Below are 56707 nucleotides of genomic sequence, written 5' to 3'. Positions count from 1 at the left end.
GCTTTGGCGTGGCGCAGCGGCTGGCCCTGCGCAGCAAAATGACTGAAGGCGGGCAGGAACCCCATCTTTTGATGATGACCGCCACGCCGATTCCGCGCACGCTGGCGATGAGTTATTACGCTGACCTTGACGTCTCCACCATCGACGAGCTGCCGCCCGGCCGCACGCCCATCGTGACCAAGGTGGTGAGCGACGCGCGGCGCGACGAAGTGATCACGCGCATACGCGGGCAGCTGGCGGAAGGGCGGCAGATTTACTGGGTCTGCCCACTGATCGAGGAAAGCGAGTCCATCGACCTGGTCAATGCCACGCAAACGCATGAAGCGCTGAGCGCGGCCTTGCCCGGCGTCAGTGTGGGGCTGCTGCATTCGCGTATGCCGGTTGCAGAAAAGAAGGCCGTAATGAGCCAGTTCACCGCCGGGAAAATGGGCGTGCTGGTGAGTACGACGGTGATCGAGGTGGGCGTTGACGTGCCCAATGCTTCGCTGATGGTGATCGAGCATGCCGAGCGCTTTGGCCTGAGCCAGTTGCACCAGCTGCGCGGCCGTGTCGGGCGCGGCGCGGCAGCGTCGGCATGCGTGCTGCTGTATTCGACCGGCGATGCGTCCCGGCTCGGCGAGATGGCGCGCGAACGCCTCAAAGCCATGGCGCAAACCAATGATGGCTTCGAAATCGCCCGGCGCGACCTCGAAATCCGCGGGCCCGGCGAGTTCCTGGGAGCGCGGCAATCGGGCGCGCCGCTGCTGCGGTTTGCCGATCTCGAGACCGATGCCGCGCTGCTGGCCTGGGCACGCGAGCGGGCGCCACTGATGCTGGACCGGCATGCGGAACTGGCTCATCGGCACATCCTGCGATGGCTGGGGGGCAAAGCCGATTACCTGAAGGCCTAAGCACCATCCCGCGATACAGCGATTGAGAAAAGCAGCACAATAAGCCCATGACGCTGACCGAACTCAAATACATCGTCGCTGTGGCCCGCGAAAAGCATTTCGGCAAGGGCGCCGACGCCTGTCACGTCTCGCAGCCCACCCTCAGTGTGGCCATCAAGAAGCTGGAAGAAGAGCTGCAGGTCAAGCTGTTTGAGCGCAACGCCAACGAAATCACCGTGACGCCTCTGGGCGAAGAAATCGTGCGCCAGGCCCAGAGCGTGCTGGAGCAAGCCGACAACATCCGTGAAATTGCCAAGCGCGGCAAAGACCCGCTGGCGGGTGCGCTGCGGCTGGGCGTGATCTATACGATTGGCCCCTACCTGTTGCCCGACCTGGTGCGCCAGGCGATTGCGCATACGCCGCAGATGCCGCTGATGCTGCAGGAAAACTTCACCGTCAAGTTGCTGGAAGAGTTGCGTACCGGTGAAATTGACTGCGCCATCCTGGCCGAGCCCTTTCCCGACACCAACCTGGCCATTGCGCCGTTGTATGACGAGCCTTTCATGGCGGCGGTGCCCAGCGCCCATGCGCTGGCGTCCCGCAAAAGCGTGACGGCCGAGGAGCTCAAGAAGGAAACCATGCTGCTGCTGGGGACCGGCCATTGCTTTCGCGACCACGTGCTCGAGGTTTGCCCCGAATTTGCACGCTTTTCCAGCAGCGCCGAAGGCATCAGCAAAAGCTTCGAAGGTTCGTCGCTGGAAACCATCAAGCACATGGTGGCGGCGGGCATGGGCATCACGCTGGTGCCCCGACTGGGCGTGCCCAAGGAGGCTCTGGCCGAGCAGGCCGCAGCTGCCAGGAAACCCGCCAAGGGAAAACCCGCCGCAAGCCGCAGCAAGGTGGCAGCAGAGCAACCTTCGTTCATCAAATACCTGCCGTTTGACGGCGATGTGCCGAGCCGGCGCGTGGTGCTGGCCTGGCGTCGCAGCTTCACGCGATACGAGGCCATTGCCGCGCTGCGCAACGCCATTTACGCCTGCGAACTGCCCGGCGTCATCCGCCTGTCTTGAATCCCGTCTATGACCGGCATTGACGGCGGCTGTTGCGGCCGTCGTCCTGATTTCGTTAAAGTTATCCCTGAATTTTAAAAAAGGAAACACCATGGCCAAGTCTTCTGCCAAACCAGCCGGCAAAACCACCGGCAAGCCCGCACCTTCCATCAACATTGGCATCAATGAAAAAGACCGCGCAGCGATCGCCAAGGGCCTGAGCCGCCTGCTGGCCGACACCTACACGTTGTACTTGACCACCCATAACTTCCACTGGAATGTGACGGGGCCGATGTTCAACACGCTGCACCTGATGTTCATGACGCAGTACACCGAACTGTGGGCCGCGGTTGACCCGGTGGCCGAGCGTATCCGCTCGCTGGGCCATCCCGCACCGGGCTCTTACGCTCAGTTCGGCAAGCTGGCGTCGATTCCCGATGTACCTGTGGTGCCGCCCAAGGCGCTGGAGATGGTGCGTATCCTGGTGCAGGGCCATGAAGCCGTCGCACGCACGGCACGCGAATTATTTCCACTGGCCGACAAGGCCAGTGACGAGCCGACCGCGGACTTGCTGACGCAGCGCCTGACGGTGCACGAGCAGACGGCCTGGATGCTGCGCTCCTTGCTCGAAGAGTAAGTCTTGCATGCGCGTTTCAGACGAGGCTGATAACGGCAAATCAGCACCGCTGCAGGCAAACAGCGCGAGGGACGCTTCTTCGCCAGCAGGGGCCGCGGAACCGGCTTTGCCGGGCCGCAGGCGCAGCGCCCCCTCGGGGGGCAGCGCATTACACGAAGTGAAAAGCGTGGGGGCCAATTATTTGCAACTGATCCGCTGGAATCGCCCGGCGGGCTGGTTGCTGCTGCTGTGGCCGACCCTGTCGGCGCTGTGGGTAGCTTCGCACGGCTTTCCGGGCTGGCATCTGCTGGCCGTGTTTACCTTGGGCACCTTCCTGATGCGCAGCGCGGGTTGTTGCGTCAACGATGTGGCCGACCGCGATTTTGACCGCCACGTCAAACGCACGGCGCAGCGGCCCGTGACCAGCGGCGCCGTCTCCGTCAGGGAGGCGCTGTTGCTGGGAGCCGTGCTGGCCCTGCTGGCTTTTGGCCTGGTACTCACCACCAATACCGTCACCATCGCCTGGTCATTCGCCGCGCTGGCTGTAACGCTGGTCTATCCGTATGCCAAGCGTTATGTCTCCATGCCGCAGGCGGTGCTGGGGGTCGCTTTCAGCTTTGGCATTCCGATGGCTTTTGCCGCCGTACAGTCGCGCATTCCGCTGCTGGCCTGGGTGCTATTGCTGGGCAACCTGTTCTGGGTGATTGCCTACGACACGGAATACGCCATGGTCGACCGTGACGACGACTTGAAGATCGGCATGAAAACGTCGGCCATCACACTGGGGCGGTTCGATGTGGCGGGCGTCATGCTCAGCTACCTGATTTTTCTGTTAATTTGGGCTGTAGCCCTTATGGATATTGCGCAACCAGCTATTTATTTAATAGCAATTACGGTGGCGTTCGGGCAGGCGCTGTGGCACGGCTGGCTGATCCGCAAGCGCGAGCGCGATGACTGTTTCAAGGCGTTTCGGCTCAACCATTGGCTGGGCTTTACGGTATTTGCGGGAATTGCGCTGTCGTACCTGGGCCGTTGAGCCTGCGCCGAAACAGACGGCCATAAAAAAGCCCGCATCTGCGGGCTTTTTCAATTCCTGCCGCCTGATCAAGGGCTCAGCGGAACTTCATCCGCAAATTACACCGATTTTTTGGCTTTTGCCTTGGCCTTGTGCTTGACCTTGTGTTTGGCTTTTGCCTTGGCTTTTGTGGGCGCGGCGGCTTTTTCGGCAGGTGCGGCGGCAGGGGCTGCTGCGGGTGCGGCGGCCTGGGCCGCTGCTGGCGTGGAGATCACGGCCAGGGGCATGGCGAGGACGGCTGCGCTGATGAGGGTGGACAGTAATTTGTTCATGGGGAAGCTCCGGATGTTGGAAAAGTTATGGTGCGGGTGTTGCCGGGTGAACTGTCCACGAAGGACCAGGGCAGCCGTGACAGACGCTCTTCTTCAACGTCTTCCCTCGCAGGGCGGTTGACTTGCCCGGCCGCGGTCATCCGCAAATCCCATGGCCACGTGCTGCCACGACAAAAGAATCATATTGCTATTAATTCAGGGGCTTAAGAGGCAAAGTTCATCACCAGAAGACACCTGCGGGTCAACCGCGGCAACAATGAGTTTGCCCGGGGCTCAGTTCACGTCAACGGTATCGAGAGCTTCTGGCGCTATGCCAAGCGACGTCTGGTGCAGTTCAGCGGTGCACTCAGGCACACCTTCTAACTGCACTTGAAGGAAACCGAGTTCAGGTTCAACCACCGCCACTGCAGCCTGTACAAGTCGCTGCTATCCTTGCCGGGAAACAATCCTCTTTAACGGGATTTTTGCTTCTTAAGCCCCTGATTGATGGCGATCGGTGCGCTTTCACGCTCGGTTGAGCCGCCAGAGCCTGGGGATTTGCCCGCTCGTCAGAACTGTTTCGATTCGCCACCAGCCAGAAGTCCCCAGCCCCCGGCATCGCCAGATAGCTCAAAATACCCTCCATGACCTTCGATGCAGCCAACCCACCCCGTTTCTGGCCCGACCTGAAAAGCCCTGACTTTTCGCGCCTGGACTTGGCCCGCTGTATTGCGGTGCTGCCGGTGGCCGCGGTGGAGCAGCACGGCCCGCACCTGCCGCTTAATGTGGATGCGACGTTGGTGGAAGGTGTGATTGCAGCCGCTTTGCCGCATTTACCCCCAACGCAGCCGGTGCTGTTTTTGCCCACGCAGGCGGTGGGCTTTAGCCCCGAGCACGATCGCTTTGCCGGCACGCTCACGCTAAAAGCCGAGACCGTGATCCGGCTCTGGACCGAGCTGGCCGAATCCGTTGTGCAAACGGGGGTCAAGAAATTGGTGCTGCTCAATTCGCACGGCGGCCAGGTTGGCCTGCTGGACGTGGTGGCGCGCGACCTGCGGGCCCGGCTGGGCATGCTGGTCTACAGCGTGAACTGGTTCAACCTGCCGCTCACAGGTGAGGATGGCAAGTCCGTGAATGATTTGTTCAGTGCCGAAGAGCACCGCTTCGGCATCCACGCCGGCGAGATCGAAACCTCCATGATGCTGGCGCTCAAGCCGGGTCAGGTCGACATGGCCAAGGCGCAGAACTTTCACTCCACTTCACAGGACAGGGCTGCGAAGTTCAGCATCCTGGGTGACGGCCGCAGCGCCAAGCTGGCCTGGCAGATGCAGGACTACAACCCGCAGGGTGCGGTGGGCAATGCGGCTGCCGCTACAGCAGACAAAGGCCGCGCCCTGCTGAATGCAGCGGGGCGCAGCCTGGCGCGGCTTCTGTCGGAGATCGACCAACTGCCGGCTGATACGCTGAGCGATAAAACCGCGTTCTAGGCTGTTGCGGGGCGGGTATTTAGCGCAGGATCACGGTCTGGCGCTTCCACGCGGCGTCCTGCGAACGGGCGAAGGCCGCCAGCGTTCCCGGGTCACCGGCCTGCTTCTCGGCCGTCAAGCTGTCCATGCGCGCCACCTCGAAACTGCGGCGCAGGCGCCCGGCAATGCGGGTCTCGCGGGCCAGCAGCATGTGAGGCGTGCCGCGCACCCAGCCGGCAAATTCCACATAGCCCAACTCGGGGCCATTGCTGGCGGGCGGCAGCACCTCAATCGTCCATTGCCCGGATCTTTTGCGAAACACCCACAGCTCGCGCCAGGCGTCCAGCGGCTGCACCGCGAGCGCCAGGGCCTGGCCATCCGGGTGGGCGCTGGCGGACGCGGTCCACACGATGCCGTAGGTGCAGCGCCTGGCCACGGCCTCCTTGCCGGGTTTGCCGTCGGCCTTGTTTTCGTACAGCGCCACGCAGGTTTCGCCGGCCTGGCCCGTCTCGGTGGCTACCGTCAGTTTGGCGAAGCGGGGTAGCGCGGTTTCAGCGCCCCATCGTGAGGCGCCCACTCGAATCGCCGCGTCGTTGTAGTCCTGCCTGTCGTTGTCCGTCAGCTCCAGCTTGTTCACCGCCGCGAGTTCCGCCAGGGCGCGCTGGGCGGCTGCCGTGGGTGCTTCGGCCCGGCGCGCCTGCTCAAACGCCAGGCTGGCGTGCACGCCGGCACGGCGCAGGCGCAAACGGTTTTTGCTGACTTCAGGCAACTGGGCGAACTGCGCGGCGCTGACCTTGTCCAGCACTTCGGCGCGCCACTGGTCTTGCGTGAAGCGGTCCTGCGGATGCAGGTCGGGGCTCATGCAGTCGGGGCGGGTCACGGCCAGCGCGGCGCGTGCGCGTTGCTCGGCGTCGGATGGCAGCGCCAGCACACGGCGAAAGGCCTCGCCGTTGTAGCAAAGCTGCATGCTTCCGTTCTGCTCATAACCCTTGAAGTTCACGCCATAAAAGGTGGCCACTTCCATGTGCGCAGAGATCACGTCACTCGTGGCCTTGCCGTGCTTCATGGAGGCGCGGCGCGCCAGGCGTTCGGCCATGGTGCCCAACGCATCAAAGGCTTCCGCGCCTATGGCGTCTGCCGGCGCGGCCTTGAGGTAAGCGGCCGTGTACGCAATGCCCAGGGCTTCGGCGCCCGGGCTTTCGCGCAGGAAGCGCACCACCGAGAGGAGCTGCGGCGCGTCCTCGGGCTGCAGCGAGACCGTGCGAACCTGACTCACGTGGATGAAGCCCGCGCGTTCACGCCTGTGGTCGTAGACCTGCAGGTAATCCATGCGCTGGCCGCGGATCTCGAGCGCGTCGCCTTGCCACAGGGCCGCCTGCTGTGCGGCCGAATCACGCGGCGCGGCGCGCAGGGTGGCCTGGTCCTGCGTCACGATGGCGAGGGTAAGAAGTGCGGTGGTGATCATTATTCGGCCTCTTCTTTGTCGTTGTTGTCTTGCGTGCCGGCGTCGCGCGGCGCTTGCGCCACGGTGCGGCCGGCCTTGGGCGCGCCGCCCAGCAGGCCCGCGCCCACAAAGCCGCCGCTGGTGGAGGGCGGGGCGATGATCACGGTGATCTTGTCGCTCAGCTTGTCGGCCATGGTCTTCTGGATCAGCAGCGGGTGGCGCGTGATCAGCACGCCTTCGCGCGCCATCTGCTCGCTGTTGATCTTGCCCACGCGGTCCAGCCGGTAGGCTTCGGCATCCGCCAGTTTCTGGCGCGAATCGGCTTCGCCCGATGCCTCGATGCGCCGCGCCTGGGCGCTGCCCTCCGCCGTGCGTATGCGTGACTGCTTGTCGGCTTCGGCTTCGAGCTGGCGCTGCTCGATCTGCTTTTGCTTGAAGGGAAGGACATGTTTCATGGCTTCTTCCTGCGCTTTGGCTGCAATTACCTGTTCACTGGCGGCGGCCTGCGCATTGGTTTCACGGCGTATTTTTTCGGCCATCGCGTCCAGCTCGGTTTCCTTGACGCGCTTTTCCTTCAGGGCCAACGTGTAGCGCATCTTTTCCGTGGCCAGCTCTTCGGCCAGCAGCTTGTCCATGCCCTGGCGGTAATCTGCGGGCAAGTCGACCTTGCCCATCTGCACCGTGCGCAGCAGGATGCCGTCGGCCGCGAGCTTGGGTTTGAGTTCGGCTTCGATGAGCTGCTGGATCTCGGCACGCTTGCTTGAGAAGATCTCCCGTACGGTGTAGCGGGTGAAGGTCTTGTAGATCACGCCTTGCACGGCGGGCTGTACGATCTGGCCGGCAATGTCGTCAGGCAGGTTTTTCGACAGTGCGTTCACCTTGGTGGGGTCCAGTGCATAACGCACCGTGATGTCCACACCCAGCGACATGCCTTCAATCGACTGGAAGGGCGAGGGGCCGTCGGCACGGCTGCTGCCTTCAGGGCGGTAGACCTGGTCGCGCAGCGAGAAGGTACGCACCTCGTGCAGGCCGGGCAGCAGCAGCAGGGAACCTTCGCGGAATTCGTCGACGCCGCCGGTCAGCTGGTTGGTGCGAATCGCCACGTCGCCGCGCGCCACCGATTCCATGGGAGGGTGCACCCACAGCAGGTAGCCGACCGCGCCCGCCGCGGCGGTGGCGATCATCAGGCCGCTGGCGCTGGCGGCGCGCTGCACCCCTGTGGCAGCGATACGGCGGGTGCCGCGCACCCCCCTGGAAAAGATGGCGCGGATGCGCAGGGAAATACGGCTAAGGCGTGGGTTCATGATGGGCTCCTCCGGTTGGTTTGGCGAGAGGCGCGGGTTGCGCTTTCTCTGGCCTCCATTGTTCGAATCGGGCCCGGAGCATTCAATGCGCCTGCGCGGTGTCTTTGCACGGTTTGGCGGCGGCAACCCTCCGCCAACGGAAGAAACACTCACACGGCCTGGCGCAGGCCACACCCATAATGGCGACACCCCATCCTCTTGAGGCCTCATGACCAAAATTGCCGTGATCGAAGACGACCTGCCCATGAGCAACCAGCTCAAGGGCTGGATTGAATCGGCCCGTCCGGGCATCCAGGTCGACCAGTGGTTCAACCGCGACGATGCCGAGGCCGCCGTTGCCCGCGAAGGCTATGACGCCGTGGTGCTGGACATCGAACTGGGGCGCGAACGCCATGCCGGCGTGGCCATCATCAACGCCATCAACAAGCAGCGGCAGGGTACGCCCGTGCTGGTGGTGTCCGCCATGCCGGCCGCCATCTACCGCAGCATCATGAAAGCTCTGGACGCCTGGGACTATCTGCAAAAAACCACGTTTGAGGAGGCCGACTTCATCGAGACCTTCCTGGACATCCTGCGGACCGCCAAGGCCAAACCCGCAGGCAGGGCGCCAGCCGGCGACAGCCAGGAACTGCAGCTGGACCCGCTGCGACAGAACACCGCCATCTGGCGCGGGCAGCGCGTGAATCTGCCGCTGACGGCGCAACGCATCCTGGCAGCGCTGCACGCGCGCCGCGGCGAGGTCGTGAGTTACGACGACCTCTACCAGGTGGTCAAGAGCGGCCGCAACCGCGACAACATCCGCAAGCACGTCAGCACGATTCGCGACGCGTTCAAGGAAATCGATGCGGCCTTTGACGGCATTGAAAACATCCCGATGCGAGGCTTTCGCTGGGCTGAGGCGCCGGAGCCCCCGCGCGGCAGAGGCAAGGCGTGAAGCTGCCCACCCGCCTGGATGTCGAGCGCCTGCTGCCGGCGCGCGTACCCTTCGGCCTGCGCGTATTTTTTCGCGGCGCTTTTTTTCTGCTGGCATTGGCCACCGTCGCCCTGGCCATCGCCGTGTTGCAAGACGAAAAGGAGCGCAGCTACCGCAATTACCAGGACGGCTTTCGCAAGAACCAGGCGCAGATCGCCGCCAAGCTGCGCCATCCCACGGGCCAGCTGGTGCTGCTCAACCCCACGGCCTACGAGCATGAGGTGACGCCGCTGCGCCCGTTGGTGCTGCCTTTTTCGGCCCTCGATTTCGACGATCGCAACAAGGCCCAGCAGGCAGTGGAGATGGCCGGCTGCCTGGTGCAATACCCCGACGCGGCGTCGATGTGCGTGGCCGTCGGCAACAACCCCTTTGCCGGCGGTTTTCTTTATGCCGTCGGCAGCTTCAACAGCGGGCCCCTGGTGTCGCACATCTCCGGAACGCTGGACTTAAGCCAGGCGCACCGCGCCCGCATCACGGTCGACATGCGCGGGCAGCGCTCCCGCTGGATCGCACCTTTCCAGGCCATGCAGGCCATGGACGAGGGGCGCAACGCCTCGCCTCTTGCCAATGCCAGAGGCCGGCTGGTCGGCTTTGCCGATGAGGGCCCGATCACGCCGGCCAGCCGGCCCGTGCGCGACTTCCGCGGCTGGCTTTGGCAAGACAGCCGCTGCGTGGACGGCACGCTGGCGGCAGACCCTGATTGTGCCCGGCGTGCCTTTGTCAGCGTGCGCCTGCCGGTGGAGCTTTTTCGCGAAGCCCTGTTTACCAAAGGGCCTGCGGGCATCGTCTGGCCGCCGGCTGACCTGGACCAGATCAAGGTGCAGGTGGAAATGCTGGCCCCCGGCGAGGGCAAGCCGTTGTTTGACAGCAATGCCGCAGGCGCCACGGCGCCATTCTCATGGGCTGAGCTCACCCCCTTGCTGTTGCCCGGCGAAAAGCTGCGCATCCGCAAGCTGGGCGCCGCCGGCGCCAGCACTGACATCGTGGCGCTGTCCGGCGCAGAGGCGACAGAGCGCTCCTCCCCCCTGATCGCTTACCTGATACGCCGGCTGCAAGTCGATGGCTACGACGCACCCATCACCAGCACCGACATCATCAGCACGCCGCTGGGGCGCTATGAGCTCACGCTGACCGGCGACATCCGCACCGTCAACAAGGCCCTGACGGCTGTGGCCACCCGTGTGTCCTGGTTTGTGGGGGCCATGCTGCTGGCCATCTTTGTGACCTGGCTGGCCATTGAGCTGCGCATCATCCGCCGCATCACCGAACTCACCCGCCGCGCCGCTACCGTGTCCAAGGGCGTGCGCGCCAGCGACAACCTGGCGACGGTTGACCTGGCCGACCTGCGCGGCGGCGACGAGCTGGGTGTGCTGGCCGGCGGCCTGCAAGACCTGCTGCAGCGCGTCAATGAAGACGTGCGCCGCGAACAGATCCGCGTCGCCCAGGAAAAAGACACCTGGCACGCGGTAGGCCACGAAATCATGTCGCCCCTGCAATCGCTCATGGTGCTGCACGGAAGTGCCGACGACCCGGCGCACCGCTACATCAGCCGCATGCAGCAGGCCGTGCGCGTGCTCTACGGCAGTGCGTCGCCCAGCGAAGCCTTTGAATCCACCGCGCTCAATCTGCAGACGCTGGATGCCAATGAATTCCTGAGCCATGTGGCGCGCAACGCTGAGGCCGCGGGCATTCCCGGTGTGGCTTTTGATCCGCTGGCCCAGCCGGTCAGAGTGCGTGCCGACGAGTATTCGCTGGAAGATGTCGTGTCACATGTGCTGCGCAACGCTGATCGCTACCGTTTGCCCGGCAGCCTGATTCGCATCACGCTGTCGCGGCAGGCACAGGAAGGCACAGCGCCCGAGGCAGTGATCAGCATCAGCAACCAGGGCCCGCAGATCGAGGCCGGCCTGTTGGACAAGATTTTCGAGTACGGCGTGTCTGACCAGCCAGATACCGGCGTGGCGGGACAGCGCGGGCAGGGCCTGTTTGTCGCCAAAACCTATATGGCCAAGATGGGCGGCACCATCACCGCGTACAACCGGGATAGCGGTGTTTGCCTGGAGTTGCGCCTGCAGTGCGCTGTCGGCTGATCCCTGATTCCATTGCTAATTCGCTGCGAGAGTAGGCGCGCCGCCGCAGACAGTGCTTAGGGCCTGCCAATGCCATTTATGCAGATGCGTTGCGAGTCAAAAAGGCCTTGAGCAAGGCGCAAAACGCAGGCGGGGTAGACCCCGTCAAGGCTTTGCAACGCCGCGCAAGGCCTTTTTGATCGCAACCCGGAGGGAATGGGGTGAAAACGGCGCCACTCGGCGTTGCGCTTCTAGCCAGACAAAAGTCTGGGCGTCGTCGCGCGCCTTGATTGGCACCGTTTTCACCCCATTCGCATTTGCATAAATGGCATTGGCAGGCCCTGGCACGGCAAGGCGGCGTAACGACCTATCGCAGCGAATTAGCAATGGAATAAAAATCAAAGCCCCCAGTGAGCGGTAACTCGCTGGAGGCCTTGTCTTGCCAGACGGACCGGTAAGTCCGCTGCCATGGAAGAAAGTATCTCCCGGGAGTGGCCGAATAATTTGCCTGATTTGCTGCTGAATTTCCCATAAACAGATAAAAAATCTGTAAAACAGAAAATTTCAGATAAATTACCTGAATGGATACTTTAGACCGGAAAATCCTTCAGGTTTTGCAGGCTGACGCGCGCACCAGCCTGCAAGACATCGGTCAGGCCGTGGGCCTGAGCCCCTCGCCCTGCTGGGGCCGCATCAAGAAGATGGAGGAAGCCGGCGTGATCGAGGGCTACACGGTGCGCCTCAATGCGCAGGCGCTGGGCCTGGGCGACACGGTGATGGTGCAGGTCACGCTGGACAGCCATTCCGACAACACGTTGGAGAAATTCGGCGAGACGCTGGCGGCGATCCCCGAGGTGATAGAGGCTTATCTGGTGTCCGGCGAATACGACTACCTGCTGCGCATCGCGGTGCACGACACCAAGGACTACGAGCGCCTGCTGCGCGAGCGGCTCTACAAGATCAAAGGCATACGCCACAGCAAGTCCAGCTTTGTGCTGCGCACCCTCAAGAAGGCTGACCTGCCCCTGCTGACGGGCTGAGCCAGGCGAAGGTCAGCGCTGACAGCGGCCGTTGGGGCCGGCTGACAGCTGCGCGAACCTCACCCGCCCACACTGACGAATGCCCTGCATCATGCAGGGCGCGGGCATTGCCGTCATTTCTTCAGGGGGTTTTATGCGATCGATTGCCTGTCAACGCGTCTGGCATGTTCTGGCGCTGTGCGCGGCATTCGCCTGTACGCTGGCCGCGTGCGGTGACACCGCCCTGTTGCCGCCGGAGGCCGGTATGGGCGCCAATCCAACCCTGCCCAAACCCAACAAGACCTTGTTTCCCACGGTGAACATTGCGCCGGCCAAGGGCTGGCCCGAGGGTGCTATGCCCACGCCCATGGCGGGCCTGGGCGTGACGGCCCTGGCTGGCGGCCTGGACCATCCGCGCTGGGTCTACGTGCTGCCTAACGGCGACGTGCTGGTGGCTGAAAGCAATGCGCCACCCAAGCCGGAAGATGGCAAGGGCATCCGCGGCTGGTTCATGAAAAAGGTGATGGGCCGGGCCGGCGCCGGCGCGCCCACGGCCAACCGCATCACCCTGCTGCGCGACGCCGACGGCGACGGAAAGGCCGAAAGCCGCAGCGTGTTTCTGGAAAACCTCAACTCGCCTTTCGGCATGGTACTGGTGGGCAACGATTTCTACGTGGCCAACACCGATACTGTTGTGCGCTTTCCTTACCAGCCGGGCCAGACCCGCATCACGGCGGCGCCCGTCAAGGTGGTGGACCTGCCGGCCGGCCCCATCAACCACCACTGGACCAAAAATATCATTGCCAGTCCGGACGGCAGCAAGCTGTATGTCACCGTCGGCTCCAACAGCAATGTGGGCGAACGCGGCATGGAGGCCGAAACTGGCCGCGCCGCCATCTGGGAGGTCGATGCCAAAACCGGCAGCCACCGCGTGTTTGCCTCTGGCCTGCGCAATCCGAACGGCATGGGTTGGGCACCCGGCAGCGGCGCACTCTGGACGGTGGTGAACGAGCGCGACGAGATCGGCAGCGACCTCGTACCCGACTACCTGACTTCGGTGCGCGATGGTGTGTTTTACGGCTGGCCCTACAGCTATTACGGCCGGCACGTGGACGACCGCGTCAAGCCGCCGCGTCCGGACTTGGTGGCGCAAGCGGTTTCACCCGACTACGCGCTGGGCTCCCATGTCGCGCCATTGGGCATGGTGTTTTCAGAAGGCAATGCGCTGCCGCCATCACTGGCCATGGGAGTTTTTATCGGTGAACACGGTTCCTGGAACCGCGTGCCGCACAGCGGGTACAAGGTGGTGTTCGTGCCTTTTCGCCAGGGCTTGCCGGCCGGTTTGCCGGTGGATGTGCTCACGGGTTTCCTGAGCCCCGAAGGCCATGCCTACGGCCGGCCGGTGGGCGTGGCGATGGACAAGCGCGGCGCGCTGCTGGTGGCTGACGATGTGGGCAACGTGGTCTGGCGGGTGAGCGCTAGCCAGCCGAAATAGAAGGTTTGGGTTTCTTAAGGGGAAAGTGCCTGAAGCCCTTATTTTATGAGCGCAAGCAGCTATTAATTTAATAGCGACTATGCTGCCTGAAATTGCATCAGGCTGTAGGCAACACCATGTCGGCGGTACCCGGGCAGACCCAGCGGGGATGTTCCCGCGAAGTGTCTATGCACCCGCCCGATGCATACACGCCCTTGGGTTCACGCATGCGCAGCATCAGTTCCAGGATTCGTGCCGTCTCGGCCGGGTCGGTGCTGGAGGCCTTGACGCCGGCTTCCACGATGCTTTCATTGATACGCAACTCGCCGGCTTCGTCGGTGTAGGTGGCATGCCGCCAGTGAAACAGCTCCAGGCATTTGGCCGTCAGGGTGTAGGGCTGCTCGCGTTTCCAGAAGTTGGTGAACTGCCCGTTGCCGATGTAGAACACCCAGGAGCCTTCATAGCCCGAAACGTCCGAAGAGTGTTCATCGGGGTTTCGGAACCATAGCCGGTCGCCGGGCACGTAATACCTGGGCGGCAGGGGTTGTTCCATCGTGCCGTATTCGCGCAGGAACACGTCGTGGAATTTGCCCGACATGATGGCCTGGCGCTCCCAGCGCTGCTGCAGCGCGGCCAGCAACGGCGGGTTGCAGGTTTCGAGTTCCTGCGCGATGGCCAGCAGGATCACGTATTCGGTCGCGCGGTAGCAGGAAAAGGAATACAGCTTGCCCGAGGCCTCGGGTTGGGTGGCTTTTTCCAGGGCGGGAATCAATGCGTGACCGGGCTTGACGGTAAAGCCAGCGTCTTCCGAGTAGACCCAGCAGTCCTCCGGCCGGTTGACTTCGGTGGTGTGAAATTCCAGTGCAGTCTTGCGCGCAGCCAGCACGATGTTGCGGCGTATGCGCACTGCCGATGCCAGCTCCGCATGGCTGGGAAATTCAAACGCGACCGGGCTGAGCAGCATGGCCAGAAGAATCTCTCGTTCCAGGTCTTCGCTGTTGTTCAGCGTATCCAGCTGCAGCCGTTCTGCCAGGCCCAGGGTGTCCAGGCCGGGCGCCCATTGTGCGGCGAGGCCGTCCGGCAGGCAGAAGCTTCTTGCGGCGGTGGAGCCCGGAAAAATCTCCCTGGTTTCCACGGCGTCCTGCAGGCCGAGCTTTTCAAGCTGCACCAGGAAACTGTAAGTGGAAGCTGCCAGCGCGCCGGTTGTTTCACCGTGAAGGCGAATTCCGACAGGACGAAGGCTGGGCATCAGGGCGGCGGTCATATTGCCGCAAAGTATCTTTGCTTGTGGTCGATTCGGCAATGGCGGAAAAACCACGAAGCCGGCTGCTCGCGGGCACGGTCAGGCGTAAGTAATCCAGCTTGCGTGTTCGGGCGCGTCCAGGTGTGGCAAGGTGTTGTAGGTCACCAGCATGTGCCGCTTGGGCGTAAAGGCAAACTCGGTAAGTGAGCAGTTGCGTATGCGCAGGTTCAGCTCTATCGTGGTTTCAGGGCTGGTGCCCAGCACATGGCCCACAGCGGTCGAGATGGGTCCGCCGCTGGAAACCAGCAGCACATTGCCGTTGTAACTGGCACGAATGTGGTTCAGGACAGAGGTTACACCCTCAACAAACTCGGTGTAGCTTGGCATGCCCTGGGGGCTGACCACGCCGGCCATCCACTGTGCCAGCCCGTCACGCAACAGCCGGAAGTGGCCGCGGTATTCCTCGGGCGTGGTGGGTTTTTCGAGCTTGTGCGGGTGAATGGCGCCGATGACTGCGTGGCTGTCATATTCATTGAGCCCGGGACGCTGTGTGGCTTGCATGGTGATACCCATGCCTTCACAGATCCCGGCAAAGGTATTGATCTGCCGCTGCAGCGTGCCGGTGAAAGCGGCGTCAAAGGTGATGCCCTTGTACTTGAAGTACTCGCCCAGACGCACGCTTTGCTGGCGCCCCATGGGGCTGAGCACGTCGTAGTCGTCTTCGCCAAATGAGGCCTGGCCATGGCGCACGAGGTAGAGGGTTCCCATGGCTGGAATTGTGTCGTGCGTGGCAACTGCGGCCAGTCACGCGTGCGACCGGTGCCGGCACCCAAAGGCCAATCCAGCCGGGGCCGCGGAACCGGCTTTGCCGGGCCGCAGGCGCAGCGCCCCCTCGGGGGGCAGCGCACTACGCGAAGCGAGAAGCGTGGGGGCCGGCAGCTAGCACCTTGGCGACAGTCGCCGTGTCCACATTCCCGCCGCACAAGGTGGTGCCCACCACCAGGCCTTTGAGCCGGCCGCGCTCCTGCATGGCCGCAGCAAAACTTGCCGCACCCGCGCCTTCGGCCACGTTGTGTGTGTCGGCATAAAGGTCGCGCATGGCCTGGGCTACTTCGTCGTCCGTCACCTTCACGACGCGTTCCAGGTGCGGCAGCAAAATATCAAGTGCTGCCTGGTCGGCGACGCGGCAGGCCATGCCGTCGGCCAGGTAGGTAGTCACCGGTGCTTCAATCACGCGCCCCGCGGCCAGCGAGTCGGCGTAGGTGGTGGCGTGCGCGCTGACCACGCCCACGATGCGCAGCTTGCGGCCCAGCGCCAGCTTGGCGGCAACGGCCGAACACGCGCCCGAGCCCTGGCCTATCGGCACATACACCACGTCGAGTTGCGGCACCCCCAGCATGAATTCCCACCAGTAGGTGCTGACGCCGCGCAGCAAATCCGCATGAAAGCTCGGCACCATGTGGGCGCCGCGTTCGGCAGCCAGCCTCTTTGCAAACTCGCGGCTTTCCTGGAAGTCGTTGCCGTGCTCGATCAGTGTGACGCCCAGTGCGCGCATGGCGGCGTTTTTCTCCACCGCATTGCCATGCGGAACCACGATGGTGCAAGGCACGCCGTGCGCGCGGGCGGCCCAGCCTATGCTCTGGCCGTGGTTGCCGCGTGTGGCGCTGATGGCTTCTCGCGGCAGCTCGCCGCGTTGCCTGAGTGCCTCAAAGTAGGTGAGCCCGCCGCGCAGCTTGAACGCGCCCACCGGTGTGTGGTTCTCGTGCTTGATCCAGCAGTCGGCGCCCAGCCGCTGGCTGGACAGGCCCCAGCGGTACTGCGGCGTGGCCTGGAACTCGCGGTAGACGACACGGGCCGCATCTTCAATCTCCTGCAGCGAAGGCAGCATGCTGTTCCCCAGCTCCGGCGCGCGGTCGAGTACGGCGCTCATTGGGTGGCCTCCGCTTTGCGAGCTGCGGCATTCGCCTTGGGAACGGCCCGGCGGCTCATGCGGCCACCCGCTTTTCAGTCAGCAGGCGCAGCGCCAGCAAGCCCAGCACGGTGCCCATCACATAGCGCTGCACGCGCATCCAGCTGATATTGCGGTTGAGGAAACCGGCAATCGCCGCGGCGAAGCAGATCAGCACTGTGTTCACACCCGTGCTGACGCTGATCTGCACGGCGCCCAGCGTCAGGCTTTGCAGCAGCAGGTCGCCGCGTTCGGGGTGCAAAAACTGCGGGAAGAACGAGAGATAAAACATGGCGACCTTGGGGTTGAGCAGGTTGGTCATAAAACCCATGAGGAAGAGCGTGCGCGGCGGGTCGTGCGGCAGCTCGCGCGTTTCAAAAGGCGCCAGGCCCCTGGGCTTGACGGCTTGCCAGGCCATCCAGAGCAAATAGGCCGCGCCCGCCACCTTGATCGCATCAAAGGCCAGCGGCACGGCCAGCAGCAGTGCGGTTAGCCCGAACGACGCGGCCAGCAGATGGACGACAAACCCCAGCGCCACGCCGCTAAGCGATACCAGCCCGGCGCGGGGGCCCTGGCACAGCGTGCGTGAGATGCAGTAAATCATGTTAGGCCCGGGCGTGAGCACCAGCACCAGGGCGGCGAGAGCAAACCAGGCGAGTTCAGTGGACGTCAACATTTCAGGCTCCTTTGGATTCCAGGGTGACGAGGCCGCGCGGCGTCTGCAGCGTGGCGATGAGATTGGGCGGGCCTTGCGAGAGGCCTACACCGGCCAGCCCTATGGCCTCGTAGCCGCCGCGCAATGCGTCGGGGCGCGGGTGGCTGGCGTGCAGCGATTGCAGCGTGACGCCTGAGGGCGCCATGCCATCGGCCGGATGCACGTCGCCCCACTGGATCAGCGTGGGCAGCGCACCGTAAAACAGCCTCTGACCATCTTCACGCACGGTGATTTTCCAGCTGAGCTGGCCTTGCGGCGTCATGCGCGAGACGTCCAGCGCCTCACCGCGATCCAGCCCCAGGCGGGAAAGCGCCCGCACCGCCGCGATCACACGGGGCGTCGAGGCGACAAAGTGCGCGAGCTGCGGGCCGGTCTTGCTCAGCCGCAGCTGCAACTCATGATCATCCAGGTCATACCAGCGTCTGGCCGGTGCCGTACGCGGGGTTTGCTTGTCCGGATTGATTGCAATGATTTCGAAATAGGCGCGTGGAAAGGCCGGCGAGGCCACTGTGAAGAGCCGGTTGTGCGTGCCCATCAGCGGATGCTCGCCGCCCGGCCCGGGCGTGATGCCCAGCACGCGTTCGCACCACTGCACGCCTTCGGCGAGGCCGGCCGCCACCACCACGAGGTGGTCGACCTGTGAGGCCAGCGGCGGGAGTGCGGTGCTGCGTTCCATGGTGAGGGCTGGTTCCTAAAGCGTCACGCTTCCGTCAATGCAGGTGACCGATTCGCCGCCCACCCACACCTGGCCGGCTGCATCGCGCTCGATATGCACCTGACCGGCGCGGCCCAGGCAGACACCTTGCGAGGCGGTATAGCGCTCGGGCGCGTGGCCTTCGGCAATCAGCCACTGGGCCAGGCTGGCATTGAGGCTGCCGGTGACGGGGTCTTCGTCGACGCCGATGGGAGCGGCGAAGGCCCGCACTTCGAAATCAGGGGTTGTTTCAGGTGCGGAGGCTGCGAACGCCTTGGCTTCGCGGTTGGCGCGTGCAATCAACGGCGCGGTTTCCTCACGTGGGTAGCGCGCCACCACGCCGACTTTGGTGCCCAGCTTGGCCAGCGCCTTGTGATCGGGCGCCAGTTGCAGCACGGTCTCCGGGCTGTCCAGCAGCAAGCCCAGCCACATCGGGCCGTTGTCCAGGCACTGGGCGGCGAGGATGCTTGTCGCTTTTAATCCCAGCGCGCCGGCTACCTGTGCCAGCAACGAGGGGCTGGGCGCGGAGCGCTTCAGGGCCGGCGCGGCAAATGCGAGGCGCCTTGTGCCCGTCTCGCGGCGAATCTTCACCAAGCCTACTTTGCACTCCTGCACGATAAAGTCTTTGCTGTGCGGTTGCCCACCGGCTTCCAGCCAGCTGTGGCAGCTGCCCAGCGTGGGGTGGCCGGCAAAAGGCAGTTCGCCGCCGGGTGTGAAGATGCGCACGCTGTAATCAGCCGTGGCGTCTGCGGGTGGCAACAGGAAAGTGGTTTCCGAGAGGTTGGTCCACTTGGCAAAGCGCTGCATGGCGGCGTCATCCAGGCCGCTGCCGTCGATTACCACGGCCAGGGGGTTGCCGAAGTAAGGGGTGGGTGTGAACACGTCGACTTGCTTGAATGCGCGCTGCTTCATGGGGTTTCTCGGTTTTCCAGGATAGGTTTGAAGATTTATGACAAAGGCAGGTCCAGCACGCCGCGCGTGGCGGGCCGTGCCAGGAGGGTTTGGTACCAGCGGTCCAGGTGGGGCCGAATGGGCCGCGGCTGCGGCAAGCCGAACCAGCGGTGCATTTCGCAGCCCAGCGGGATGTCGGCCATGCTGAACTGGTCTCCGCCCATGAACGCATGGTCAGCCAGGTGCGCATCGAGCAGTGCCAGCAGCGCTTCGGTGGCGGCTACGGACTGCGCGATCAGTTCTGCATTGCGCTGCTCCGCAGGCGTGCGAATCCACTGCACGAAAGCCGTGCGTCCGGCCGGGTTGAAGGTGGTCTGCTGCCAGTCCATCCACTGCTCGGCGGCAAAGCGTTGCGGCAGCGCTGTGGGATAAAAATTGCCTGGCGAGTGCTTGGCGCACAGGTAGCGCACGATGACATTGGACTCCCAGATGAGCACTTCACCGTCTTCCATCAGCGGGACCAGCGCATTCGGGTTCTTGCGCCGGTAATCGGCCTCCTTGACGATACCGAACTGGCCCCCGGCGTCGGTTCGCTGCATCGTGAGCCCCAGCTCCTGCGCGGCCCACACGACTTTTCGCACGTTGATGGAGCTGATGCGCCCCCAAAGATGAAGCATGTCAGACCCCTTTCGCGTTCATCATGCTGCCGCGCGCAGTTGAGGCACGCCGGCAGGTAGTTGCTCGCGTATGGCCGCAGCCAGCGCGGCGATGCCGATGTTGATCTGCTCGACGCTGGACGTGACGAACGAGAGGCGCAGCGTGCGGGCGTCGGCATGGTCGGCGTAGAAGGCCCAGCCGGGCACAAAGGCCACGTTGCGCTCCACGGCCTTGGGCAGCAGGTCGATGGCGTTCATGCCTTCAGGCAGGCGCACCCACAAAAACATGCCGCCGGCCGGTGTGTTCCAGCTCACACCTTCGGGCATGCCCTGCTTCATCGCGGCCAGCATCGCGTCGCGCTGCGATTTGTAGAGCGCGCGAATGGTCGGCACGTGGCGGTCCAGGAAGTTGTTCTTCATGGTCTCGACCACCATGCGCTGGTTAAAGCCCGGCGTGTGCAGGTCGGCCGCTTGCTTGGCTTGCAGCAGCTTGGGGTAGAGCGACTTGGGCGCGACCAGAAAGCCCAGGCGCAAACCCGGCGCCAGGATTTTCGAGAACGAGCCCATGTAGACGCAGCCTTCCGGGTTGCGCGCGGTGAGCGGCAGCGGCGGCGGCGTGTCAAACCACAGGTCGCCATAAGGGTTGTCTTCGACGATGGGCAGGCCCAGGCGCGCAGCCTCTGCGCTCAGCGCGGCACGGCGCGCCTCGGTCATGGTGCGGCCGGTCGGGTTCTGGAAGTTGGGCAGCACGTAGAAGAAGCGCGCGCCAGCAGCTTTGCTGGCGAGATCCTTGATGTCCACGCCTTCGTCATCGCTGGCCACGCCGACGATTTCGGGCTCCATCGGTGTGAAGGCCTGCAGCGCGCCCAGGTAGGTGGGCGTTTCCACCAGCACGCGGCTAGCGGCGTCGATCAGGATCTTGGCGATCAAATCCAGGCCCTGCTGCGAGCCGGTGGTGATCAACACCTGCGCTGGGTCCACATCCCAAGGCAGCATGGCGGCCACCATCTCGCGCAGCGGGGCGTAGCCTTCGCTGGCCGCGTATTGCAGCGCGGCATGGCCGTCTTCGCGCAGCACCTTGTCGCACGCTTCACGAAAGGCGGCGACCGGAAAGGTCTTGGGCGAGGGCAGTCCGCCGGCAAAACTGATGATGCCGGGCTTCTCCGTGACCTTGAGGATCTCGCGGATCACCGAGGGGTTCATTTTTTTGGCGCGCTGCGCTTGGGTCCATTCCATTTCACTCTCCTCCTGATGGGCTGTCAAAGACAAGCCTGGTCACAAAAACTTCTGCAAGGCATTTAGCTAAAGCGCTGCCGCGACGGCGGCCGGCGGCAGGGTGAGTCAACGCGTTCATTCTGCACCCCTTCCTCGCGCCTGCATGGCGTGAATCAGGCTCACGGCCTGCGGCGCCACGCTTCCCGGAATTCCCCAGTAATCAAAGACGCCGCCGTCGGCCGCGTGGTGCCCGCAGACGACAAACACCCCCGTTCCCAGCTGCTGCTTGAACTCGCTGGCGAGCCAGCCTACAAAGCCGCTGTTGGGAATATCGGGCGCGAAATGCAGGCACACCACGGCGTAGCGGTCCTCGGCTTTGGTGGATGCCGATGCGGGCAGCAGCGCGCTCCAGACCGCATGGTCGCGGACCAAAGCGAGCGCTTCGCTGGCAGGGTTTGCGACCAGATGTACAGGAAACTGCGCCAAGGGAAACTCGGCGAAGGTGTAGTCGCCCGGGAGCATGTCCACACGCGCGTGCGCCATCACGCGCAAAAGCCGTTTGTGTGTTTGTTCGGGGGTTTCCGGCGTCACGTCCATTGGCTTGGTTCCGCTGTTGTCACGATGGCACGCCGGACGTTTCCGGCGTCATGGGCCGCTCCTGCAAATTCGCCTCCAGGTGGGCAAGTCCCCGCGCGACGTATTCTTCCTTTTCACCGACCGGGGCAAAGTAGTGCAGCACCTCACGGGCTTCGTCAATGCCCTTCAGCCGGGCAATCAGCCATGCGGAAATGTATTGCGCGGACATGCAGCCGCCCGCGGTCGCCAGGTTACCCTTCGCAAAGAAGGCCTGGTTCAGGATGCTCACCCCGGCTGCCTGAACCCAGGGCTTGCTGGTCAAGTCCGTGCACGCCGGCATTTGGCCGACAAGCCCCAGCTTGGCGAGCAAAAAGGTCCCGGAGCACTGCGCTGCGATGAGCTGCCTTTGCGGATTGAGCTGCAGTTGGCCGAGGATGGATGCATCGTTGGCGACTTCGCGCGTTTTCATGCCGCTGCCTATCAGCACGGCATCAGCCTGGTTGGCTTCCCTCAGGTTGATATGTGCATCGATGGTGAGGCCGTTCATGGACGTCACCCGCTCGGTGGGACTGGCAATGCTGACTCTCCAGTCGGCATCACCCCGCAGCGAAATGCGGCTCAGCATTCCGTAGGCTATCAAGGAGTCCAGTTCGTTGAAGCCGTCGAAGGTAAGGATGGCGATATGCATGAAAGCTGTCCTGATGCGGGTTGAAATAGCTACTTCACTGAAAGAAGAAAAAAACGTTGTGGTGAATCGGTCTATCGGTACCGGGGGTGGAGACGGTTCGCGACGGGTCAGTCCACGATAAACAGTTTGGCCCCCGAAGGCGAGGTCGACCGGTGGGCCTCGGCGCCGTCTGCCACCTGGTAGCTCATGCCGGGCAACAGCACATGCACACTGCCGTTGTCCAGTTCCGTCTGCAACTCGCCTTCCAGGCAAAGCAGGATGTGGCCTTTGCTGCACCAGTGGTCGGAAACATATCCGGGTGTGTACTCCACCATGCGCACGCGCACGTCGCCAAACTTGCGAGTGCGCCAGAAGGCCTTGCCTTCCAGGGCGGAATGTTCGGTGCGCTCCACGTTGGACCAGTCGGTGGTGCCGAAGGGGATTTCGTTGATTTGCATGCTGATTACTCCGTGACCGACACGATGGCTTCGATTTCCACTGCAAATCCGCGCGGCAGGGAGCCCACACCGACTGCCGAGCGCGCATGGCGGCCGGCCTCACCGAATACCTGCACCAGCAGATCTGAGCAGCCGTTGATGACTTCGGTATGACCCATGAAGTCGGGTGTTGCGTTGACCATTCCCAGCAGCTTGACCACGCGCCGCACGCGCGAAAGTTCGCCCAGGGCGGCCTTCATGGTGGCAATCAGGTTCAGTCCGACGTCGTGGGCATGGGCGCGGGCTTCCTCCGCGCTGATCTCGCGCCCGACCTTGGGCACCACGGCCAGGTCTTGCCGCAGCGGCGAGCCCTTGCCCGACAGGTACAGCATGGAACCGTCGAGCACCCAGGCATCGAAATTACCGCGAGGTGTCACGACGGGCGGCATGATCAGGCCGAGTTGCTGCAGGCGTTGTTCGGGGGTCATCGATGGTTCCTTGTTATAGGAGATATCCTGGAAAGAAGTGCAAAAGCGGCGGGTCGCTTCATGCCCACTTCATGCCCGTTTCCGCTGGTTGGGCGTGATGTGCGCGATGGTGCCGTCGCCGTAAGAGCGCAACACCTGCGAGATGACGATGTGAAAACCTTTGTACCACTGCGTGTACTGGCGTTTGGCTTCCAGGTGCTTGGGGTGTGCTGAAAAAACGCGCAGCGATTCTTCGGTTTCCCAGAAGTAAGTGGCATTGGTCAGCACGCCATCCGGCGAACGCCAGGACTCCGCGCCCAGGTAGCCAGGCGTGGCCTGGGCGGCTTCTTCGATCAGCGCGTCCAGCGTGTGGAACCGTTCGTCGTAGGTGCCGGGTTCAAAAATAAAGGCGGCTGAGTACATCACAACTTTCTGGTGTTAAGCAAAGAGCCAGGTTTGGCGGCCCGGACGCGAGCGCCTGACTGCACCGGCATTTTTTTTCCGATGAAAACGGTGGCAATCACGGCCAGCCCGAAGCCGACGGTGACGGCGTCCAGGTGCTCGCCAAGCAGCGGCACAGAAAACAACATGGACAAAAACGGCTGCACCAACTGCACCTGGCTGACACGCACCGTACCGCCGAGCGCCAGGCCGCGGTACCAGGCAAAAAATCCCAACCAGGCCGAGAACACCGCCACGTAGGCAAAGCCGGCCCAGGCGCTGACCTTGAGTGGTGCTGTGGGCCAGCTGAAAAGAGACAGGGGCAAAGTCAAGGGCAGCGAGAGCACCAAGGCCCAGCAGATCACGTGCTCGGCGCGCATGTGCTGGGACAGCCGCGCACCGTAGCCGTAACCGACGGCTGCGCACAAACAGGCGGCCAGCAACAAAAGGTCAGCAAAATGGATGGACAGCCCGCCCACACTGTTTGAACGCAGCATGGCGAACAGAACCACCAGCGCGCTGCCCAGTGCCGCACACAGCCAGAAGCCGGCAGACGGACGCTGGCGGTGCAGCAGGGCGCCCACCGCCGCGGTGGCCAGGGGCAGCACGCCGAGAATGACGCTTGCATGTACGGCTTCCACGTAGCGCATGGCGATCGAGGTGAAGAGCGGAAAACCAAACACCACGCCGCCCGCGGTGACGGCCAGCGGCAGCCAGTCCTTTCGCTGCGGCAGCGCTGCGCGGGTGGCCAGCAAAAACACCGCCGACAACACGGCCGCCACCGTGGCCCGCCCGAGCGCGATGAAAACGCCCGACATCTGCGGCGCATCCGGCGTGCCCACGGCCAGGCGTGTCATGGGCAGCGTGACGGCAAAAATCACGATGCCCAGCAAGCCGAGCCATAGCCCTTTGGTTGTGTCGGCAGATGTGGACGTCATATAAAAAGCATCCAGATGGCGGTAGCCACGAGTACCAGCGCCATGGCGCGGTTGAACCACTGGAGCCGACGCCCGCTGCCGGACGGGCCGGTCAGCCACTCGCGCAACAAAGATCCGGCGAGCGCGTAAGTGAGGTTGCTCACAAAAGCGTAGGCCAGCATCACAGGTAATACGATGGCCAGTCGCGCGGCCGGCGCCTCGCGGCCGGCAATCCAGCCGCTCACGATGGCCAGCGCCAGCATCCATGCCTTGATGTTGACAAACTGCAGTGCGGCGCCTTGCCAGAAAGTGACGTTCAGGCGCGCCGCGTCCGCCTCGCTCAACTGGCGCGACTGTGAAATCTTCCAGGCCAGCCACAGCAAGTACGCCACGCCGATGATCTTCACGGCCCAGCTCAGCAAGGGCACGGCCAGCACCAGGGCGCCCAGCCCCAGGGCACACACCAGCAGCAGTACGCCCCAGCCGACCGGCACCGCGCAGACAAAAGGCAGCGCGCGTTTCAACCCATGGTTGGCTCCCAGTGCGGTTGATAGCGTCGTGTTGGGTCCCGGCGAAAAGCTCATCGCCGTTGCCAGCACCAGTAAGGCCGTAAATTCTTGCCAGTTCATGCTTTCAACTTTATAGTTGAAAGCAATACACTACCAGTACAGTTGTTGGTACAAATTCCCAAACTGTATTGGTTAAATTGTCAGCACACATGCCGCCAGCAGGGCGTGCCAAGGCCACACCATGTTGATGAAAACCGCTTCACAGTCCCTGACCGAACAGCTGTCGGCGCGCTTTGCCGAGCGCATCCGTAGCCGGCTGTTGGCCCCTGGTGCTCGCCTGCCTTCTGTGCGGCTGTGCGCCGAGCAGCAAGGTGTAAGTGCCTCCACCGTGGTGGCGGCTTATGACCAGTTGCTGGCGCAAGGTCTGGTGGTGGCGCGCAAGAACCGCGGTTTTTTTGTCCGTGATACTTCGCTTAATGCGGCGCTGGCACAGGCTCCCAAAGCGCCGGTAGCTATAAAAAATATAGCAGACGCAAAAACTGGTACGCCCGCGGGCCACACCCCCCCGGGCGCCTGGAGCACTGCGACCTGGATGGCCACGCGCCAGGCGCCGGTGGATGCGACGGCGCTGATCCGCGGGATGTTCCACAAGGTCAGCAACAAGCCGCAACCCGGCATGGGCGTGTTTCCACCAGACTGGCTCGAAACCACCTTCATGCCGGCCGCCGTCCGCAAAGTCACCAGCGTCAGCGCGTTGCGGGACTTTTCGCTCCAGTACGGTGAACCCATGGGCGACAGCGGCCTGCGCCGCGCGCTTTCGCAGAAGCTCAGTGCACTCAATGTGCACGCCGCGCCCGAGCAGATCATCACCACCGTTGGCGCCACCCATGCGCTCGACATCGTCAGCCGGACGCTGCTGCGTGCCGGGGACTGTGTGATGGTGGAGGAGCCCGGCTGGGCGGTGGAGTTCGCCCGGCTGGACGCTTTAGGCATGCGCATCCTGCCGGTACCGCGCCGCGCCGACGGCCCGGACCTGGCGGTGATGGCCCAATACTGCGAAATCCACCAGCCCAAGCTGTTTGTCAGTGTCAGCGTATTCCACAACCCGACGGGCTACTGCCTCACGCCCGGCAGCGCCCACCGCGTGCTGCAGTTGGCGATGCAACACAACTTCCACATTGTTGAAGACGACACCTACAGCCACCTGGCGCCTGAGCATGCCACGCGGCTATGCGCCCTCGATGGGCTGCAGCGCACGATTTATGTCAGCGGCTTCGCCAAGATCCTGGCACCCGGCTGGCGCGTCGGCTTCATGGCCGCACCCCCCGATCTCATCGAGCGCCTGCTGGACACCAAACTGCTGGCCACGCTAACCACGCCAGCCCTGCTGGAGAAGGCGCTGGCCTGGTGCATAGATCAGGGCCAGTTACGCCGGCATGCCGAGCGTATTCGCACCCGGCTTGACGGCGCGCGTGCACGCAGCGTCAAATTGGCCCTGGCTCACGGCTGCACATTTGCTGCGGAGCCCGCCGGCCTGTTCGGCTGGGTGGACACGGGCGTCGATACCGATGCGTTGTCCCAGCGCATGCTGGACGAGGGCTACCTGATTGCGCCTGGCGGCTTGTTTCACGCGGCGCGCAAACCCAGCACATTGATGCGCATCAACTTTGCAACCACGCAGGAGGCTGCGTTCTGGAAGGTGTTTGCGCGCTTGCGTGATGCCGTGAGGTAACTTTCCTCCTTCTTTCGCGGCTTGCCCTGGCAGAACGGGGCCGGCAGTGAAGAAGCGAGCTTTGAGCGAGCTTAGTGCCGAGTTCGGGCCGCTTGTCTTCGCCACGCTGCCCGCCGGGAACGGTCGCGACTATGCGGGTATGTCTTCCGCCCGCCATGCTCCGCGTTGGAGTTCGCCTGGCTTGTTGCGCCTGGAGCGTTGCTCTTTCCTCCCTTTCCTCCCTTTTCTCCTTGTTTTCCTCATCCTCCGGCTTCCCGTTGGCGCTGCCCGGCTACCTATCCCCTTTCGAAAATGACACTCGGCTTGGCCGGTAATCTGATAGTCGTTTCTATTGGTTACGAGTTAACTCTAATTGATCAGCTGAAGATCCGGTTTTAGTTAATTTCCATTAGTTTCTTCAGAGTTTTTGGTGGATTTCCAATGTTTTAACGTGTAACTTACTGTTTCAATTGATCAAATTGAAGGCTGAAATTCAACTAAATACGGACATTTATGCGATTTTTCTCACGGAATTTTTGTTTTTATTCACATCTGTTGCGTTCATGTGAAGTAATCGAGGCTCTGAAAGTTGATAAGTAACATAAAGTTACGTCTCAAATACATATCGATGCGCATATGTTGCCGGCCCTACATGGATCTGCCTCCGAGCCAGCCATTTGCCGAGAGTCACGAAAGGACGTTACCCATGAAATCTGCCCTGAAACTTTGTATTTTTGCCGTCGGGCTGGTGTTTGGCCAGGCCGTGCTGGCCCAAGCCTCGCCGGTGTCTTCCCAGCTCCTGGCGCAGCGCGTGGAGATGGTGGGCGGCAAGCCCGTGCTCAAGCCTGCCGGCGATGGCAAACCGGGGGATGTCCTGCAGTACAGCGCAACCTACCGCAATACCAGCGCCGCTGCAGCCGGCAAGCTTCTGGCAACCATACCGGTGCCTCCGGGCACCACCTTTATCGCGGCAAGTGCCGAACCTGCACAGGCCCTGGCCTCCACGGATGGAACTGTCTTCGCACCCATGCCACTGACGCGCATGGTCAAGCAGGCCGACGGCAGCGTGCGCAAAGAGCCCGTTCCCCTGGCTGACTATCGCGCCTTGCGCTGGGAAACCGGCACCTTGGCCGCAGGCGCCAGCACCGTGGTCAGTCTGCGTGTGCGTATCGATTCACCTGCGGCCGCACTGGCTGCCAAACCGTGATGACGGCCAGCTTCCTTCGCAGCTGCGCCTCCCGCCATGCGGGCGGCGCATTTCGCCTTTCCGTTCCCCGTTAATTGTTTGTTGATTCACCGTTGTTAAGTAGCCAGGAGAAAAAGCCATGTATGCCAATCCTTCGAGTCCGCAGCCTTTAGGGTTGCAGCACTTCTTCACCCACTGGATTGTGGGATTGTTTGTCGCGCTTGCGCTGGCTCTGGCCGGCCTGGCGGCCCACGCCGCGCCGCCGCCGGCGGGCACGTCCATCAGCAACCAAGCCTCGGCCACGTACTCGGATGCATCCGGCATAACGCGCACGGTCACGTCGAACGTGGTGCAGACCACGGTGCAGCAGATTGCGAGCTTGACCCTGGCGGCCAATGGCGCGCAGAACGCGACACCCGGCAGCGTGGTGTACTACCCGCACACCCTGACCAACACGGGTAACGGCACGGACACGTTCAACCTGACCACCAGCAATACCGGTGGCTTCTCGATGGCCAGCGTCCAGATTTTTGCCGACAACGGCAGCGGCACACCAACGGGCCCGGCGATCACTTCGACGGGCGCACTGGCGGCAGGCGGTCTCTTCAAGTACATCGTGGTCGCCACCTTGCCGGGCACGGCTACGGCGGCACAGACCAACACCATCACGGTGACCGGCACCAGCGTATTTGACCCGACGAAAACCCAGTCGAACACCGACGTGACCACGGCCACGACCAACGCAGTCGTCACGCTGACCAAGTCGGCCAGCGTATCCAGCGGCTCCGCCGGCACGGCCATCACCTACACCCTGACCTACACGAACACCGGTAACAGCACGGCCACCGCCGTGGCGATCACCGACGTTCTGCCGACAGGCCTGACCTATACCGCAGGCTCTGCACGTTGGAGCGTGACGGGCGCCACGGCGCTGAGCGACGCTGGTGCCTCCAGTGGTTCTGCACCCAACACCCTGACTTCGGGCTACACCCTGGGCACCAAGACCTTGCTGGTCACGCTCAACCAGGTAACGGCTGGCCAATCTGGCACCATCAGCTTCGGCGTGACCGTGGCCGGGGGAACTGCACCCGGCGTGCTGAACAACACCGCCACGACGTCCTACAACAACGGCGCTACCACGGTAACGGCCGGCTCCAATACGGTGCCGTTCACGGTGCTGCAGACCGCCGCCGTGACGCTGACCGGCACCACGGTGCCTGGCCCGGCCGCGCCCGGCTCGACGGTAAGCTTCACCAACACGGTGACCAATACCGGTAACGGTTCCGACACCTTCAACATGACGCTGAGCACGGGCAACTTCCCGGCCGGCACGACCTTCCAGCTTTACAAGAGCGACGGCGTCACGCCGTTGGTCGATACGAATAGCGACGGCACGGTTGACACCGGCCCGCTGGCCGCAGGCGCCACCTACAACGTGATCCTCAAGGCCACGCTGCCGCCGAACGCGACCAACACCGGTGCGCCTTTCATCATTGCCAAGACGGCCACCTCGGTGTTTGATCCGACCAAGACGGCCACCACCAACGACCAGTTGACCGCCGTGACTGCCGCGGCAGTTGATGCGACCAACAATCTGCCGACCGCCGTGGGTGTTCCCGGCGTGGGTGTGTTTGCCAACGGTGAAGGTGCCGCGCAGGTCACCAACACGCTGAACCCGGGCGCTTCGACGGTCTTCACCATCGTGGCCAACAACACCGGCCCGTCGCCGGACAGCTACAACCTGGGCGCCAGCACGGTGAACACCTTCGCCAGCGTGACGCTGCCCGCTGGCTGGACGGTCAGCTTCCGCGCCGACGGCGGCGTGGGCAACTGCTCGACCACCGGCGCGACCATCACCAACACCGGCTCCGTGGCCGCCGGCGGCAACGTCGTCGTCTGCGCGGTGGTGGGTGTGCCGGCCGGCTTTGCGGCAGGCACCACGCAGCTGTATTTCCGCACGCTGTCGCCCACGTCGAACGCTTCAGACACGCTGCATGACGCGGTGATAGTGAGCGCTGTCCGCTCGGTCACCCTGACGCCCAATGGCGCCGGCCAGACCTACCCGGGCGGCTCCTACGTCTACAGCCACACCTTGACCAATACCGGCAACGTGCTGGAAGGCAACGGCACGGTCAGCACGCTGACCCTGGCCGGCGCCGACAACCAGGCCGGCTGGACTTCCGCGCTGTACTACGATGCCAACGCCAACGGCGTACTCGACGCGACCGACCCTCAGATCAGCAGCACGCTGCACGCCGCGGGCGTCCTGCCTGCGGGTCTGGCTCCCGGTGCATCGATCACGGTGTTCAACAAGGTGATCGCTCCTAGCGGTGCAACCCCCGGTGCAGTGGACGCCACGACCATCACGGTCACGACCACCAATGGCAGCTACGCGACGACGGTTCCTGCCGTGGCTACTGCGGTTGACAGTACGACCGTGATCGCCGGCAACCTGACGCTTACCAAGGCGCAATCCCTGGACACGGCTTGCGCAGGCGCCAACGGCGGCACGGTCTACGCGGCGGCTACCCTCAGCGCCCGTCCCAACCAGTGCGTGCTGTACCAGATCACCGTGACCAACGTGGGATCCGCGAATGCGACCTCCGTTGTGGTGTCCGACGCGACGCCTAGCTACACCACCCTGAGCAGCGCTGCGGCAAGCACGGTAGGTACCGTGACCGGCCCCTCCGCAGGCGCAGCGGGCACCGTCACCGCGACGATCGGCACCCTGACCCCTGGTCAGTCGGCTGTCGTGACTTTCGGTGTACGCATCAACCCCTAACCCGGGACTGACCTCAAGCGCGGGAAGCGAAAGCTTCCCCGCTTTTCAAAGGGCACGGCCGCGTGCCCTTTGGAAAGCGACGCCCTGTCGAAAACCGAACAACAAGCCCATCAACCATGCTTCCTCGCCCGCTGCGCAAGCTGCTGATCTCCTGCATGTTGCTGCTCTTCTGGGCAGCAGCACAGGCAGCGCCGACCCCGGCGGGGACGGTGATCAGCAACACGGCGACGGCGACTTTTGTGGACACGGCGACGGGCCTGACGGTTCACCTCAACTCCAACACCGTGAACACCACGGTGGCGACGCTTGAAGCGCTCACGCTGGCATCCAGCCAGAACCTGTTGATCGGCGTAGGTTCGTCATTCACGATCAACCATAACCTTGCCAACACCGGCAACAGCACGACGAACTACCTGATCACGGCCAGTGTGTCCGGCGGCAGCGCCTTCACACCGCTCAATGTCCAGGTGGTGCTGGACGTCAATGGCAACGGTCTGGTGGATGCGGGTGAACCCGTGGTTCCTGCCGGAAGTCCCGTGATGGTTGCCGTTGGCGCCAATGCCGGATTGCTGATCACGGGCCAGATCCCGCCGGGCGCGACGCCTGGCCAGACGGCCCAGATTACCCTGAGTGCGTTGAGCCAGGTCCAGGGGGCCAGCGCGACCAACACCGATACGATCAATCTCACCAATGGTGCGGCAATCCAGGTCAGCTATTCAGCCTCGTCGGCCACCGCTACTCAGGGTGGTGCTCTCAGCTTTACCGCAAGGGCCATCAACAACGGAAACATGGCGGCCAGCCCGGCGAATGTGCTTGTCAATGGCGCACCGGTGGCGCTTTTTATCCTGCGCGCCCCGGTGCCGGTCAACACGGCCTTTGTCTCGGCCCTGCCGTCTACCAGTCCCGGTGCCCAGACGCTGTATCACCTGCTGGGCGGAGCGACCAACAGCTATGTCACGGCAATACCCGGTGGTGCCACGGTGGATGCCGTTGCCTGGGGCATTGCCGCGTTGCCCCAGGGCGGATTGTTCCAGGGAACATTTAATGTCAGCGTGAACGCCAACGCGTCCGGCAATGTGTCGGGCACGGCCTATGCGGACTGGACTGACGCCGCTGCACCGTTGACCACCACCAGCAATATGGTGGTGCTGCCGTTGCCGGCATACGCGGCAGACATCCTTTTCTACAGCAACGCCTCTTATGCCAACCGGACCGCCCTCGGTACGCCGGGCCATCCACTGTTTGTGCAGGCCAATGCTGCTGTGTGCAATGCTGACTCCACGACAGTAGGTACGGTGCCCATCACGCTGGTGAGCCGGCTTACGGGAGATTCGGAAACCTTTACGGCTGTGGAAACCGGCCCCAACACTGGCATCTTCCGCATCATGCCGAATGTTCCCACAGCCAATGCGGCGACGCACATCGTGGCTTCCGGCGACGGCATACTGGAAGTGCTGCGAAACGACACGGTGACGGCCACGATTTCCTCCTGCGGCGGCATCACCGTCTCGGCGACGACCACGCTGCTGGTGGATCCTTCCGGCATCGTGTTCAATTCATCCACCAACCAGCCTGTTGCCGGCGCCACGGTAGCGCTGATCGACGTCACCGGTGCCGGCAATGGCGGGGTTCCCGGTGGGCCAGCCGTCGTGTTCCAGATAGATGGGGTAACGCCGGCTCCCAGCGTTGTCGTGACAGCTGCCGACGGGTTTTATGAATTTCCGCTGGTGGCCAACAGCACATACCGGCTGGTAATCACCCAACCGGCGGGCTTCACCTTTCCATCGCTGCTTCCTGCCGGGGTACAGCCTGCGGGTCGGCTGATCGATACACCGGGCTCTTACGGGGGCAATTTCGTCGTGGCGGGTGTGCCTGTGCATTTCGACGTACCCCTGGATCCAGGTGCGAATGCGGGTGGCCTGTTTATCCAGAAAACAGCCAACAAGAAGACAGCAGAAGTCGGGGACTTTGTTGACTACTCGATCAAGTTCAACAACGTCAGCGCAGGGGCACTCCCCGGTGTTGTGGTCAGCGACAGCCTGCCTGCCGGCTTTGCCTATGTGCGCGGCACGGCACGGCTCAATGGCGTGCCCCTTTCAGACCCTTCAGGCGGTGCGGGTCCCAGCCTTCAGTTTGCGGTGGGTGCCATCGCCTCCGGCTCGCAGCCGACGCTGACCTACCGCGTGCGCGTCGGCGTGGGCAGCCAGGGCGGCGACGGCATCAATACGGCGCAGGCCGCCAGCGGAGTGGTGCGGTCCAACCGGTCCAGCGTTCGCGTCCAGGTCGTCGGCGGTGTGTTTTCCAACAAAGCCTATGTGATCGGCAAGGTGTTTGCCGATTGCAGCCGTAATGGTGTGCAGGACGCGGGTGAGCCAGGCATTCCGGGCGTTCGGATCTATCTGGAAGACGGCACCTATGCCGTGACGGACGAGGAAGGCAAATACAGTTTCTACGGCCTCGAGCCACGCACCCATATCGCCAAGATCGACAGCATCACATTGCCTGCAGGTGCTTCGCTCCAGGTGCTCAACAACCGGAATGCCCTGGATGCAGCCAGCCGTTTTGTGGACTTGATCAATGGCGAACTCCACAAGGCCGACTTTGCCATCGCCGAATGCACGCCTGCCATTCAGGAGCAGATCGCGCTTCGCCGAAAGGCCTTGGGCAATCCGTCGGAGATCGCCCAGGCTGCAGGCCAGTTGCTGCAGTCCAGCCGTGCAGCCTCGGTGGACAGCCGGACGCTTCCCTCCAGCGGCGTGCTCGGTCTGCCCGGAGCACAGAAAAACAATACTCCCGCAGGTTCGGTGGCACCGCTGCCGGGCACCCTGGGCGCAGTGGGCGATCCGGGCGGACCATACGCGCCTAACGCCCAGGGGTTGCCCAAACCTATTTACACGCCTTTGGAGGTCGCGTCGGAGTCTGTGCCACCTTCCGCGGTTTCCGCTGCCGAATCACTACAGGCAGTCGTTCCACTGGAAGATCTCCTGCCGGAGCTCAATGGTGAAACGGGTTTTGTCGGGCTGGTCAACGAGCAGGTGTTGCCTTCAGCCCAGACCCGCGTCCGGGTGAAAGGCCCGCTAGGCGCCACGTTTGAGGTCACCCTCAATGGGCAACTGGTACCCGCCACACAGGTAGGCAAGAAGAGCAGTCTTGAGAAGAACCGCGTCGTCGCCTGGGAATACATCGGTGTTGACCTCCGGCCCGGCCGCAACACGCTGGGTGTGCGCGCTGTTGACGGTTTTGGCAATGCACGTGGAACGGCGCAAGTCACGATCCTGGTTCCCGGTGCCCTGGCAAAGATCGAAGTTGGCGCGCCTGCGCAGCTGATTGCTGACGGTGCGACTGCCGTCCCTGTCACCATTTCGCTGCGCGATGCGCAAGGGCTGCCGGTGGCCGTGCGAACCCAAGTGACGCTGCAGGCAAGCCTTGGCCAGTGGCAGACTCCCGACCTGGATGCACGCCAGCCCGGCACGCAGGTCTTCGTTGAAGGTGGTGAGGGCCGCTTTTTGTTGTTGCCACCAGCCCAGCCCGGAAAGGCGGAGCTTGGTATTGCCAGCGGCACCGTCAAGTCTGTGGCGGCCATCGAGTTCATGCCCAACCTGCGGCCCATGATTGCGGCCGGTATTGTGGAGGGCACCCTCAACCTGCGCAGCCTCAATCCTTCCGCATTGCAACCCGCGCAAAGCGGCGATGTTTTTGAACGGCAGATCCGGAGCACGTCGCGCAGCTTTGCGGGCGGCAAGGGCGAAGCGGCTGCGCGGACTGCGCTGTTCCTCAAAGGCAAGGTGCTCGGCTCTTCCCTGCTGACGCTGGCCTACGATTCCGACAAGCCTTCCGATACGGCGCTGTTCCGCGATATCCAGCCCAACCAGTTTTACCCGGTGTATGGCGATTCGTCGGCGCGTGGCTTTGACGCCCAGTCCACCGGCAAGCTCTACGTGATGCTGCAAAACGGCACCAACTACGCACTGCTGGGCGACTATTCAACCCAGAGCGACAACGCCGCACGTCAGCTCACGCAATACGCGCGCGCCCTGAACGGTGTCAAGGGCCGTTACCAGGAAGGCGCAGTGACCGTGGAAGGTTTTGCAAGCCGCACGGCGACGACACAGCTGGTGCAGGAATTCCGCGCCAATGGCACTTCCGGGCCGTTCCGGCTCAACATCAACGGCGTGGTTAATAGCCAGCAGGTCGACATCCTCACGCGAAGCCGCAGCCAGGCGTCGGTCATCATCAATGACGCGCCGCTGGCGCAGTTCACCGACTACGAAATCGAACCTTTCAGCGGCCAGCTCCTGCTCAAGACTCCGGTTCCGAGCGTGGACGCCGACCTGAATCCGATCTTCGTGCGGGTCAGCTATTCGGTGGACTCGGGCGGCCCCAAACATACGGTCGCCGGCGCCGATGCGCGCCTGGAAGTCCTTCCGGGTATATCGCTCGGCGCGACGGCGGTGCAGGACACCGACCCCGCCAATCGCCAAAACCTCAGCGGGTTGAACGTGACGGCGAAGCTGGGCGAAAAGACCGTGGCCACCGGTGAAATCGCCCGCAGCAGCACAGATCTGCAGGGCAACGGCTCAGGCCAGCGCGTGGAAGTCCGCCATGATGACCAGGCGCTGCAGGCGCGCGTCTGGGGTGCGCGCACCAGTGCGGGTTTTTACAACCCCAACAGCGTGCAGTCGGCCGGGCAGTCTGAATACGGCGCAAAAATCGGTTACGCGGTGGATGACAAGAACAGGCTTGTCGCTGAAGCGCTGCGCACTGCCAACAGCGTGACAGGCGCGGCACAAACCGGCGCGGACCTGAAGCTCGAACACAGCCTGCCCGGAAATGTGAAGGTGGAAGTTGGCGTGCGCTACAGCAGCGCCAACACCGCCGCTGCGCTTTCCGGTCCGGCCTTGCCTGGCAGTACCGTTCCGGTGACGCCTTCCGCCACGGCGCTGGCTTCAGGCTCGTCCGAGGAGGTGGGTTACACCACGGCGCGGGTCAAGGTGACGGTGCCGGTTCCGGATGTGCCCCAAGCCGACGTCTACGGCCTGGCCGAATACGCGATCGACGGCAGCGGCGGCCGGGAGATCGGCGTCGGCGGCAACTATGCCATTAATTCCACAACGCGTCTGTATGCGCGCCATGACTTCATCAATAGTCTGAAAAGCATTTACACGCTCAATGCGTCGACTTCGCAATACACCACCGTTGCCGGTATCAACACAGAACTGTCGGACAGCACGCAGCTGTTCAATGAATACCGCATGGGCGACAGCATCAACGGCCGCAGCAGTGAAGCAGCTGTTGGCCTGCGCAGGCTCTGGCGCCTGGACAGCGGCGTCGGTCTGACAGCCAGCTTGCAACGCATCAAGCCGTTGTCGGGTGTGACCATTGACGATTCCAGCGCCGTCACCATCGGGGCCGACTACACGGCCGCGGCCACCTGGAAAGCGTCCGGCCAGGTGCAGTGGCAGACATCGACCACTTCGAGCAGCTGGCTGCTGACGGGCGCGCTGGCCAACAAGCTGGACGACAGCTGGACCCTGCTCAATCGCGGCCTCTACAGCGAGCAGACCAACCTCGGCGCCACGGGCGGCAAGCGTGAATTGATTACAGCCCAGTCCGGCGTGGCCTATCGCCCGGTGAGCACTGACGTGTGGAATGCGCTGGGTCGCATCGAATACAAAAAGGATTCGGACAGCACCCTGGGCCCGGGCGTCAGCCGCGATGAGTCCGGGCTGATTCTTTCCACACACCTCAATATTCAGCCCAGCCGCAGCTGGGTGACGAGCGCGCGCTATGCCGCCAAATGGGGCCGCGACAAGTCCAACGGCATCAGCAGCCGCTCCTTTACACAGTTGATCGGCGGCCGCTCCACCTGGGACCTTACCGAGCGCTGGGACGTCAGCCTGCAGGCCTACCGCATGTGGGGTAACGGTGCTGCGGAGACCGCGGTGGGCGTGGAAGTCGGCTACCTGGCCTGGAAAAACATGTGGGTGTCACTGGGCTACAACATCAAGGGTTTCAGGGCCGCTGACCTGGCGGGTGAAGCCTACACCCAGCGCGGTGTCTACCTGCGTGTACGCTTCAAGTTTGACGAGAATGTGTTCGAACCCGCTGGCACGGCTACTGCCTCACCTACCAACACGGCGGGCCCCAAATCATGATGTTCTTTCAGCGTCCAGGCTTCTCCCTCCATGCGCTTCGCCTGCGCCCGCAGTCCCGCAGGGTGGGGCGCATGGCATGGGCCGCTGTCATCATGCTGGTGGCAGCGCCGTGGGCGATGGCTCAGACGACCCTTAATTACACCGGCGCCCTGCAGACCTACACCGTTCCTGCGGGGGCGGGCGGCGTGATCATCCAGGCCAACGGCGCGGGCGGCGGCAGCGGTGGCAATGATTTGAACGGCGACGGCGGCGCTGGCGCCGCGGGTGCGCGGGCCACCGGCACTTACTACATCGCTCCCGGCACCGTGCTCAACGTGGCCGTCGGACAGGGTGGCCGGCCCGGCAACACATCGCAAGGTGCTTTTACCTGCGCCAACGCGGCGGGCGCGGGCGGCCTTGCGGGCGGTGCTCCGGGCTGGGCCGGCGGCTCCGGTGGCCAGGCCGGCTGCAGCGGCTGGTCCGGCGGCGGTGCTGGCGGCGGTGCCGCCAGCGTGGTGGCCACGGCCGCCAATGCCAGGCTGATTATCGCCGGCGGCGGTGGCGGCGGGCAGGGCGGCGCGCTCGACGTGCCGGGCCGCGCCGGCCTGCCGGCAGCGATAACGATCGGCACCTTGCAAGGCGGGGCCGGCACCGCCGGCACGACGCGTGTCGGCGACGGTTCCGGCGGCGGCGGTGGTGGCGGCGGTTGTGCGGCCGGTGTGGGTGGCGCGGAACTGGTGGACAGCAGCGGTGCCAACGCCACCCGCCAGGCCACGGGAGGCGGCTCCTGCCGCGACACGGTGCTGATTTCAGCCTTCACCGCGAGCGCCTCGGCGGGCGGCGCGGGCGGCGCTTCCGTAACCGGCACAGCGCCGGGTACAGGCAACCCCGGCGGCAATGGCTCCGTCACCATCACGCCGATTTACCCCACGCTGACCGTCAGCAAGTCTCAGCCCAGCCCGGCGCTGCAGGTGGGCGCCAACAGTGTCTACACCCTCACGGTGGCAACCACCACCACGACGCCGGCCTTTGTGGCGCGCGTGGTCGACCAGCTCCCTGTCAACATGACCTACGTCAGCAGCAGCGGCACCGGCTGGACCTGCTCGACCGCGGCCAATGCCGGCGGCACGCTGGTGACCTGCGATTTCGTCGGCACCATCGCCGCGAGCGGCGGCACCTCGACCCTGCAAATTACGGCAAGACCGACGAGCAACATCACGGTCACCAATTACACCGCCGTGGATCCGGCCGGCGGCACCAGCCCGCCGACAGCCACCACCTGCACTGCCGCCAACACGCCGAGCGCCGGCTGCGCTGCGCCCGTGGTCAGTACGGTAGCCCTGGGTTTCGGCGGCAACGTTTACAGCGACCCCAACCACAACAGCAACCTGGATGCGGGCGAGGCCGGCATAGGCGGAGCCAGCGCGCTGTGGGTCAAGCTTGCGCCGCGCACGGGCGGCACTTGCACTGGGCCGGCCACCGTGGCTGCATCGGTCAACCTCACCACCGGCGCCTACAGCTTCACCAACATACAGCAGGGCAACTATTGCCTGATCGTGGACGGCAACAACACGCTGAGCGACATCGCGGCTGCGTATCCGGCCGGCTTCATCGGTACGCAGAACCCCACCGGCGTGATTCAGTTCAGCATCGTGGGCGCGCCGCCCCCACCGCAGAACTTTGGTCTGTACAGCGGCAGCACGCTGAGCGGCAACGTGTTTGCCGACAACGGCGCGGGCGGCGGCACTGCCAACAACGGCGTGAAGGCCGGAACGGAGCCCGGCCTGGCCGGCATCACCGTCAACGCCATGCAGGGTGCGACGACGGTGGACACCGAACCCACTGCCAGCGATGGCAGCTTCATTCTGTGGATTCCCGGTGTCACCAGCGGCACCGTGGTCATCACGCCCGTGCTGCCGGCCGGCTACACCGCCACCGGCGGCTCGGCCGGTACCACGGGCGGCAGCTACACCCGGCCCAGCGTCAGCTACACCGCCGGCGCTGGCCTGGCCCGCACCGGCATCAGCTTCGGCATGGTGGCGCCCAACACCCTGAGCCCCAATGGCGCGCAAACCGCCCAGCCCGGCACGGTCGTGTTTTACGCCCACACCTACACCGCCGGCACCGGCGGGCAAGTCACCTTCTCGATGGCCAACACCGCCACGCCGGCCAGCCCTGCGTGGAGCCAGGTGCTGTATCAGGACAGCAATTGCAACGCAGCGCTGGAGGCCAGCGAGGCGCAGGTCACCACAGCTCTCACCGTCACCGCCGGGCAGACCGTCTGCCTCATCGTCAAGCAGTTCGTGCCCGCTGGGGCCGGCCAGGGCGCGCAGAACAGCGTAACCTTGAGCGCGGCCTTCAGCTACACCAACGCCAGCCCGGCGCTCAGCGTCAGCACCCTGCTTGTCACCGATATCACCACCGTCGGCCAGGCTGGCGACCTGTCGCTGGCCAAGCTGGTGAGCAACGTCACCCAGGCTATCGCCTCGGCCACCAGCGTAAACGCCAGCCCTGGCGACACGCTGCAGTACACGTTGACGGCCACCAACAACGGCACACAGGCGCTGTCCACGCTGTTTGTGAGCGACTCGACCCCGGCGTTCACCGGCTTCGTCTCCACCGCCTGCCCAGGCGTGCTGCCCACGGGCATCACGGGCTGCACGGTGACCACGCAACCGGCCGTGAACGCGCAGGGGGCATTGAAGTGGACTTTTACCGGTTCGCTGGCCTCTGGGGCACAAATCGTCGTCACTTACCGTGTCAAGGTCGATCAGTAGGCTTCCCTGGTGCTCACAGAGGCGGAAAACGGCTTTTTTCAGGCTGTTCTGTAGTTTTGGCCATTGACATCGAATATGTGCCTGGGCAGCTATTAAGTTGGGGGCTTGGGAAGCAAAGTTCATCACCAGATGAGCTGAGTTCCTAAACTCCTAAATAGATAGCTGCTTGCGCTTTCCTACATTGGGTTGCAGGAGATTTTCTCTTAAACCTCTTCAGCCCGCACCAAACTCATCACCCAATTCACCGGCTCGCTGCCTCGCCGTGTGGATGGCGCGCATGAACAGCATCTTGACGCGGTCCTGCTCCATGGAGGTCAGCGCGGCGTAGGTGGTGCCCCCTTTGGACGTGACCTGGGCGCGCAGGGTCTGGGGCGTCTCGTCGGACGCCTGCAGCAGCGCCGAAGCGCCTACAAAGGTGCCGACGGCAAGCTTGCGCGCTTGTTCCGGCGCAAGGCCCATGTCCGTGCCTGCCTCGATCATGGCTTCCACAAAATAAAAGACGTAGGCCGGGCCGGAGCCCGAAATGGCGGTGACCGCGTCCAGATGGGCTTCCTCGGTGAGCCACAGGAAATCCCCTGTGGGCTTGACCACCTGCTCGACGGCCAGCCTGTCATCGTCTGTCACGGCATCCCGCGCAAACAGCGCCGTCATGCCTTTGCCGACCAGCGCCGGCGTGTTGGGCATGGCGCGCACCACGCGCTCGGTGCCCAGCCAGCGCGCGATGCTGCTGGACCGCACGCCGGCTGCCACGCTCAGGTGCAGGGCGGTTTTGGTGTGAAAGCGTGTTTGCAGGGCTGCATCCTTGAAAGTCTGCGGTTTTACAGCCCAGACCACCAGGCCGGCGCTGGCCAGTGGCGCGCCGGGTTTTTCATGCACCTGCACGCCGAATTGCCGGGTGAGCTTGTTGCGTTGCTCCTCAAAAGGCTCGACCACCTGGATCTGGCTGGCTGGCATGCCCTGTTTAAGCAGGCCGCCAATGATGGCGCTGGCCATGTTGCCGCCGCCTATGAAGGCAATGTGTTCGTTGCTTGTGCGGGAAGTGGAGGTCATGCGTTGTCAATCCAAAAATTCAAAGGCCAGCCACTGGCTGATTTGCCGGGAGCTGAAATTGTCGTCGCTAATGAAGACCAGGCTGCGATTTCCGTTGGGCAGTACCGGGCCCCAGGCCATGCCTTCCGTATTGTCCAGACGTTCCAGCCGGAGGCCGGGCCCCGGGCCGGTGAAGGTGGAAAAGTCGGCGATCAGTGTTTTGTCCACCGCGCGATAGGTGCCAGTCTGCAGGACAGGCGTTGCGAGCGTGTCGGATCCCTGCCGGGTGTCGATAAGGTACAGGCGCAGCGAGTTACCTGCTTGCGGGCCCCAGCCGGCCATATAGGCCCGCTCCAGCACCAGCATGCGGTCGGCATCGAGCATCAGGATTTCCACCACACCGTTGTCGGCATAGGTGGCTGGTGCGACAGGTGCGCGCGGAATGGCGTCGGGCACATACGCGATTTGCCGCAATGCTTTCCCGCTGGCAAGGTCAATTTGGGTGAAGCGGCAGGGCCCGCCCTTCGCTTTCACCGTGGGTACGGGTCCATCTTGACGGAAAGCGTTTTCCATGGCGATCCAGGCGGTCTTGTCATCGGGTGTCAGCGCCAGGCCTTCCAGCGCCAGATTGACGCGCGGCCCCCGGATGAGATGAAACTCAAACATGGGCGGCAGCGTAAATTCGCGAACCATCGTGCCGTCAGTCCGGCTTTCGCGCAGCTCCGGTGCCACGCCCGCCAGGGAGTGCCCCTCACTGGTCCACAGCAGCGTCTGGCTGGTGGGGCGCCAGCGAATCGCCTCCGGGTCGGGAATCTGGATGCCCCGCAATACGGCCGCATACGCGTCGCCATTGCCTTCGCGCAGGGTGGTGACGCTCAGCAATTCCGGCTGGCCCAGGCTGTTCATGTCCAGCGCGATGCGTGCGGTGTAAAACCGCGCGGGGTTGACGTCGGAGCCGTCGTCGCTGATCAGGTAATACAGGTCGCTGGCGGCGTCGTAGTCGATGCCCGAGAGCCCGCCCACCGTGGTGCCCTGGAATTGCAGCCGGTGTGGAATGCGGGATTCACCGATCAGGCGCAGGCGTGTTCGAGGCGGCTGGGTGGCTGCGGCCACCGGTTGCGGCGCTCCGCAACCGGCCAGGCCCAGCACAGCGGCCGCGCCGGCTCCGAGGACCAGCCGGCGCCTGGAGGGTGTTGTGGAGTAAGGGTTCATGCGGCCAAGTCTAGCGGCCGCGCTTGAGGGGAGTGTGACAAGCGCAGGCGCGCAAATCGTGTCGGGCAGGGCCGCGCTTACTGCAGCACGGTCTGCCGCACTGCCTGTTCCCACCGCGCCATCAACTCAGCGGCCCGGTCCGCGCCCAGAGTCGGCAAAAACTTGCGCTCGGCGCGCCACATGCCTGACAACTCGTCGGTGCTGCCGTACACGCCGCTGGAAAGCCCCGCCAGGTAGGCGGCGCCCAGCGCGGTGGTTTCAATCACGGCCGGACGGATCACCGGTATGCCCAGCAGGTCGGCCTGGAATTGCATCAGCAGGTCGTTGACGCAGGCGCCGCCGTCTACACGCAGCTCGGCCACAGGCGCTGCGCCGGCACTGACCGCGTCGCGGCTCATGGCCTGCAACAGCGCTGCGCTTTGGTAGGCGATGCTTTCGAGTGCGGCGCGTGCGATGTGGGCCACCGTGGTGCCGCGCGTGAGGCCGGTGATGGTGCCGCGCGCGTCCGGTTTCCAGTAGGGTGCACCCAGGCCGGTGAAGGCCGGAACCATCATCACGCCGCCTGAATCAGGCACGCTTTCGGCCAGCGCCTGCACTTCGGCGCTGCCTTTGATGGCGTGCAGGCCGTCGCGCAGCCACTGCACCACGGCGCCGCCAACAAACACGCTGCCTTCAGTGGCGAACTGCGTTTGGGTTGTTGCCTGGGCTGCGCTGGTGGTAAGCAGACCGTTGTGTGAGGTTTGAAACTGGCTGCCCGTGTGCATCAGCATGAAGCAGCCGGTGCCGTAGGTGTTCTTGGCCATGCCGGCCTTAAAGCAGGCCTGACCGAAGAGGGCACTTTGCTGGTCGCCGGCAACGCCGCCGATGGCAATGGCGTGGCCCAGCAGGTCGGGCCGCACGTCACCGTAATGCGCACTCGACGGCAACACCCTGGGCATGAGCGAGGCCGGTATGCCCAGCAGGTCAAGCAACTCATCGTCCCACTGGTTGGTGTGCACATTGAACAGCATGGTGCGTGACGCATTGCTGACATCGGTGGCGTGCAACGCGCCGCCGGTGAGTTGCCACATCAACCAGCTGTCGATGGTGCCGAAGGCCAGTTCGCCGCGCTCGGCCTGCGCGCGTGCGCCGGGCACGTTGTCCAGCAGCCATTTGAGCTTGGTGCCAGAAAAATAGGCATCGATCAGCAGCCCGGTTTTGGACTGGATCAGCTTTTCCTTGCCGCGCTCACGCAACTCGGCGCAGGTGGCTTCCGCGCGCCTGTCCTGCCAGACGATGGCGTGATGAACCGGCAGGCCGGTCTTGCGGTTCCAGAGGGCGGTGGTCTCGCGCTGGTTGGTGATGCCCAGCGCGCGGATGTCACTGGCCTTGATATGGGCCTTGGCCAGCACCTCGCGGGCCGTGGCCAGCTGCGTGCGCCAGATCTCCATCAGGTCGTGCTCGACCCAGCCTGGCCTGGGGTAGATCTGCGGCAACTCCTGCTGGGCCAGGGCCACGATGTGGCCGTGTTCGTCAAACACGATGCTGCGGGAACTGGAGGTTCCCTGGTCGAGTGCGAGAAGGTATGTCATGCGCTGGAGTGTATGAAAGGGTGGCAGGCGCGCACAAGTGCGCGGGGCTCAGGAATGGGCCACTTCACAGTTGACGTCCGCCTCTTCCAGCAAGGTGGGGAATGGCTCGGGCGGAGGCATGTCGGTAAACAGCCGGTCAATCTGGGAAAGCGTGGCCAGCTCCACCATGGCGGGCCGGTTGAACTTGCTGCTGTCTGCCGCCAGCCAGACTTCGCGGGCATGCTCGATGATGGTCTGGGCAACTTTGACTTCGCGGTAGTCGAAGTCGCGCAGGGAGCCGTCAGGCTCGATCCCGGAAATGCCGATGATCGCGATGTCTACCCGGAACTGGCGTATGAAGTCGACTGCCGCTTCGCCCACGATGCCGCGGTCGCGTGAACGCACTACACCACCGGCGACGATGACTTCGCAATCGGTATTGCTGCACAGGATGCCGGCCACGTTCAAATTATTGGTGATGACCCGCAGTCCCTTGTGGTGCAGCAGGGCCTTGGCGATGGCTTCGGTGGTGGTGCCGATATTGAGGATCAATGAGCAGTCATTCGGAACACGCCGGGCCACCGCGCGCGCGATGCGCGCCTTGCCTTCGGCGTTAAGGCTTTCGCGCTGGCGGTGCGCAATGTTTTCGATGGTGGAGCTGGGCACCCGCACGCCGCCGTGAAAGCGCGTCAGCAAGCCTGCTTCCGCCAGGCGCTGCACATCCCGCCGGACGGTCTGCAGGGTCACGTCCAATTTTTCTGCGAGCTGCTCGACGGAGGCCGAGCCATGGGTTCGCACGACGTCGAGGAGCTTGATTTGCCTGGGATTGGAGTTCACGCGGGTTCAAGTTTGATGGAATCGTGGAGGTCTGGAAACTTTATATCGAAACAAAAGGAAACAGATAAGGGAAAACAATTAGATAAAACAATCACAAAAGAAGAAAAATAGAAAAAAACCGAACTTCGTCCAAGTTTCGCCGGGAGCCCTTCTCTTGTCTACTGCTTCTTTTTGTTTGCCTGCCGCTGCCCCGGCACAGAGGCTCCACCGCCGTTTCGGGTCGCTGCGACGCATTCTCAATGGCCGGTTGCACAGAGGGGGCGCGTGATGCAGCTGTCCCTGGACCACGTCAGCAAAAAAGTCGGCGCCGAACAATGGCTTTATGAAATGAACCTTGCGCCGCGCAGCGGCGAAGTCACTGTGTTGCTGGGCGCGACGCAGGCCGGGAAAACCAGCCTGATGCGCATCATGGCGGGTCTGGATGTCCCCACGCAGGGAAAAGTCCTGGTGAACGACGCCGATGTGACCGGCATGCCGGTTCGCGAGCGGAACGTCGCCATGGTCTACCAGCAGTTCATCAACTACCCGTCGCTACGGGTGGCGGACAACATCGCCTCGCCCCTCAAGTTGCGCGGCGAAAAGAACATTGACCGGACGGTGCGAAAACTGGCCGAACGCCTGCATATCGAGATGTTTCTGGACCGCTACCCTGCGGAGCTGTCGGGCGGGCAACAGCAGCGGGTGGCCCTGGCGCGTGCACTGGCCAAGGGGGCTCCCCTGATGCTGCTGGACGAGCCGTTGGTTAACCTGGACTACAAGCTGCGCGAGGAACTGCGCGAAGAGCTGACCCAGCTTTTTGCCGCCGGCGATTCCACCGTGATCTACGCCACCACCGAGCCTGGCGAAGCCTTGTTATTGGGGGGCTACACCGCCGTGATGGACGGTGGTGAACTGCTGCAGTACGGCCCGACCGCCGAGGTCTTCCACTCGCCACGATCCTTGCGCGTTGCGCGTGCGTTCAGCGATCCGCCCATGAATCTGATAGCGGCCCTGCCCGCAGCGCAAGGCCTGCAGCTGGCGGCAGGGCCTACCCTGGCGCTGGCCTTGCCCGATGCGCCGGCGCAAAACCTGGCCACCCTCACGGCCGGTGTTCGCGGCAGCGCCCTGCGCGTCCAAAAGCGTGAGGGTGATGTGGCGCTGCCGGGAAAGGTCGAGTTGGCTGAAATTTCGGGTTCCGACACTTTTGTCCACGTTGCCACGGCGGTGGGTGAGCTGGTGGCCCAACTGACCGGCGTGCACTACTTCGAGCTGGGTGCGCCCATCACCTTGTTTCTCAGCCCCGCCCAGGTGTATGTCTTTGATGCGACTGGTGCCTTGCTTTTGGCGCCAGAGCGCAAGGGAGGACTCGCATGAAGCACCTTTTTGCAACGACTTCTGTGCTGCGGAGGCCTTATGGCGCGTATTGATCTCGACCTGGCCCACGCCTACCGGCCGAATCCGCGCGAAGACAGCGACTACGCGTTGCTCCCGCTCACCATGAGTTTTCGCGATGGCGGCGCTTATGCGTTGCTGGGCCCGTCGGGCTGCGGCAAGACCACCATGCTCAACATCATGTCGGGCTTGCTTGTGCCGTCGCAGGGCACGGTCAAGTTTGACGGCGTAGATGTGACGCACGCCTCGCCGCAGCAGCGCAATATTGCGCAGGTGTTCCAGTTTCCGGTGATCTACGACACCATGACGGTGGCTGAAAACCTGGCGTTTCCGCTGCGCAACCGCAAGGTGCCGGAAGACCAGATCAAAAAACGCGTTGGTGAAATTGCCGAGATGCTGGACATGAGCGGCCAGCTCAACCACCGCGCGGCTGGGCTTGCGGCAGATGCCAAGCAGAAAATCTCGCTGGGCCGCGGCCTTGTGCGGCCCGATGTGTCTGCTGTGCTGTTTGACGAGCCGCTCACGGTGATCGACCCGCACCTGAAATGGCAACTGCGGCGCAAGCTCAAACAGATTCACCATGAATTGAAGCTCACCCTGATTTATGTGACACACGACCAGGTTGAGGCATTGACCTTTGCCGAAGAAGTGGTGGTGATGACGCGCGGCCGTGCTGTGCAGACGGGCTCGGCCGATGCGTTGTTTGAGCGCCCCCGCCATACGTTTGTAGGCCACTTCATCGGATCGCCCGGCATGAACTTCTTGCCGGCCACCGTCGTCGGTGGCGCGCTACGCGTCGCGGAGCGGCCGTTGGCGCTGCCACCCGAGCGCGCCATGCCCGACGGTGAGCTCAAGCTGGGCGTTCGACCTGAATACGTGGTGAAGACAGCGCCCGGCGATCCGGCCGCATTGCCTTTTACTGTCACGCTGGTGCAGGACATCGGCACGCACTGGATGCTGACGGCGCGGATCGGTGAACACACGATCAAGGCCCGGTTGAACCCTGCTTCCCGCGCGCCGCAAGTTGGCGAGGAGGTCTGGCTGCAGGTGATGGGGCCACACACCTGCCTGTACCTCAATGACGAACTGGTGGATGCATGAGCACGACGACTAAGCCCGTTAATCAGAAGGCCTGGCTGCTGGTGCTGCCCGTCATCATCTGCGTGGCGTTCTCCGCCATTCTGCCGCTGATGACCGTGGTTAACTATTCGGTGCAGGACATCATCTCGCCCGAGCGGCGCGTGTTTGTCGGCACTGAGTGGTTTGTATCCGTCATGCGTGACGAAGAACTGCATGCGGCGCTCTGGCGGCAACTGACGTTCTCGCTGGCCGTGCTGGCGGTCGAAATTCCGCTGGGCATCGCACTCGCGCTGTCCATGCCGGCGCAAGGCTGGAAGGCCTCGTTGGTGCTGGTGCTCGTTTCGCTCTCGCTGCTGATTCCGTGGAACGTGGTGGGCACTATCTGGCAGATCTATGGCCGGGCTGACATTGGCCTTTTGGGCGCGATGCTGCAAAAGATGGGCTTTGACTACAGCTACACCGGCAATGCCACGCACGCCTGGGTGACGGTGCTCATGATGGATGTCTGGCATTGGACGCCGTTGGTGGCGCTGCTGGGCTATGCCGGTTTGCGCTCCATTCCCGACGCCTACTACCAGGCCGCGCGCATCGACGGCGCCAGTAAATTTGCGGTGTTCCGTTATATCCAGCTACCCAAAATGCGCGGTGTGCTGATGATTGCCGTGCTGCTGCGCTTCATGGACAGCTTCATGATTTATACCGAGCCTTTTGTGTTGACGGGCGGCGGGCCGGGCAATGCCACGACATTCCTTTCGCAATATCTCACGCAAAAAGCCGTCGGCCAGTTTGACCTGGGCCCGGCGGCGGCGTTCTCGCTGATTTACTTTTTGATCATCCTGCTGCTGTGCTTCATCCTCTACAACTGGATGCAGCGCGTGGGCACGCAAGAGAAAGAGGGCGTGGAATGAACTCACCTAACGCACCCAGATTCCAGGCGCGCACGCTGTTCCTGATCGCGTACATCCTGTTTGCGCTGCTGCCCATCTACTGGATGGTCAACATGAGCTTCAAGACGAATGCTGAAATTCTGTCGAGCTTCTCGTTTTTCCCCCAGGACTTTACCTGGAACAACTACAAGACCATCTTCACCGACCCGTCCTGGTATTCGGGCTACATCAACAGCCTGATTTATGTGGCCATCAACACCGTGATTTCGGTCACTGTGGCCCTGCCGGCCGCCTATGCGTTTTCGCGGTACAGCTTTTTGGGCGACAAGCATGTGTTCTTCTGGCTGCTGACCAACCGCATGACACCGCCGGCGGTGTTTTTGCTGCCCTTCTTCCAGCTCTACACTACAGTGGGGCTGATGGACACCCACATCGCGGTGGCCCTGGCGCATCTGCTGTTCAACGTGCCGCTGGCGGTGTGGATCCTGGAGGGGTTCATGAGCGGGATCCCGCGCGAGATTGACGAGACCGCGTACATCGACGGCTATTCATTCCCCCGCTTCTTTGTCCGCATCTTCCTGCCGCTCATCAAGGCCGGTGTCGGTGTGGCGGCGTTCTTTTGCTTCATGTTCAGCTGGGTCGAATTGCTCCTGGCGCGCACACTGACCAGCGTCAATGCCAAGCCCATCGTCGCGACCATGACACGGACGGTGTCGGCATCCGGCATGGACTGGGCCACGCTGGCGGCGGCCGGCGTGCTGACCATCGTACCGGGCGCCATCGTGATCTGGTTTGTGCGCAACTACATCGCAAAAGGCTTCGCAATGGGCAGGGTATGACCCCGCGCGAAGGAACAGGAGAGACCCTATGACTATCACTCGGTATATCAAGCGGCCGCCGCGGATCTGGCTTTGCCAGGCCGCTTGCGGCGCCCCCTTGAGGGGGAGCGCCGAAGGCGTTCGGGGGGGAGCCCATGTTTGACTGGATGGCCTGGACGACGCCAGTGGCAATTTTCTTTACGTGCATCGTGCTGATGCTGGTGGGCATGACGGTGTGGGAATTGAAATCTCCGACAACGATACGGCGCGGCTTTTTGCCGCTGGAAACCACCCGCGGTGACCGGCTTTTTATCGGCCTGCTCAGTGCGGCCTACGTCAACCTCATCTTTGTGGGCATCAGCGGCAAGCTGGCCGGGTGGCTGGGTCTGGAGGGCGACCCGTCGATCTGGATCAGTTTTTTGCTGTCGATGGCCCTGCTCGCACTTGTCATGCGCAAGGGATAGAAATCTTGAAAAGGAACCCGGCTCATATTCCCCGGAGCCGAATAAGCCTTCAACCACGGGGAGTGAACCAATGAGGAGACAAATCATGAAGATGCGTTATACGGCCCTGGCAGTGGCCGCAGTGTGTGCCATGGCCAGCCCGGGGTGGGCCGACGAGGCGGCTGCCAAGAAGTGGATTGACAATGAATTCCAGCCCTCTACCCTGAGCAAGGACAAACAGCAGGCGGAAATGAAATGGTTCATTGACGCGGCCAAGAAACTGCAGGCCAAGGGCGTGAAGGAAATCTCGGTCGTGTCCGAGACCATCACCACCCACGAATACGAATCGAAGACGCTGGCCAAGGCCTTCGAGGAAATCACCGGCATCAAGGTCAAGCACGACCTGATCCAGGAAGGCGATGTTGTCGAGAAGCTGCAGACTTCCATGCAGTCCGGCAAGTCGATATACGACGGCTGGATTTCCGACTCGGACCTGATCGGCACCCACTACCGCTATGGCAAGGTGATGAACCTGACCGACTACATGGCGGGCAAGGGCAAGGAATACACCAACCCGGGCCTGGATCTCAAGGACTTCATCGGCACGAAGTTCACCACCGGCCCGGACGGCAAGCTGTACCAGCTGCCTGACCAGCAGTTTGCCAACCTGTACTGGTTCCGCGCCGACCTGTTCGCGCGCAAGGACTTGCAGGACAAGTTCAAGGCCAAATACGGTTACGAGCTGGGCGTGCCGCTGAACTGGAGCGCCTATGAAGACATCGCCGAGTTCTTCACCAACGACGTGAAGACCATCGACGGCAAGCCGATTTACGGCCACATGGACTACGGCAAGAAGGATCCGTCGCTCGGCTGGCGCTTTACCGACGCGTGGCTGTCCATGGCCGGCACGGCCGACATCGGCACGCCCAACGGCCTGCCGATTGACGAATGGGGTATCCGGGTGGCGGCCGACAAGTGCACGCCGGTGGGAGCCTCGGTAGCGCGCGGTGGCGCGACCAATTCACCGGCTGCTGTTTACGCGTTGACCAAGTACGTCGACTGGATGAAGAAATATGCGCCTAAGGAGGCCACCGGTATGACCTTCGGGGAAGCCGGCCCGGTGCCGGCCCAGGGCCAGATCGCCCAGCAGATTTTCTGGTACACGGCCTTCACCGCCGACATGACCAAGAAAGGCCTGCCCGTGGTGAATGCCGACGGTACGCCGAAGTGGCGTATGGCCCCCGGCCCCAACGGCCCCTACTGGAAACAGGGCATGCAAAACGGCTACCAGGACGTGGGCAGCTGGACTTTCTTTGCCGCGCACGACGAGAACAAGACGGCCGCCGCCTGGCTGTACGCGCAGTTCATCACCGCCAAGACCACGTCGCTGAAAAAGACCATTGTTGGCCTCACGCCGATCCGCGAGTCGGATATCCAGTCCAAGGCCATGACCGACATGGCGCCCAAGCTGGGCGGCCTGGTCGAGTTCTACCGCAGCCCCGCCCGAGTGGCCTGGTCGCCGACTGGTACCAACGTACCCGACTACCCCAAGCTTGCGCAGCTGTGGTGGAAGAACGTGGCCCAGGCAGTGACCGGCGAGAAGACGCCGCAGGCAGCCATGGACACGCTGGCGGGCGAGATGGACGACGTGATGGGCCGCCTGGAGCGCGCCGGCATGGCCAAGTGCCCGCCCAAGCTCAACCCCAAGGGTGATCCCGCCAAATGGCTGAGCGACAAGTCGGCGCCATGGGCCAAGCTGGCCAATGAAAAACCCAAGGGCGAAACCATCAACTACGACAAGTTGCTGCAGGCCTGGAAAGACGGAAAAGTACGCTGATCGGATGGCCGTGCGGTGCGTGAGCGCTGCACGGCTTTTTTTCTGGATTCAGGTTATTGCAACAAGCGCAGGGTAAGCTCGGCGCACTTTTTACCAATGGGTTTGTATGGAAACGGGAAGCAAAGCCCATGACGACTGAATTAGCGCCTGCGCAAACGCGGCGCCAGGATTTAATGGCCCGGCTTGCCGAGCCGTACCACTACGACATCGCGATCATTGGCGGCGGCGCTACCGGCCTGGGGGTCGCACTGGATGCGGCCGCCCGCGGGTTTTCTGTCGTGTTGGTCGAATCGCACGACTTTGCCAAGGGCACATCGTCCCGCGCCACCAAGCTGGTGCATGGCGGTGTGCGCTACCTCGCGCAGGGCAATATCTCGCTGGTGCGTGAGGCCTTGCACGAACGCACCACGCTGCTGGCCAACGCGCCGCATCTGGCGCAGCCCTTGCCCTTTGTCATGCCTTCCTACAAGTTCTGGGAGGCGCCGTTCTACGGTATCGGGCTCAAGATGTATGACGCGCTGGCTGGCAAGGCGGGTCTGGGCGCCACGGAATTCCTGAACCGGCAAGAAACTCTTGCCTGCCTGCCGACAGTGCAGGCTCAAGATCTCAAGGGCGGCGTCAAGTACTGGGATGGCCAGTTTGATGACGCGCGGCTGGCGTTGGCGCTAGCCCGCACGGCGGCGCGGCAGGGTGCGTTGCTGGTGAATTACTGCGCGGCAACGGGCCTGATCCATGAGGGCGGCAAGCTGGTCGGCCTGCATGCACGGGACCAGGAAACGGGCCGCACATTCGAAATCCGCGCCAACTGCGTGGTGAACGCGGCGGGTGTCTGGGTAGACCAGTTGCGGCTGCAGGATGGGCAGGCCATAGGGCGGGACGCCAAACCCATGGTGGCACCCAGCCAGGGTGTTCATATTGTGGTGGATCGCTCGTTTTTGCCTGGCGACCACGCCCTGCTGGTGCCCAAGACGGCCGACGGCCGGGTGCTGTTTGCAGTGCCATGGCTGGGTAAAACCATTCTGGGAACCACGGATACGCCGCGCCACGACCTGGCCCGCGAGCCGCTGCCTTTCCGCGAAGAAGTTGACTTCATCCTGCGCGAATCGGCTCGCTACCTGAGCCGCGCGCCCGGTCCGGCTGACATTAAAAGCATCTGGGTGGGGTTGCGGCCCCTGGTCAAGCCGCCGGATGAGGATGCCGGAAGCACCCAGGCGTTGTCGCGTGAGCACACGGTGCTGGTCAGCAAAAGCGGCCTGGTCACGGTGACCGGCGGCAAGTGGACGACCTATCGGGCGATGGCTGAAGATGTCCTGGCTAAGTGTTTTGGCGCGGCGTTGCTGCCAACACGCGGGGCCGGCGTCACCACAAACTTGAAGTTAGTTGGCGCTCACAATTCGAATCACAAAATTAGCGAGGCACCAGGGTCTCATCTGTATGGCAGCGAGGCGTCCGCCATGGAAAACCTGCCGGGTGCCAGCCGCGAATTAGGCGGTGGGCTGACGGAGGCAATGGTGCGTTTCGCTGCCCGCCATGAATATGCCCGCACCGTTGAAGACGTACTGGCACGGCGTTCCCGTCTGCTGTTTCTCGACGCGGCACTGGCCAGAACCCTGGCGCCGGAAGTGGCCACTCTGCTACAGCAGGAAAACGGCGTGGATCCCCAGCTGGACGAATTCCTGACGCTGTGTGGCCAATACCTCAGCCTGCCAGCCTGAATTGCCGCCAGTTGCCGTCCTGCAAAGGAGGAAGGAGGCGGGCGAAATTGGATGCCCGGGCAGATTTTGCTCTCTTTTTGATAGCTGGTTGCGCGCATCCCTATTGGTCTGAGGCCGGATTTAATGCCGAAAATCCGCCCGTGGCATAAGCGCGAAGCGTGGCCGGTACCCGAGGGCTCCCCGGGCTTCTGGAGGTACCGCCGCTTTATTGTGGGGATATTTTCACAACAAGCGGTTGACAGTGGCTTTTCGCTCAGTCATAATCGTGGGCTTCGCTCTAAAAAGGCGAGGAATTCTGCCTAACGGAAGCATTGCAAGTGGTTTGCAGTGTGGACGACGGGCCCAAGACTGATTGGCTGGTAATCCCAAGGGGTTGCCTTCCGGTGCAAGTTGGGAACACATTTAAATGATTCAAACGCAATCCAAGCTCGATGTTGCTGACAACACGGGTGCCAAGTCCGTGATGTGCATCAAGGTTCTGGGCGGCTCCAAGCGCCGGTACGCCAGCGTTGGTGACGTCATCAAGGTGAGCATCAAAGAAGCCGCTCCGCGTGGCCGCGTCAAAAAAGGCGAGGTTTACAGCGCTGTGGTCGTTCGCACCGCCAAGGGCATTCGCCGTGGCGATGGTTCGCTCGTCAAATTCGACGGCAACGCAGCAGTGTTGCTTAACGCCAAGCTGGAGCCAATCGGCACCCGCATCTTCGGACCAGTGACGCGCGAGCTGCGCACTGAAAAGTTCATGAAGATCGTGTCCCTGGCTCCTGAAGTTCTGTAAGGACTCGCCATGAACAAAATCCGTAAAGGCGACGAGATCATCGTGATCGCTGGTCGCGACAAAGGCAAGCGCGGCAAGATTTCGCTGCGCAAAGATGATAGCTACGTGCTGGTGGATGGGATCAACCTGGTGAAAAAACACACCAAGCCCAACCCCCTCAAGGGCACCACCGGTGGCATCGTCGAAAAAAGCATGCCGATTCACCAGTCGAACGTGGCAATTTTCAATGCCGCTACCGGCAAGGCGGATCGCGTTGGCATCAAGCTCCTGGCAGACGGCAAAAAAGTGCGCGTCTTCAAGTCCAGTGGCGAAGAAATCAAGGTTGCATAACATGGCAAAGACCGCACCTGTACAAGCTGCTTCGCAGGCCCGCCTGCAAGCCCAGTACCGCGAAAAAATCGCCCCCGGCCTGATTGAAAAATTCGGCTATACCTCGCCTATGCAGGTTCCCCGCATCACCAAGATCACGCTCAACATGGGTGTGAGCGAGGCTGTTGCCGACAAGAAGGTCATGGACAACGCCGTCGGCGACATGACCAAGATTGCCGGTCAGAAGCCTGTCGTGACCAAGGCCAAGAAGGCTATCGCCGGCTTCAAGATCCGCGAAGACTTGCCTATCGGCTGCATGGTGACCCTGCGCGGCGTGAAGATGTATGAGTTCCTCGATCGTTTCGTCACCGTGGCCCTGCCGCGTGTGCGTGACTTCCGCGGTATTTCCGGCCGGGCCTTCGATGGCCGCGGAAACTACAACATCGGCGTGAAAGAGCAGATCATTTTCCCTGAGATCGAGTACGACAAGGTTGATGCCTTGCGTGGCCTGAATATCAGCATCACCACAACGGCAAAGACCGATGAAGAGTGCAAGGCACTCCTCACCGCCTTCCGTTTTCCGTTCAAGAACTGAGGCGGGACATGGCAAAACAAGCTTTACTGCAACGTGAACTGAAGCGCGAGAAACTCGCCGCGAAGTTCGCCAAGAAATACGCTGAACTCAAGGCGACGTCCAACGACGCCAAGCGCTCTGACGAAGAGCGTCAGCTGGCTCGCCTCGAGCTGCAAAAACTGCCCCGCAATGCGAACCCGACCCGCCAGCGTAACCGCTGCGCGATCACGGGCCGCCCACGCGGTACTTTCCGCCAGTTCGGCCTGGCTCGCGCCAAGATCCGTGAGTTGGCTTTTGCTGGTGATATCCCTGGTATCACCAAGGCAAGCTGGTAAGCATAGGAGAACCACAAAATGAGCATGAGTGATCCTATCGCCGACATGTTGACCCGCATCCGCAATGCACAGATGGTTGAAAAGGCCGTCGTGCTGGTGCCGTCGTCAAAAGTCAAAGTTGCCATCGCGCAGGTTCTGAAAGATGAGGGCTACATTGATGGCTTCTCCGTCAAGACCGACGAAGGCAAATCCCAGCTGGAAATCGCCCTGAAGTATTACGCAGGCAAGCCCGTGATTGAGCGCATTGAGCGCGTCAGCCGCCCAGGCCTCCGTGTTTACAAAGGCCATGGCGCCATCCCCCAGGTCATGAATGGCCTTGGTGTGGCAATTGTCACGACCCCGCAAGGCGTCATGACCGATCGTAAAGCCCGCGCTACCGGTATCGGTGGTGAAGTGCTTTGCTACGTGGCCTAACGGCGGCATTGAGGAGAAACTGAAATGTCTCGTGTAGGAAAAATGCCAGTGACCGTGCCTCAGGGTGTGGACGTGGCCATGAAAGCAGACCAGATCAATGTCAAGGGTGCCCTCGGCACCCTGGCGCTGACGCAGAACGCGCTTGTCACCATCAAGAATGATGCGGGCAAGCTGACTTTTGTGCCGGCCAATGATTCGCGTGAAGCCAATGCCATGAGCGGCACGATGCGTCAGCTCGTGAACAACATGGTGACTGGTGTGACCAAGGGCTTCGAAAAGAAGCTCAGCCTGGTCGGCGTGGGCTACAAGGCCCAAGCTCAGGGCGCCAAGCTGAACCTGACCGTGGGGTATTCGCACCCTGTGATCATGGACATGCCTGCTGGCATCACCGTTGCAACGCCGACTCCCACGGAAGTGGTGATCAAGGGTTCCGACCGCCAGCGCGTCGGCCAGATCGCCGCTGAAGTTCGTGCTGTTCGTCCTCCCGAGCCTTACAAGGGCAAGGGCATCCGCTATGTGGATGAGAAGATCACGATCAAAGAAACCAAGAAGAAATAAGGAGCTGCATCATGTTGACCAAAAAAGAGCAGCGCCTTCGTCGTTCACGTCAGACCCGCATTCGCATTGCTACGCAAGGTGTTGCCCGTTTGACCGTGAATCGCACCAATCTGCACATCTATGCCAGCGTTATTTCTGGCGACGGCACCAAGGTCCTGGCTGCTGCTTCCACCGCGGAAGTGGAAGTCCGCAAGGAAATCGGCGCTTCGGGTAAAGGTGGAAACGTTGCTGCTGCGCAAGCCATTGGCAAACGCATTGCCGAAAAGGCAAAAGCAGCAGGTGTTGAAAAAGTGGCGTTTGATCGCGCCGGTTTTGCGTACCACGGCCGCGTCAAAGCGCTGGCTGAGGCGGCTCGCGAAGCTGGTTTGCAGTTCTAAGCAGACTGGAATTAAGTATGGCTAAGTTTCAAGCAAAACAGCAAAACGACGCTCCAGACGATGGTCTGAAGGAAAAAATGATCGCGGTTAACCGCGTGACCAAAGTCGTAAAGGGCGGCCGTATCCTCGGTTTCGCCGCGTTGACCGTCGTGGGTGACGGCGATGGCCGCGTCGGCATGGGCAAAGGCAAGTCGAAAGAAGTGCCGGCAGCCGTGCAAAAAGCGATGGAAGAAGCGCGTCGCAACATGACCAAGGTTTCGTTGAAAAACGGCACCATCCACCACAATGTTTTCGGTCACCACGGTGCAGCCAGCGTCATGATGGCGCCGGCTCCCAAGGGTACCGGCATCATCGCTGGCGGCCCAATGCGCGCCGTTTTCGAAGTCATGGGCATTACCGACATCGTGGCGAAGAGTCATGGTTCGAGCAACCCTTACAACATGGTGCGTGCCACCATGGATGCACTGAACAATTCCACGACCGCTTCTGAAATTGCGGCCAAACGTGGCAAATCGGTCGAAGAGATCTTCGGCTAAGGCGGCATTGAAATGACCAAAGAAACCAAAGTCAAAGTCCAGCTGGTTCGCAGCCCGATTGGCACCAAGGAATCGCATCGCGCCACTGTGCGCGGTCTGGGCCTTCGTGGTGTCAACAGCGTCAGCGAATTGCAGGATACGCCCGCAGTGCGCGGCATGATCAACAAGATCAGCTATCTGGTCAAGATTGTCTGAGCGGAGACTCAAAATGGAATTGAACGGAATCAAGCCTGGCCAAGGTGCCAAACATGCCAAGCGACGCGTCGGTCGTGGCATTGGCTCCGGTCTGGGTAAAACATCTGGACGCGGCCACAAAGGCCAGAAATCACGTGCTGGTGGCTACCACAAGGTCGGCTTCGAAGGCGGTCAAATGCCTATGCAGCGCCGTTTGCCAAAGCGTGGCTTCAAGTCGCATCTGCTCAAGTTCAACGCCGAGGTTACTCTGAGTGCGCTGGAGCAGCTGGGTCTGGCTGAA

At 62.7% G+C, this 56707-nt stretch carries 53 protein-coding genes and 1 pseudogene (2 of these 54 cut by a window edge); 32 read left to right on the top strand and 22 right to left on the bottom strand.

Annotation, left to right across the window (positions count from 1 at the left end):
• From recG to ubiA, 4 genes are all read left to right on the top strand, one after another.
• Window positions 1-890 carry the 3' portion of an ATP-dependent DNA helicase RecG gene (gene recG, locus AC1DVV_RS15775; protein ID WP_457281437.1) on the top strand. The gene continues 1261 nt to the left of window position 1, outside the view, so the window shows 890 of its 2151 coding nt (coding positions 1262-2151); the start codon falls outside the window, past its left edge; the stop codon is at window positions 888-890.
• A gap of 47 nt (window positions 891-937) precedes the next feature.
• A complete protein-coding gene (locus AC1DVV_RS15770) occupies window positions 938-1939 on the top strand; it encodes a LysR substrate-binding domain-containing protein (protein ID WP_457281436.1) in 1002 nt (333 codons plus the stop codon).
• Window positions 1940-2030: 91 nt separating this feature from the next.
• Window positions 2031-2555, top strand: a complete 525-nt coding sequence (locus AC1DVV_RS15765; protein WP_477666457.1) for a Dps family protein — start codon at window positions 2031-2033, stop codon at window positions 2553-2555.
• Window positions 2556-2721: 166 nt separating this feature from the next.
• Window positions 2722-3570 (top strand): 4-hydroxybenzoate octaprenyltransferase, encoded by an 849-nt coding sequence (gene ubiA / locus AC1DVV_RS15760; protein ID WP_477701547.1) that lies wholly within the window; start codon window positions 2722-2724, stop codon window positions 3568-3570.
• A gap of 98 nt (window positions 3571-3668) precedes the next feature.
• On the opposite strand, the gene AC1DVV_RS15755 is transcribed toward ubiA, so the two are convergent.
• Window positions 3669-3881, bottom strand: coding sequence for a hypothetical protein (locus AC1DVV_RS15755; RefSeq protein ID WP_477666459.1), 213 nt, complete (start codon window positions 3879-3881; stop codon window positions 3669-3671).
• 228 nt (window positions 3882-4109) lie between these two features.
• On the opposite strand from AC1DVV_RS15755, the pseudogene AC1DVV_RS15750 reads away from it, so the two are divergent.
• Together AC1DVV_RS15750 and AC1DVV_RS15745 are read left to right on the top strand one after the other, a co-directional pair.
• Window positions 4110-4337 (top strand): annotated as a pseudogene (locus AC1DVV_RS15750) (IS1595 family transposase); the annotation flags it as partial.
• Window positions 4338-4504: 167 nt separating this feature from the next.
• A complete protein-coding gene (locus tag AC1DVV_RS15745) occupies window positions 4505-5347 on the top strand; it encodes a creatininase family protein (protein WP_457281432.1) in 843 nt (280 codons plus the stop codon).
• 19 nt (window positions 5348-5366) lie between these two features.
• Here the strand turns inward: AC1DVV_RS15745 and AC1DVV_RS15740 are convergent, their stop codons facing one another.
• Entirely contained in the window at window positions 5367-6791 is a 1425-nt protein-coding gene (locus tag AC1DVV_RS15740; protein ID WP_457281431.1) for a hypothetical protein, read from the bottom strand.
• Window positions 6791-8074, bottom strand: coding sequence for an SPFH domain-containing protein (locus AC1DVV_RS15735; protein WP_457281430.1), 1284 nt, complete (start codon window positions 8072-8074; stop codon window positions 6791-6793). Before AC1DVV_RS15735 ends, AC1DVV_RS15740 begins: the two co-directional genes overlap by 1 nt.
• Window positions 8075-8282: 208 nt before the next feature.
• Between AC1DVV_RS15735 and AC1DVV_RS15730 the strand changes: the two genes are divergently transcribed.
• From AC1DVV_RS15730 to AC1DVV_RS15715, 4 genes are all read left to right on the top strand, one after another.
• Window positions 8283-9008: a response regulator transcription factor gene (locus AC1DVV_RS15730; RefSeq protein WP_477666461.1), complete on the top strand. Its 726-nt coding sequence runs from the start codon at window positions 8283-8285 to the stop codon at window positions 9006-9008.
• The gene (locus AC1DVV_RS15725; protein ID WP_477701548.1) at window positions 9005-11137 is read left to right on the top strand and encodes a sensor histidine kinase; all 2133 of its coding nucleotides are present in this window, start codon (window positions 9005-9007) and stop codon (window positions 11135-11137) included. The genes AC1DVV_RS15730 and AC1DVV_RS15725 overlap by 4 nt, the downstream gene beginning before the upstream one ends.
• Before the next feature lie 560 nt (window positions 11138-11697).
• Window positions 11698-12156, top strand: a complete 459-nt coding sequence (locus AC1DVV_RS15720) for an Lrp/AsnC family transcriptional regulator (RefSeq protein ID WP_457281426.1) — start codon at window positions 11698-11700, stop codon at window positions 12154-12156.
• Between the two features lie 133 nt (window positions 12157-12289).
• Entirely contained in the window at window positions 12290-13630 is a 1341-nt protein-coding gene (locus AC1DVV_RS15715) for a PQQ-dependent sugar dehydrogenase (RefSeq protein WP_477701985.1), read from the top strand.
• Between the two features lie 97 nt (window positions 13631-13727).
• Here the strand turns inward: AC1DVV_RS15715 and AC1DVV_RS15710 are convergent, their stop codons facing one another.
• From AC1DVV_RS15710 to AC1DVV_RS15640, 15 genes are all read right to left on the bottom strand, one after another.
• On the bottom strand, window positions 13728-14858 hold the full coding sequence (locus tag AC1DVV_RS15710) for a hypothetical protein (RefSeq protein WP_477701986.1): 1131 nt from the start codon (window positions 14856-14858) through the stop codon (window positions 13728-13730).
• Window positions 14859-14951: 93 nt separating this feature from the next.
• Window positions 14952-15620 (bottom strand): histidine phosphatase family protein, encoded by a 669-nt coding sequence (locus AC1DVV_RS15705; protein ID WP_477701961.1) that lies wholly within the window; start codon window positions 15618-15620, stop codon window positions 14952-14954.
• A gap of 139 nt (window positions 15621-15759) precedes the next feature.
• Window positions 15760-16782, bottom strand: coding sequence for a threonine dehydratase (locus AC1DVV_RS15700; RefSeq protein ID WP_477701962.1), 1023 nt, complete (start codon window positions 16780-16782; stop codon window positions 15760-15762).
• 55 nt (window positions 16783-16837) lie between these two features.
• Window positions 16838-17476 carry a LysE family translocator gene (locus AC1DVV_RS15695; RefSeq protein ID WP_477701963.1) on the bottom strand — a complete coding sequence of 213 codons (639 nt, stop codon included), beginning with the start codon at window positions 17474-17476 and terminating at the stop codon, window positions 16838-16840.
• A gap of 1 nt (window position 17477) precedes the next feature.
• Entirely contained in the window at window positions 17478-18191 is a 714-nt protein-coding gene (locus AC1DVV_RS15690; protein WP_477666464.1) for a VOC family protein, read from the bottom strand.
• Window positions 18192-18206: 15 nt separating this feature from the next.
• Complete coding sequence (locus AC1DVV_RS15685) at window positions 18207-19121, bottom strand: PhzF family phenazine biosynthesis protein (RefSeq protein WP_457281421.1); 915 nt, start codon at window positions 19119-19121, stop codon at window positions 18207-18209.
• 35 nt (window positions 19122-19156) lie between these two features.
• Window positions 19157-19777 (bottom strand): glutathione S-transferase family protein, encoded by a 621-nt coding sequence (locus AC1DVV_RS15680; protein WP_457281420.1) that lies wholly within the window; start codon window positions 19775-19777, stop codon window positions 19157-19159.
• A 21-nt stretch (window positions 19778-19798) separates the two neighbouring features.
• Window positions 19799-20992: an aminotransferase-like domain-containing protein gene (locus AC1DVV_RS15675; protein WP_477666465.1), complete on the bottom strand. Its 1194-nt coding sequence runs from the start codon at window positions 20990-20992 to the stop codon at window positions 19799-19801.
• Between the two features lie 114 nt (window positions 20993-21106).
• Complete coding sequence (locus AC1DVV_RS15670; protein WP_457281418.1) at window positions 21107-21568, bottom strand: DUF6196 family protein; 462 nt, start codon at window positions 21566-21568, stop codon at window positions 21107-21109.
• Window positions 21569-21587: 19 nt separating this feature from the next.
• Window positions 21588-22235: a DJ-1/PfpI family protein gene (locus AC1DVV_RS15665; protein WP_457281417.1), complete on the bottom strand. Its 648-nt coding sequence runs from the start codon at window positions 22233-22235 to the stop codon at window positions 21588-21590.
• A 107-nt stretch (window positions 22236-22342) separates the two neighbouring features.
• Window positions 22343-22672 carry a DHCW motif cupin fold protein gene (locus tag AC1DVV_RS15660; RefSeq protein WP_457281416.1) on the bottom strand — a complete coding sequence of 110 codons (330 nt, stop codon included), beginning with the start codon at window positions 22670-22672 and terminating at the stop codon, window positions 22343-22345.
• Window positions 22673-22677: 5 nt separating this feature from the next.
• Window positions 22678-23139 (bottom strand): RidA family protein, encoded by a 462-nt coding sequence (locus tag AC1DVV_RS15655; protein WP_477701965.1) that lies wholly within the window; start codon window positions 23137-23139, stop codon window positions 22678-22680.
• Between the two features lie 69 nt (window positions 23140-23208).
• Window positions 23209-23541, bottom strand: coding sequence for an antibiotic biosynthesis monooxygenase family protein (locus tag AC1DVV_RS15650; protein ID WP_457281414.1), 333 nt, complete (start codon window positions 23539-23541; stop codon window positions 23209-23211).
• Window positions 23541-24497: a DMT family transporter gene (locus AC1DVV_RS15645; protein WP_477701966.1), complete on the bottom strand. Its 957-nt coding sequence runs from the start codon at window positions 24495-24497 to the stop codon at window positions 23541-23543. Before AC1DVV_RS15645 ends, AC1DVV_RS15650 begins: the two co-directional genes overlap by 1 nt.
• Window positions 24494-25105, bottom strand: coding sequence for a LysE family translocator (locus AC1DVV_RS15640; protein WP_457281412.1), 612 nt, complete (start codon window positions 25103-25105; stop codon window positions 24494-24496). The genes AC1DVV_RS15645 and AC1DVV_RS15640 overlap by 4 nt, the downstream gene beginning before the upstream one ends.
• A gap of 121 nt (window positions 25106-25226) precedes the next feature.
• On the opposite strand from AC1DVV_RS15640, the gene AC1DVV_RS15635 reads away from it, so the two are divergent.
• From AC1DVV_RS15635 to AC1DVV_RS15615, 5 genes are all read left to right on the top strand, one after another.
• The gene (locus AC1DVV_RS15635; RefSeq protein WP_477689536.1) at window positions 25227-26717 is read left to right on the top strand and encodes an aminotransferase-like domain-containing protein; all 1491 of its coding nucleotides are present in this window, start codon (window positions 25227-25229) and stop codon (window positions 26715-26717) included.
• Window positions 26718-27402: 685 nt separating this feature from the next.
• The gene (locus AC1DVV_RS15630; protein ID WP_477666468.1) at window positions 27403-27903 is read left to right on the top strand and encodes a hypothetical protein; all 501 of its coding nucleotides are present in this window, start codon (window positions 27403-27405) and stop codon (window positions 27901-27903) included.
• A 118-nt stretch (window positions 27904-28021) separates the two neighbouring features.
• On the top strand, window positions 28022-30664 hold the full coding sequence (locus tag AC1DVV_RS15625) for a beta strand repeat-containing protein (RefSeq protein WP_477701967.1): 2643 nt from the start codon (window positions 28022-28024) through the stop codon (window positions 30662-30664).
• Between the two features lie 116 nt (window positions 30665-30780).
• The gene (locus AC1DVV_RS15620) at window positions 30781-36819 is read left to right on the top strand and encodes an SdrD B-like domain-containing protein (RefSeq protein ID WP_457281408.1); all 6039 of its coding nucleotides are present in this window, start codon (window positions 30781-30783) and stop codon (window positions 36817-36819) included.
• A gap of 71 nt (window positions 36820-36890) precedes the next feature.
• Window positions 36891-39575, top strand: coding sequence for a hypothetical protein (locus tag AC1DVV_RS15615; protein WP_457281407.1), 2685 nt, complete (start codon window positions 36891-36893; stop codon window positions 39573-39575).
• 213 nt (window positions 39576-39788) lie between these two features.
• On the opposite strand, the gene proC is transcribed toward AC1DVV_RS15615, so the two are convergent.
• The 4 genes from proC to AC1DVV_RS15595 form a co-directional block, all read right to left on the bottom strand.
• Window positions 39789-40625: a pyrroline-5-carboxylate reductase gene (gene proC / locus AC1DVV_RS15610; RefSeq protein WP_457281406.1), complete on the bottom strand. Its 837-nt coding sequence runs from the start codon at window positions 40623-40625 to the stop codon at window positions 39789-39791.
• 6 nt (window positions 40626-40631) lie between these two features.
• Window positions 40632-41816, bottom strand: coding sequence for an esterase-like activity of phytase family protein (locus AC1DVV_RS15605; protein WP_477701968.1), 1185 nt, complete (start codon window positions 41814-41816; stop codon window positions 40632-40634).
• A gap of 77 nt (window positions 41817-41893) precedes the next feature.
• A complete protein-coding gene (gene glpK, locus AC1DVV_RS15600) occupies window positions 41894-43387 on the bottom strand; it encodes a glycerol kinase GlpK (protein WP_457281404.1) in 1494 nt (497 codons plus the stop codon).
• A 48-nt stretch (window positions 43388-43435) separates the two neighbouring features.
• Window positions 43436-44203 (bottom strand): DeoR/GlpR family DNA-binding transcription regulator, encoded by a 768-nt coding sequence (locus AC1DVV_RS15595; protein WP_457281403.1) that lies wholly within the window; start codon window positions 44201-44203, stop codon window positions 43436-43438.
• Window positions 44204-44470: 267 nt separating this feature from the next.
• Here AC1DVV_RS15595 and AC1DVV_RS15590 point away from each other — a divergent pair, with 267 nt between their 5' ends.
• The 17 genes from AC1DVV_RS15590 to rplO all read left to right on the top strand — a co-directional run.
• Window positions 44471-45556: an ABC transporter ATP-binding protein gene (locus AC1DVV_RS15590; protein ID WP_477666472.1), complete on the top strand. Its 1086-nt coding sequence runs from the start codon at window positions 44471-44473 to the stop codon at window positions 45554-45556.
• A gap of 39 nt (window positions 45557-45595) precedes the next feature.
• The gene (locus AC1DVV_RS15585; protein WP_457281402.1) at window positions 45596-46675 is read left to right on the top strand and encodes an ABC transporter ATP-binding protein; all 1080 of its coding nucleotides are present in this window, start codon (window positions 45596-45598) and stop codon (window positions 46673-46675) included.
• The gene (locus AC1DVV_RS15580; protein ID WP_457281401.1) at window positions 46672-47562 is read left to right on the top strand and encodes a carbohydrate ABC transporter permease; all 891 of its coding nucleotides are present in this window, start codon (window positions 46672-46674) and stop codon (window positions 47560-47562) included. The genes AC1DVV_RS15585 and AC1DVV_RS15580 overlap by 4 nt, the downstream gene beginning before the upstream one ends.
• Window positions 47559-48380: a carbohydrate ABC transporter permease gene (locus tag AC1DVV_RS15575; protein ID WP_457281400.1), complete on the top strand. Its 822-nt coding sequence runs from the start codon at window positions 47559-47561 to the stop codon at window positions 48378-48380. The genes AC1DVV_RS15580 and AC1DVV_RS15575 overlap by 4 nt, the downstream gene beginning before the upstream one ends.
• Window positions 48381-48514: 134 nt before the next feature.
• Window positions 48515-48823 carry a DUF2160 domain-containing protein gene (locus tag AC1DVV_RS15570; protein WP_457281399.1) on the top strand — a complete coding sequence of 103 codons (309 nt, stop codon included), beginning with the start codon at window positions 48515-48517 and terminating at the stop codon, window positions 48821-48823.
• An 85-nt stretch (window positions 48824-48908) separates the two neighbouring features.
• Window positions 48909-50639, top strand: a complete 1731-nt coding sequence (locus AC1DVV_RS15565) for an ABC transporter substrate-binding protein (RefSeq protein ID WP_457281398.1) — start codon at window positions 48909-48911, stop codon at window positions 50637-50639.
• Between the two features lie 128 nt (window positions 50640-50767).
• A complete protein-coding gene (locus tag AC1DVV_RS15560; RefSeq protein WP_457281397.1) occupies window positions 50768-52354 on the top strand; it encodes a glycerol-3-phosphate dehydrogenase/oxidase in 1587 nt (528 codons plus the stop codon).
• A gap of 406 nt (window positions 52355-52760) precedes the next feature.
• On the top strand, window positions 52761-53129 hold the full coding sequence (gene rplN, locus AC1DVV_RS15555; protein ID WP_007869247.1) for a 50S ribosomal protein L14: 369 nt from the start codon (window positions 52761-52763) through the stop codon (window positions 53127-53129).
• A 9-nt stretch (window positions 53130-53138) separates the two neighbouring features.
• Window positions 53139-53459 (top strand): 50S ribosomal protein L24, encoded by a 321-nt coding sequence (rplX, locus tag AC1DVV_RS15550; RefSeq protein WP_348045257.1) that lies wholly within the window; start codon window positions 53139-53141, stop codon window positions 53457-53459.
• Window position 53460: 1 nt separating this feature from the next.
• Entirely contained in the window at window positions 53461-54033 is a 573-nt protein-coding gene (gene rplE, locus AC1DVV_RS15545) for a 50S ribosomal protein L5 (protein ID WP_092130238.1), read from the top strand.
• An 8-nt stretch (window positions 54034-54041) separates the two neighbouring features.
• Window positions 54042-54347 (top strand): 30S ribosomal protein S14, encoded by a 306-nt coding sequence (gene rpsN / locus AC1DVV_RS15540; protein ID WP_188709725.1) that lies wholly within the window; start codon window positions 54042-54044, stop codon window positions 54345-54347.
• A gap of 18 nt (window positions 54348-54365) precedes the next feature.
• Window positions 54366-54761 carry a 30S ribosomal protein S8 gene (rpsH, locus tag AC1DVV_RS15535; RefSeq protein ID WP_371436766.1) on the top strand — a complete coding sequence of 132 codons (396 nt, stop codon included), beginning with the start codon at window positions 54366-54368 and terminating at the stop codon, window positions 54759-54761.
• 24 nt (window positions 54762-54785) lie between these two features.
• Window positions 54786-55319 carry a 50S ribosomal protein L6 gene (gene rplF, locus AC1DVV_RS15530; protein ID WP_457281396.1) on the top strand — a complete coding sequence of 178 codons (534 nt, stop codon included), beginning with the start codon at window positions 54786-54788 and terminating at the stop codon, window positions 55317-55319.
• Window positions 55320-55330: 11 nt separating this feature from the next.
• A complete protein-coding gene (rplR, locus tag AC1DVV_RS15525) occupies window positions 55331-55696 on the top strand; it encodes a 50S ribosomal protein L18 (RefSeq protein ID WP_457281395.1) in 366 nt (121 codons plus the stop codon).
• A 17-nt stretch (window positions 55697-55713) separates the two neighbouring features.
• Window positions 55714-56232, top strand: coding sequence for a 30S ribosomal protein S5 (rpsE, locus tag AC1DVV_RS15520; RefSeq protein ID WP_457281394.1), 519 nt, complete (start codon window positions 55714-55716; stop codon window positions 56230-56232).
• Window positions 56233-56244: 12 nt separating this feature from the next.
• Complete coding sequence (gene rpmD / locus AC1DVV_RS15515) at window positions 56245-56427, top strand: 50S ribosomal protein L30 (protein ID WP_122954340.1); 183 nt, start codon at window positions 56245-56247, stop codon at window positions 56425-56427.
• Between the two features lie 13 nt (window positions 56428-56440).
• Window positions 56441-56707, top strand: partial view of a 50S ribosomal protein L15 gene (gene rplO, locus AC1DVV_RS15510; RefSeq protein WP_122954339.1) — the 5' portion only. Its footprint extends 165 nt past the window's final position; 267 of the gene's 432 nt are visible here — the first part of the coding sequence; the start codon lies at window positions 56441-56443; its stop codon lies beyond the right edge, outside the window.

The sequence above is a fragment of the Polaromonas sp. P3_B4 genome, from assembly GCF_056402835.1.
This window is presented reverse-complemented; position numbering and strand designations above follow the sequence as displayed.

Excerpts from the sequence above, each read along its gene's own strand:
- AC1DVV_RS15770 (WP_457281436.1), top strand. The coding sequence starts at position 938 with ATGACGCTGACCGAACTCAAATACATCGTCGCTGTGGCCCGCGAAAAG.
- AC1DVV_RS15765 (WP_477666457.1), top strand. The coding sequence starts at position 2,031 with ATGGCCAAGTCTTCTGCCAAACCAGCCGGCAAAACCACCGGCAAGCCC.
- AC1DVV_RS15755 (WP_477666459.1), bottom strand. The coding sequence starts at position 3,881 with ATGAACAAATTACTGTCCACCCTCATCAGCGCAGCCGTCCTCGCCATG.
- AC1DVV_RS15745 (WP_457281432.1), top strand. The coding sequence starts at position 4,505 with ATGACCTTCGATGCAGCCAACCCACCCCGTTTCTGGCCCGACCTGAAA.
- AC1DVV_RS15740 (WP_457281431.1), bottom strand. The coding sequence starts at position 6,791 with ATGATCACCACCGCACTTCTTACCCTCGCCATCGTGACGCAGGACCAG.
- AC1DVV_RS15735 (WP_457281430.1), bottom strand. The coding sequence starts at position 8,074 with ATGAACCCACGCCTTAGCCGTATTTCCCTGCGCATCCGCGCCATCTTT.
- AC1DVV_RS15730 (WP_477666461.1), top strand. The coding sequence starts at position 8,283 with ATGACCAAAATTGCCGTGATCGAAGACGACCTGCCCATGAGCAACCAG.
- AC1DVV_RS15720 (WP_457281426.1), top strand. The coding sequence starts at position 11,698 with ATGGATACTTTAGACCGGAAAATCCTTCAGGTTTTGCAGGCTGACGCG.
- AC1DVV_RS15715 (WP_477701985.1), top strand. The coding sequence starts at position 12,290 with ATGCGATCGATTGCCTGTCAACGCGTCTGGCATGTTCTGGCGCTGTGC.
- AC1DVV_RS15710 (WP_477701986.1), bottom strand. The coding sequence starts at position 14,858 with ATGCCCAGCCTTCGTCCTGTCGGAATTCGCCTTCACGGTGAAACAACC.
- AC1DVV_RS15705 (WP_477701961.1), bottom strand. The coding sequence starts at position 15,620 with ATGGGAACCCTCTACCTCGTGCGCCATGGCCAGGCCTCATTTGGCGAA.
- AC1DVV_RS15700 (WP_477701962.1), bottom strand. The coding sequence starts at position 16,782 with ATGAGCGCCGTACTCGACCGCGCGCCGGAGCTGGGGAACAGCATGCTG.
- AC1DVV_RS15695 (WP_477701963.1), bottom strand. The coding sequence starts at position 17,476 with ATGTTGACGTCCACTGAACTCGCCTGGTTTGCTCTCGCCGCCCTGGTG.
- AC1DVV_RS15690 (WP_477666464.1), bottom strand. The coding sequence starts at position 18,191 with ATGGAACGCAGCACCGCACTCCCGCCGCTGGCCTCACAGGTCGACCAC.
- AC1DVV_RS15685 (WP_457281421.1), bottom strand. The coding sequence starts at position 19,121 with ATGAAGCAGCGCGCATTCAAGCAAGTCGACGTGTTCACACCCACCCCT.
- AC1DVV_RS15680 (WP_457281420.1), bottom strand. The coding sequence starts at position 19,777 with ATGCTTCATCTTTGGGGGCGCATCAGCTCCATCAACGTGCGAAAAGTC.
- AC1DVV_RS15675 (WP_477666465.1), bottom strand. The coding sequence starts at position 20,992 with ATGGAATGGACCCAAGCGCAGCGCGCCAAAAAAATGAACCCCTCGGTG.
- AC1DVV_RS15670 (WP_457281418.1), bottom strand. The coding sequence starts at position 21,568 with ATGGACGTGACGCCGGAAACCCCCGAACAAACACACAAACGGCTTTTG.
- AC1DVV_RS15665 (WP_457281417.1), bottom strand. The coding sequence starts at position 22,235 with ATGCATATCGCCATCCTTACCTTCGACGGCTTCAACGAACTGGACTCC.
- AC1DVV_RS15660 (WP_457281416.1), bottom strand. The coding sequence starts at position 22,672 with ATGCAAATCAACGAAATCCCCTTCGGCACCACCGACTGGTCCAACGTG.
- AC1DVV_RS15655 (WP_477701965.1), bottom strand. The coding sequence starts at position 23,139 with ATGACCCCCGAACAACGCCTGCAGCAACTCGGCCTGATCATGCCGCCC.
- AC1DVV_RS15650 (WP_457281414.1), bottom strand. The coding sequence starts at position 23,541 with ATGTACTCAGCCGCCTTTATTTTTGAACCCGGCACCTACGACGAACGG.
- AC1DVV_RS15645 (WP_477701966.1), bottom strand. The coding sequence starts at position 24,497 with ATGACGTCCACATCTGCCGACACAACCAAAGGGCTATGGCTCGGCTTG.
- AC1DVV_RS15640 (WP_457281412.1), bottom strand. The coding sequence starts at position 25,105 with ATGAACTGGCAAGAATTTACGGCCTTACTGGTGCTGGCAACGGCGATG.
- AC1DVV_RS15635 (WP_477689536.1), top strand. The coding sequence starts at position 25,227 with ATGTTGATGAAAACCGCTTCACAGTCCCTGACCGAACAGCTGTCGGCG.
- AC1DVV_RS15630 (WP_477666468.1), top strand. The coding sequence starts at position 27,403 with ATGAAATCTGCCCTGAAACTTTGTATTTTTGCCGTCGGGCTGGTGTTT.
- AC1DVV_RS15625 (WP_477701967.1), top strand. The coding sequence starts at position 28,022 with ATGTATGCCAATCCTTCGAGTCCGCAGCCTTTAGGGTTGCAGCACTTC.
- AC1DVV_RS15620 (WP_457281408.1), top strand. The coding sequence starts at position 30,781 with ATGCTTCCTCGCCCGCTGCGCAAGCTGCTGATCTCCTGCATGTTGCTG.
- AC1DVV_RS15615 (WP_457281407.1), top strand. The coding sequence starts at position 36,891 with ATGGCATGGGCCGCTGTCATCATGCTGGTGGCAGCGCCGTGGGCGATG.
- proC (WP_457281406.1), bottom strand. The coding sequence starts at position 40,625 with ATGACCTCCACTTCCCGCACAAGCAACGAACACATTGCCTTCATAGGC.
- AC1DVV_RS15605 (WP_477701968.1), bottom strand. The coding sequence starts at position 41,816 with ATGAACCCTTACTCCACAACACCCTCCAGGCGCCGGCTGGTCCTCGGA.
- glpK (WP_457281404.1), bottom strand. The coding sequence starts at position 43,387 with ATGACATACCTTCTCGCACTCGACCAGGGAACCTCCAGTTCCCGCAGC.
- AC1DVV_RS15590 (WP_477666472.1), top strand. The coding sequence starts at position 44,471 with ATGCAGCTGTCCCTGGACCACGTCAGCAAAAAAGTCGGCGCCGAACAA.
- AC1DVV_RS15585 (WP_457281402.1), top strand. The coding sequence starts at position 45,596 with ATGGCGCGTATTGATCTCGACCTGGCCCACGCCTACCGGCCGAATCCG.
- AC1DVV_RS15580 (WP_457281401.1), top strand. The coding sequence starts at position 46,672 with ATGAGCACGACGACTAAGCCCGTTAATCAGAAGGCCTGGCTGCTGGTG.
- AC1DVV_RS15575 (WP_457281400.1), top strand. The coding sequence starts at position 47,559 with ATGAACTCACCTAACGCACCCAGATTCCAGGCGCGCACGCTGTTCCTG.
- AC1DVV_RS15570 (WP_457281399.1), top strand. The coding sequence starts at position 48,515 with ATGTTTGACTGGATGGCCTGGACGACGCCAGTGGCAATTTTCTTTACG.
- AC1DVV_RS15565 (WP_457281398.1), top strand. The coding sequence starts at position 48,909 with ATGAAGATGCGTTATACGGCCCTGGCAGTGGCCGCAGTGTGTGCCATG.
- AC1DVV_RS15560 (WP_457281397.1), top strand. The coding sequence starts at position 50,768 with ATGACGACTGAATTAGCGCCTGCGCAAACGCGGCGCCAGGATTTAATG.
- rplN (WP_007869247.1), top strand. The coding sequence starts at position 52,761 with ATGATTCAAACGCAATCCAAGCTCGATGTTGCTGACAACACGGGTGCC.
- rplX (WP_348045257.1), top strand. The coding sequence starts at position 53,139 with ATGAACAAAATCCGTAAAGGCGACGAGATCATCGTGATCGCTGGTCGC.
- rplE (WP_092130238.1), top strand. The coding sequence starts at position 53,461 with ATGGCAAAGACCGCACCTGTACAAGCTGCTTCGCAGGCCCGCCTGCAA.
- rpsN (WP_188709725.1), top strand. The coding sequence starts at position 54,042 with ATGGCAAAACAAGCTTTACTGCAACGTGAACTGAAGCGCGAGAAACTC.
- rpsH (WP_371436766.1), top strand. The coding sequence starts at position 54,366 with ATGAGCATGAGTGATCCTATCGCCGACATGTTGACCCGCATCCGCAAT.
- rplF (WP_457281396.1), top strand. The coding sequence starts at position 54,786 with ATGTCTCGTGTAGGAAAAATGCCAGTGACCGTGCCTCAGGGTGTGGAC.
- rplR (WP_457281395.1), top strand. The coding sequence starts at position 55,331 with ATGTTGACCAAAAAAGAGCAGCGCCTTCGTCGTTCACGTCAGACCCGC.
- rpsE (WP_457281394.1), top strand. The coding sequence starts at position 55,714 with ATGGCTAAGTTTCAAGCAAAACAGCAAAACGACGCTCCAGACGATGGT.
- rpmD (WP_122954340.1), top strand. The coding sequence starts at position 56,245 with ATGACCAAAGAAACCAAAGTCAAAGTCCAGCTGGTTCGCAGCCCGATT.